General features: G+C 69.7%; 44 protein-coding genes (1 of these 44 cut by a window edge). 28 read left to right on the forward strand and 16 right to left on the reverse strand.

Going from position 1 to position 57,671, the window contains the following annotated elements; genetic code table 11:
- Positions 1 to 316: 316 nt before the first annotated feature.
- From ACFY3D_RS34665 to ACFY3D_RS34715, 11 genes are all read left to right on the forward strand, one after another.
- Positions 317 to 1,891: a class I adenylate-forming enzyme family protein gene (locus ACFY3D_RS34665; protein WP_389987672.1), complete on the forward strand. Its 1,575-nt coding sequence runs from the start codon at positions 317 to 319 to the stop codon at positions 1,889 to 1,891.
- Positions 1,892 to 1,962: 71 nt separating this feature from the next.
- A complete protein-coding gene (locus tag ACFY3D_RS34670) occupies positions 1,963 to 3,531 on the forward strand; it encodes an NAD(P)-binding domain-containing protein (protein WP_389987675.1) in 1,569 nt (522 codons plus the stop codon).
- Positions 3,532 to 3,596: 65 nt separating this feature from the next.
- Entirely contained in the window at positions 3,597 to 4,781 is a 1,185-nt protein-coding gene (locus tag ACFY3D_RS34675) for an alpha-hydroxy acid oxidase (RefSeq protein WP_389987678.1), read from the forward strand.
- Complete coding sequence (locus ACFY3D_RS34680; protein WP_389987681.1) at positions 4,772 to 6,358, forward strand: cytochrome P450; 1,587 nt, start codon at positions 4,772 to 4,774, stop codon at positions 6,356 to 6,358. Before ACFY3D_RS34675 ends, ACFY3D_RS34680 begins: the two co-directional genes overlap by 10 nt.
- 28 nt (positions 6,359 to 6,386) lie before the next feature.
- Positions 6,387 to 7,727, forward strand: a complete 1,341-nt coding sequence (locus tag ACFY3D_RS34685) for a cation:proton antiporter (protein ID WP_389987684.1) — start codon at positions 6,387 to 6,389, stop codon at positions 7,725 to 7,727.
- 151 nt (positions 7,728 to 7,878) lie between these two features.
- Positions 7,879 to 8,568, forward strand: coding sequence for a response regulator transcription factor (locus tag ACFY3D_RS34690; protein ID WP_389987687.1), 690 nt, complete (start codon positions 7,879 to 7,881; stop codon positions 8,566 to 8,568).
- The gene (locus tag ACFY3D_RS34695; protein WP_389987691.1) at positions 8,565 to 9,836 is read left to right on the forward strand and encodes a sensor histidine kinase; all 1,272 of its coding nucleotides are present in this window, start codon (positions 8,565 to 8,567) and stop codon (positions 9,834 to 9,836) included. The genes ACFY3D_RS34690 and ACFY3D_RS34695 overlap by 4 nt, the downstream gene beginning before the upstream one ends.
- Before the next feature lie 20 nt (positions 9,837 to 9,856).
- Positions 9,857 to 10,594 carry a sulfite exporter TauE/SafE family protein gene (locus ACFY3D_RS34700; protein WP_389987694.1) on the forward strand — a complete coding sequence of 246 codons (738 nt, stop codon included), beginning with the start codon at positions 9,857 to 9,859 and terminating at the stop codon, positions 10,592 to 10,594.
- Between the two features lie 152 nt (positions 10,595 to 10,746).
- Positions 10,747 to 11,094, forward strand: a complete 348-nt coding sequence (locus ACFY3D_RS34705) for a bifunctional 3-phenylpropionate/cinnamic acid dioxygenase ferredoxin subunit (RefSeq protein WP_362768763.1) — start codon at positions 10,747 to 10,749, stop codon at positions 11,092 to 11,094.
- A 136-nt stretch (positions 11,095 to 11,230) separates the two neighbouring features.
- Positions 11,231 to 12,382 carry an aromatic ring-hydroxylating dioxygenase subunit alpha gene (locus ACFY3D_RS34710; RefSeq protein WP_389987698.1) on the forward strand — a complete coding sequence of 384 codons (1,152 nt, stop codon included), beginning with the start codon at positions 11,231 to 11,233 and terminating at the stop codon, positions 12,380 to 12,382.
- A 31-nt stretch (positions 12,383 to 12,413) separates the two neighbouring features.
- Positions 12,414 to 14,726: an FdhF/YdeP family oxidoreductase gene (locus ACFY3D_RS34715; RefSeq protein WP_389987701.1), complete on the forward strand. Its 2,313-nt coding sequence runs from the start codon at positions 12,414 to 12,416 to the stop codon at positions 14,724 to 14,726.
- 9 nt (positions 14,727 to 14,735) lie between these two features.
- Here ACFY3D_RS34715 and ACFY3D_RS34720 read toward each other — a convergent pair whose 3' ends face one another.
- On the reverse strand, positions 14,736 to 14,954 hold the full coding sequence (locus ACFY3D_RS34720) for a DUF397 domain-containing protein (RefSeq protein WP_389987704.1): 219 nt from the start codon (positions 14,952 to 14,954) through the stop codon (positions 14,736 to 14,738).
- Positions 14,945 to 15,748, reverse strand: a complete 804-nt coding sequence (locus ACFY3D_RS34725) for a helix-turn-helix domain-containing protein (RefSeq protein ID WP_389987707.1) — start codon at positions 15,746 to 15,748, stop codon at positions 14,945 to 14,947. The genes ACFY3D_RS34720 and ACFY3D_RS34725 overlap by 10 nt, the downstream gene beginning before the upstream one ends.
- 109 nt (positions 15,749 to 15,857) lie before the next feature.
- On the opposite strand from ACFY3D_RS34725, the gene ACFY3D_RS34730 reads away from it, so the two are divergent.
- Entirely contained in the window at positions 15,858 to 16,319 is a 462-nt protein-coding gene (locus tag ACFY3D_RS34730; RefSeq protein ID WP_389987710.1) for an ATP-binding protein, read from the forward strand.
- A gap of 71 nt (positions 16,320 to 16,390) precedes the next feature.
- Here ACFY3D_RS34730 and ACFY3D_RS34735 read toward each other — a convergent pair whose 3' ends face one another.
- Positions 16,391 to 17,005: a TetR/AcrR family transcriptional regulator gene (locus ACFY3D_RS34735; RefSeq protein WP_389987713.1), complete on the reverse strand. Its 615-nt coding sequence runs from the start codon at positions 17,003 to 17,005 to the stop codon at positions 16,391 to 16,393.
- A gap of 86 nt (positions 17,006 to 17,091) precedes the next feature.
- Between ACFY3D_RS34735 and ACFY3D_RS34740 the strand changes: the two genes are divergently transcribed.
- Entirely contained in the window at positions 17,092 to 18,108 is a 1,017-nt protein-coding gene (locus ACFY3D_RS34740; protein ID WP_389987716.1) for a hypothetical protein, read from the forward strand.
- A gap of 102 nt (positions 18,109 to 18,210) precedes the next feature.
- On the opposite strand, the gene ACFY3D_RS34745 is transcribed toward ACFY3D_RS34740, so the two are convergent.
- Positions 18,211 to 19,110, reverse strand: coding sequence for a hypothetical protein (locus ACFY3D_RS34745; RefSeq protein WP_389987719.1), 900 nt, complete (start codon positions 19,108 to 19,110; stop codon positions 18,211 to 18,213).
- A gap of 879 nt (positions 19,111 to 19,989) precedes the next feature.
- On the opposite strand from ACFY3D_RS34745, the gene ACFY3D_RS34750 reads away from it, so the two are divergent.
- Positions 19,990 to 21,531, forward strand: a complete 1,542-nt coding sequence (locus ACFY3D_RS34750; protein WP_389987722.1) for a polysaccharide lyase family 1 protein — start codon at positions 19,990 to 19,992, stop codon at positions 21,529 to 21,531.
- A gap of 93 nt (positions 21,532 to 21,624) precedes the next feature.
- Here ACFY3D_RS34750 and ACFY3D_RS34755 read toward each other — a convergent pair whose 3' ends face one another.
- The 4 genes from ACFY3D_RS34755 to ACFY3D_RS34770 all read right to left on the reverse strand — a co-directional run bounded on the left by ACFY3D_RS34755 (position 21,625) and on the right by ACFY3D_RS34770 (position 24,927).
- A complete protein-coding gene (locus tag ACFY3D_RS34755) occupies positions 21,625 to 22,548 on the reverse strand; it encodes an RNA polymerase sigma-70 factor (RefSeq protein WP_389987725.1) in 924 nt (307 codons plus the stop codon).
- Between the two features lie 16 nt (positions 22,549 to 22,564).
- On the reverse strand, positions 22,565 to 23,038 hold the full coding sequence (locus tag ACFY3D_RS34760; protein WP_389987728.1) for a carboxymuconolactone decarboxylase family protein: 474 nt from the start codon (positions 23,036 to 23,038) through the stop codon (positions 22,565 to 22,567).
- Between the two features lie 124 nt (positions 23,039 to 23,162).
- Positions 23,163 to 23,891: a VOC family protein gene (locus ACFY3D_RS34765; protein WP_389987731.1), complete on the reverse strand. Its 729-nt coding sequence runs from the start codon at positions 23,889 to 23,891 to the stop codon at positions 23,163 to 23,165.
- A gap of 235 nt (positions 23,892 to 24,126) precedes the next feature.
- Positions 24,127 to 24,927, reverse strand: coding sequence for an IclR family transcriptional regulator (locus tag ACFY3D_RS34770; RefSeq protein ID WP_362768827.1), 801 nt, complete (start codon positions 24,925 to 24,927; stop codon positions 24,127 to 24,129).
- A gap of 132 nt (positions 24,928 to 25,059) precedes the next feature.
- Between ACFY3D_RS34770 and betA the strand changes: the two genes are divergently transcribed.
- The 6 genes from betA to ACFY3D_RS34800 all read left to right on the forward strand — a co-directional run bounded on the left by betA (position 25,060) and on the right by ACFY3D_RS34800 (position 32,429).
- Positions 25,060 to 26,700, forward strand: coding sequence for a choline dehydrogenase (gene betA, locus ACFY3D_RS34775; protein ID WP_389987735.1), 1,641 nt, complete (start codon positions 25,060 to 25,062; stop codon positions 26,698 to 26,700).
- A gap of 225 nt (positions 26,701 to 26,925) precedes the next feature.
- Positions 26,926 to 27,729 carry an IclR family transcriptional regulator gene (locus ACFY3D_RS34780; protein WP_389987738.1) on the forward strand — a complete coding sequence of 268 codons (804 nt, stop codon included), beginning with the start codon at positions 26,926 to 26,928 and terminating at the stop codon, positions 27,727 to 27,729.
- Positions 27,730 to 27,829: 100 nt separating this feature from the next.
- On the forward strand, positions 27,830 to 28,048 hold the full coding sequence (locus ACFY3D_RS34785) for an aldehyde dehydrogenase family protein (RefSeq protein ID WP_389987746.1): 219 nt from the start codon (positions 27,830 to 27,832) through the stop codon (positions 28,046 to 28,048).
- A gap of 45 nt (positions 28,049 to 28,093) precedes the next feature.
- Positions 28,094 to 29,329 (forward strand): glycine betaine/L-proline ABC transporter ATP-binding protein, encoded by a 1,236-nt coding sequence (locus ACFY3D_RS34790; RefSeq protein WP_389987749.1) that lies wholly within the window; start codon positions 28,094 to 28,096, stop codon positions 29,327 to 29,329.
- On the forward strand, positions 29,329 to 31,323 hold the full coding sequence (locus ACFY3D_RS34795; RefSeq protein ID WP_389987752.1) for an ABC transporter permease: 1,995 nt from the start codon (positions 29,329 to 29,331) through the stop codon (positions 31,321 to 31,323). Before ACFY3D_RS34790 ends, ACFY3D_RS34795 begins: the two co-directional genes overlap by 1 nt.
- Positions 31,324 to 31,433: 110 nt before the next feature.
- Complete coding sequence (locus tag ACFY3D_RS34800) at positions 31,434 to 32,429, forward strand: ABC transporter substrate-binding protein (RefSeq protein ID WP_389779408.1); 996 nt, start codon at positions 31,434 to 31,436, stop codon at positions 32,427 to 32,429.
- Positions 32,430 to 32,677: 248 nt separating this feature from the next.
- On the opposite strand, the gene ACFY3D_RS34805 is transcribed toward ACFY3D_RS34800, so the two are convergent.
- A complete protein-coding gene (locus tag ACFY3D_RS34805; RefSeq protein ID WP_389987755.1) occupies positions 32,678 to 35,869 on the reverse strand; it encodes an amidase family protein in 3,192 nt (1,063 codons plus the stop codon).
- Positions 35,870 to 36,492: 623 nt separating this feature from the next.
- On the opposite strand from ACFY3D_RS34805, the gene ACFY3D_RS34810 reads away from it, so the two are divergent.
- The 7 genes from ACFY3D_RS34810 (at position 36,493) to ACFY3D_RS34840 (ending at position 45,507) form a co-directional block, all read left to right on the forward strand.
- On the forward strand, positions 36,493 to 36,858 hold the full coding sequence (locus ACFY3D_RS34810) for a type II toxin-antitoxin system RelE/ParE family toxin (RefSeq protein WP_389987758.1): 366 nt from the start codon (positions 36,493 to 36,495) through the stop codon (positions 36,856 to 36,858).
- On the forward strand, positions 36,858 to 37,166 hold the full coding sequence (locus ACFY3D_RS34815) for a helix-turn-helix domain-containing protein (RefSeq protein ID WP_389987761.1): 309 nt from the start codon (positions 36,858 to 36,860) through the stop codon (positions 37,164 to 37,166). The genes ACFY3D_RS34810 and ACFY3D_RS34815 overlap by 1 nt, the downstream gene beginning before the upstream one ends.
- Before the next feature lie 528 nt (positions 37,167 to 37,694).
- Positions 37,695 to 40,121 (forward strand): FAD-dependent oxidoreductase, encoded by a 2,427-nt coding sequence (locus tag ACFY3D_RS34820; protein ID WP_389987764.1) that lies wholly within the window; start codon positions 37,695 to 37,697, stop codon positions 40,119 to 40,121.
- Positions 40,122 to 40,268: 147 nt separating this feature from the next.
- Positions 40,269 to 41,489: a sarcosine oxidase subunit beta family protein gene (locus ACFY3D_RS34825; protein ID WP_362906323.1), complete on the forward strand. Its 1,221-nt coding sequence runs from the start codon at positions 40,269 to 40,271 to the stop codon at positions 41,487 to 41,489.
- 13 nt (positions 41,490 to 41,502) lie between these two features.
- Positions 41,503 to 41,781 (forward strand): sarcosine oxidase subunit delta, encoded by a 279-nt coding sequence (locus ACFY3D_RS34830; protein ID WP_350946323.1) that lies wholly within the window; start codon positions 41,503 to 41,505, stop codon positions 41,779 to 41,781.
- Entirely contained in the window at positions 41,778 to 44,900 is a 3,123-nt protein-coding gene (locus ACFY3D_RS34835; RefSeq protein WP_389987768.1) for a 2Fe-2S iron-sulfur cluster-binding protein, read from the forward strand. Before ACFY3D_RS34830 ends, ACFY3D_RS34835 begins: the two co-directional genes overlap by 4 nt.
- Positions 44,893 to 45,507: a sarcosine oxidase subunit gamma gene (locus tag ACFY3D_RS34840; RefSeq protein ID WP_389987771.1), complete on the forward strand. Its 615-nt coding sequence runs from the start codon at positions 44,893 to 44,895 to the stop codon at positions 45,505 to 45,507. The genes ACFY3D_RS34835 and ACFY3D_RS34840 overlap by 8 nt, the downstream gene beginning before the upstream one ends.
- A 239-nt stretch (positions 45,508 to 45,746) precedes the next feature.
- Here ACFY3D_RS34840 and ACFY3D_RS34845 read toward each other — a convergent pair whose 3' ends face one another.
- The 7 genes from ACFY3D_RS34845 to ACFY3D_RS34875 all read right to left on the reverse strand — a co-directional run bounded on the left by ACFY3D_RS34845 (position 45,747) and on the right by ACFY3D_RS34875 (position 56,731).
- Entirely contained in the window at positions 45,747 to 47,186 is a 1,440-nt protein-coding gene (locus ACFY3D_RS34845; protein ID WP_389987774.1) for an MFS transporter, read from the reverse strand.
- Between the two features lie 553 nt (positions 47,187 to 47,739).
- Positions 47,740 to 48,495, reverse strand: coding sequence for a trypsin-like serine protease (locus tag ACFY3D_RS34850; protein ID WP_389987777.1), 756 nt, complete (start codon positions 48,493 to 48,495; stop codon positions 47,740 to 47,742).
- Between the two features lie 270 nt (positions 48,496 to 48,765).
- A complete protein-coding gene (locus ACFY3D_RS34855; protein ID WP_389987780.1) occupies positions 48,766 to 51,552 on the reverse strand; it encodes a glycoside hydrolase N-terminal domain-containing protein in 2,787 nt (928 codons plus the stop codon).
- Between the two features lie 154 nt (positions 51,553 to 51,706).
- On the reverse strand, positions 51,707 to 52,738 hold the full coding sequence (locus tag ACFY3D_RS34860; protein ID WP_350946317.1) for an ABC transporter permease: 1,032 nt from the start codon (positions 52,736 to 52,738) through the stop codon (positions 51,707 to 51,709).
- On the reverse strand, positions 52,722 to 54,248 hold the full coding sequence (locus ACFY3D_RS34865; RefSeq protein ID WP_389987783.1) for a sugar ABC transporter ATP-binding protein: 1,527 nt from the start codon (positions 54,246 to 54,248) through the stop codon (positions 52,722 to 52,724). Before ACFY3D_RS34865 ends, ACFY3D_RS34860 begins: the two co-directional genes overlap by 17 nt.
- Entirely contained in the window at positions 54,238 to 55,311 is a 1,074-nt protein-coding gene (locus ACFY3D_RS34870; RefSeq protein ID WP_389987786.1) for a sugar ABC transporter substrate-binding protein, read from the reverse strand. The genes ACFY3D_RS34865 and ACFY3D_RS34870 overlap by 11 nt, the downstream gene beginning before the upstream one ends.
- A 106-nt stretch (positions 55,312 to 55,417) precedes the next feature.
- Positions 55,418 to 56,731: an enolase C-terminal domain-like protein gene (locus tag ACFY3D_RS34875; RefSeq protein WP_389987789.1), complete on the reverse strand. Its 1,314-nt coding sequence runs from the start codon at positions 56,729 to 56,731 to the stop codon at positions 55,418 to 55,420.
- A 307-nt stretch (positions 56,732 to 57,038) separates the two neighbouring features.
- Here ACFY3D_RS34875 and ACFY3D_RS34880 point away from each other — a divergent pair, with 307 nt between their 5' ends.
- A protein-coding gene (locus ACFY3D_RS34880; protein ID WP_389987792.1) for a FadR/GntR family transcriptional regulator crosses the window boundary here: on the forward strand, positions 57,039 to 57,671 show its 5' portion. The gene runs 168 nt beyond the window's last position; 633 of the gene's 801 nt are visible here — the first part of the coding sequence; the start codon lies at positions 57,039 to 57,041; its stop codon lies off the right edge, out of view.

Genomic DNA, 57,671 nt, shown 5'->3' on the forward strand with positions numbered 1-57,671 from the left:
ACCGGAGACCGGAGACCGGAGACCGGAGACCGGAGACCGGAGACCGGAGACCGGAGACCGGAGACCGGAGACCGGAGACCGGAGACCGGAGACCGGCGGGCGAAGGCTCTGATGATTCTCTGATCTGCGCTGTCTAGCTTCGTGATGGGCGGCATGCCGACCGTACGACGGCATGCCGCCTCAGGGGGCGGAAAGCCACCGCAGGGACCCGCGAGGGTCCGGGAAACGCCCCCGGAAGAACCCCGGCGAAGATCCCGGAGAGATCCGGAATCGCGAAGACGCCGCGGTGACCCGCGTGAGACCAGAGGAGCCGAGCATGAGTGTTCCCGCCGAGCCGCCGTTCCCGTACCCCCTTCTCGAAGCGCTGCGGAACTCGCCCGGCGCCCCGGCCTTCGAGCAGGGGGACAGGATCGTCTCGCGAGGTGAGCTACTGGAGATCATCCGGCGGCTGGCGGGGGCGATGCTCGATGCCGGGCTGGGCCCGGGCAAGGCCGTCGCCGTCAGCACGGGCGTCACCCCCGAGGCGTTCGCCTCCCACATCGCCGCCTACACCCTGGGCTGCCGGGTGGTGGGAGTCCGGCCCGGCTACCCGGCGGCCCAGCTCGCCCATGTGCTCGGGATGGGAGTCGACGCCCTCCTCGTCGACCGGTCCACCGTGACGCCGGATCTGCTCGGGGCCGCAGGACCCCTCAGGCTGCTCTCGCTCGGGCCGTGCCCCGAGCCGGGCGGCCGTTCCGTCCTCGCGGCGATCGACCTGCTCGCCGACACCGGTGCCGACGAGAAGCGACCCCTCGTCGCCGCGGCGCATCCGGACGACGTGGCCGCCCTGAGCTTCACCAGCGGCAGCACCGGCCGCCCCAAAGGCTGCGCGATCACCTACCGCGCGCTCGGCGAGCACTGGTCGTGGCAGCCCCGCGTGTGGTCCCCGCTCACGAACGAGCTCGCGGGAGCCTTCGAGCGCTACCTGCTGTTCGGCACCATTTCCAGCATGGTGGTCCTGGACTTCCTGGGGCTGTGCCTGCTGGGCGGGGGCACCGCGGTGATCCCCGAGGACGACGGCAAGCCCCTGTTCCCGTACGCGATCGAACGCCACCGGATCACCGGCTCCATCGTGACCGTGCCCCGGCTGTACCAGATGCTCGACCTGCTCAGGGACGAACCGGTCGACGTCGGCTCCCTGCGCGCGCTGATGGTGGCCGGATCACCGATCGGCCCCGGGCGGCTGGCGGAGGCGGTGGACCGGCTCGGGCCCGTGGTCTACCAGGGGTACGGGCAGACCGAGGTGGGCTTGATCTCGGTGCTCACTCCCGCGGACATCGCCGCGTTCCCGGCCTACGCCCTGCCCTCGGTCGGCCGACCGTACTCGGGTGTCGAGATCAGCGTGCGCGACGAGGAAGACCGCGAGATGGCCGCGGGGCGCACCGGTGAGATCTACGTGCGCACTCCGTACCTGATGTCGGGGTACTGGGAGGATCCGAAGGAGACCGGTGACACCCTGCGGGACGGCTGGGTGCGCACCCGGGACCTCGGCAACCTGGACGAGAAGGGTTTCCTGCACCTCGTCGGCCGTACCCGCGACGTGATCCTGGTCAACGCGATGGTGGTGTACGCGGGGCCCATCGAGCGGGTGCTGGCCGGCCACCCCGACGTCGCCGAGGCGTACGTGGCCGGGGCCCCGGACGAGGTGACGGGAGAGGCGGTCCACGCGTTCATCGTGCCGGCCGAGGGCCGGGTCCCCGACTGCGACGCGCTGGCCGCGCTGGTGGGTGACGAACTCGGCGAGAACAGCGTCCCCTGGACGATCACGACGCTGTCCTCCGTCCCGGTCGCCGCGAGCGGCAAGCCCGACAAGCGCGCGCTGCTGGACCTGCTCGACCGGCGGGCTCTCTGATCCTTCTCTGAGAATTGCCCGCCAACACTGATGGCGTCCGTTCGACCAGATCGCTGTGACGGAGGTTGTACGTGCCGGACAATGCCCTGGACTACGTGGTGATCGGTGCAGGACCCGCGGGGCTGCAGCTGGGATACCTTCTCGCCAAGGCGGGACGGAACTATCTGATCCTGGAGGCGGGCCCCACGCCGGGCACGTTCTTCCAGACCTTCCCGCGCCACCGCCAGCTCATCTCGATCAACAAGAAGTACACCGGTTCCGACGATCCCGAGCTTAACCTCCGGATGGACTGGAACTCGCTGCTGTCGGACGACCCCGGCCTGCTGTTCACCCGCTACAGCGACCGCTACTTCCCGCACGCCGACGACATGGTCCGCTATCTCGCCGACTTCGCCGCCGCCTGCGACCTGCGCGTCACCTACGACGCCCGCGTCACCCAGGTCACCCGCGCCTCCGGCAACGGCCACTTCCTGGTGACCGACGAGCGCGGCCGGACCTACGAGGCCAGACGGCTGGTCGTCGCGACCGGGGTCAGCCGGTCCAACATCCCGCCGATACCGGGCATCGAGACGGCCGAACCCTACGGCACCGTCTCCACCGACCCGTCCGAATACATAAACCAGCGGGTGCTCGTCATCGGCAAGGGCAACTCGGCGTTCGAGACGGCCGACAGCCTGGTCGAGACGGCCGCAGTGATCCACGTCTCCGGGCCGAACTCCGTCCGGATGGCGTGGCGCACCCACTTCGTCGGGAACCTGCGCGCGGTCAACAACAACTTCCTCGACACCTACCAGCTCAAGTCCCAGAACGCGCTGCTGGACGGTGACGTCAAGCGGATCGAGCGCCAGGCCGACGGCTCGTACCTGGTGACGGTGAGCTTCGTCCGCGCCGACGAGGTCACCAAGGACATCCCGTACGACAGGGTCATCGTCTGCACCGGCTTCCGGATCGACGCCTCGATCTTCTCCGACGAGTGCCGCCCGGACCTGATGATCAACGACAGGTTTCCCGCGCTCACCCCCTCCTACGAGTCGGTCAACGTGCCCGGCCTCTACTTCGCGGGGACCCTGACGCAGTCCCGCGACTTCAAGCGCGGCACCAGCGGGTTCATCCACGGCTTCCGGTACGGCACCCGGGCACTGCACCGCGTCCTGGAGAACAGGTACCACGATGCCCCGTGGCCCGGCCGTGAGCTCCCGGCCGAACCGGAGGCGCTCGCGGAGGCGGTGCTCGAACGGGTCAACCGCAGTTCGGCGCTGTGGCAGCAGTTCGGGCTGCTGGGCGACGTCATCGTCCTCGACGGCCAGGGCGGGGCGCGCTACATGGAGGAGCTGCCGGTCGACCTGGAGGGTCCGCCGATCGGCGACGGCGGCCACTTCACGATCACCTTGGAGTACGGGCCCGAGCACGACAAGGTCGATCCGTTCGACATCGGGGTGGGCCGGATCCGGCAGAACGACGCCGAGCGCGCCGCCGAGGGGCACTATCTGCACCCGGTCGTGCGCCACCACAGGGCCGGCGCGCCGCCCGCCGTCCACCATGTCACCGAGAACCTGGAGAACGAGTGGACCTCCCGGGAGGTCCATGTCGAACCGCTCCGCGCGTTCTTCGCCCGCCAGACCGCCTCGGTACCGGCGTGACGGACGTGAGGACGCCGGACATGGTCCCGCACCTGATGCACCTGATGGGCGTGGGGAGGACGGACATGGCGGGTGATCCATTCCCGCACGTGCCGGACGTGGTCCCGCACGCGGCGGACGCGAGGGCGCCGGACGTGGCGGATGAGCGCCTCCCGCCCCTGGCGGACGGGAGCACACGGTCGACTGTGACCCCGACGACCCCGGCGGACCCGTGGACCCCGCGCGAGTTCGAGGCCGCGGCCCGTGCGCGCCTCGCCCCCGAGCACTACGACTACTTCGCGGGCGGCGCGGGGGACGAGGTCACCGTACGGGCGAACGAGGCCGCGTTCGACAGGCTCTCCCTGGTGCCTCGGGTGCTGCGCGGCGCGGGGAGGCCCGGGACCGACATCACCCTGCCCGGCGGCCGGGCGGCGATGCCCGTGCTGGTGGCGCCGACCGCGTTCCACCGGCTCGCCGACCCCGAGGGTGAGCGGGCCACCGCGCGGGCGGCGGCCCGCGCCGGGACGATCATGATCGTGAGCATGGCCTCCACCGTCGCCGTCGGAGAGGTGGCCGCGGCGGCGCCGGAGGCCACCCTGTGGTTCCAGCTCTACGTCCAGCCGGACATGGCCTTCACCGAGACGCTCGTGCGGCGCGCCGAGGCGGCCGGGTGCCGGGCGCTGGTCGTCACGGTGGACTCACCGGCCCGTGGCCTGCGGGACCGGGAGCGGCAGCACGGCTTCCACGACCTGCCGGAGGGGATGGCCTGCGAGAACCTGCGCGACGGCGGGCGGGTACGGCCGATCGTCATGTCGCCGGAGATCTCCTGGGAGCACATCGACCGGCTCAGGGAGATGACGGCGCTCCCGATCGTCCTCAAAGGGGTCGCGCACCCCGCCGACGCGCGCCTCGCGCTCGACCACGGGGTCTCGGGGCTGATGGTGTCCAACCACGGCGGCCGCCAGCTCGACACGGTCCCGGCCGCCGTCGACCTGCTGCCGGAGATCGTGGCCGCCGTCGGCGGGACCGTCCCGGTGCTGATGGACGGAGGCGTACGGCGCGGCACCGACGTGCTGAAGGCGATGGCGCTGGGCGCCGGCGCGGTCGCGGTCGGCCGTCCGGTGATCTGGGGTCTGGCCGCGGACGGCGAGCGCGGCGTGACCCGCGTGCTCGACCTGCTCCGCTCGGAGGTCGAGCACGCGCTCACCCTGTGCGGCTGCGCGTCGGTCCACGACCTCGATCCGGGCATGGTGCGACGGTCATGCCGGTGACCGCGCCGGTCAGGGCGGCGGTGATCGCGGCCGGTGCCGTCGCCGTGCTGAGCCTGCCCCGATGGCTCCCGGCCAAGGTGGTGGCGTTGCGGACGCGGGTCTTCGCCCGGATCAACGGGGAGGAGGGGATCACCGTCCCCGGGGACCTGGTCGGCGTCGAGAGGTTCAGGGAGATCTACTCCCACCCGGCCGCGAACGGCCGCAGCAGGGGGGCCGCGCTGTCGGACCTGTTCTGGTACTGGCTCTCGCCCGGCGCCGAGCTGCACCAGGAACACCTTGAGGAGGGAGAGCGCTACGACGCGGTCGCCCGTGCCACGCGCGGCTTCCTCTCCGTGCCGCGCGTGGCGGCCGAGGAGCTCACCCGACGCTGCGTCGCCCGGACGCTGCGAGACGCGGGCGGACTGGTCCGGCTGCGCGACCTGATGATGCCGGTCTGGGCGGAGTTCTACTACGAACTCGTCTTCGGTGAGCCGTGCCCGCCGACGGCGCGCGACCTGATCGTGGCCAACGCGGACGACGTCGTCACCGCGCTCAAGTGCTGCGGGCTGCGGCACATGGACCGGCGCGACCGGCTGACCCGGTATCTCACCGGCCTGCTTCCCCGGGTGCGAGACCGGCTCCCCGCGGGGCTGTCGGCCAGGGAGCAGGCCCTCTATCTGCAGGGGACCTTCTTCAACACCGCGGTCGTCCAGATGTCGGAGGCGACGGCCCACCTGCTGATGGTCCTCGCCCAGCACCCGGAGATCCAGGCCGAGGTGCTCGCGGGCGACGATCGCCACCTCGACCGCGTCATCTCCGAGACGCTGCGGCGCTACCCGCTCTTCGGCGTCGCCCACCGTGTCACCACCGGCGACATCTCCCTCGACGAGCGCACGACGATCCCGACCGGCTCGGTACTGTGCTTCGACTATCCCGCCTTCCACCGCGAGGGCTTCTCCGATCCCGATCGTTTCGACCCCGGCCGTTTCGCCACGGACCGCTCGCACGCGAACTACTCGCACCTGGACCGCTCAGGTCAGGCCCCTCCGGAACCGGACCGTCCGGGCCGAGGCGGCCGGCCGGACCGCTCAGAGCGAGGCGTTCAGCCGGACCGCTCGGGGCGGGGCGACCGGCCGGGCCACTCAGACGGGAGCGGCCCCGCCCCGGACCGCCCGGTCCCCGGCTGTCCCGTCTCGGGCCGTGCCCGCCCGGACCGGCCCGCGGTCCGGGAGCTCAACCACATCCCGTTCGGCATCGCCGCGAACCGTCCCTGCCCCGCCTGGCGGCTGGCGCCGATCACCATGCGGGTCGCGGTGCGGGAGGTCCTGCGCGCGTACGCCCTCGACACCTCCGCCTCCCACACCCGCTCGATGCCCAACCGGGGACCGTGCCTGCTCGTTCCGAGGGGCGCCCGAAGGGGGGCGGCCCATCGGGCGACGCTGGTGTTCGTGCGGTTCCGCGACCGCTGGGAGGACGTCTGGCGCAGCCTGGTGCAACTCGTCCTCGGCACCTACATGGTCTGGGACGCGCGCGAGCAACGGCTGTGTGAGCGCCACTTCGCGGAGGCCGACCGCCTGGCCGCCGCAGAAAGCAGATGATCACCCGGACCACGAGCGGAGAAACGGTATGCCCACCCTGGCACAGGTCACCGCCGGTGACCCGAACCTCGAACTGATCCTCAAGGTCCTGCCCGCGCTGGTCGTCATCCTGCTGGCCGCGGCGATATGCGGCCGGCTGGCGCTCATGATGATGCAGCCGCGCGTCCTCGGCGAGATGGTCGCCGGCGTCCTCCTCGGCCCGACGCTGTTCGGCCAGTTGTTCCCCGAGGCGCAGGCGGCCGTGTTCCCCGCCGAGGTCAGACCGGTCCTGTACGTGTTGAGCACCATCGGGCTGACGCTGTACATGTTCCTGGTGGGGGCCGGGCTCGGGCACGGCGCGGAGGAGCCCGGTCAGGGCCGCCGGGCGGCGACGCTGGCGCTCGCCGGCATCGTCCCCGCCCTCGTCCTCGGCTCCTGCGTCGGCCTGCTCCTGTGGGAGATGCTCTCGCGCCCCGACGTCAGCCGGTGGGAGTTCGCCCTGTTCGTCGGGGGAGCGCTCTCGCTGACCGCGTTCCCCATGCTGGCCAGGATCCTGTACGAGCGAGGGCTGGAGAACTCCCCCCTCGGAAGGCTCACCCTGGTGGCGGCCTCCATCGACGACGCCCTCGCCTGGTGCATCCTCGCCGTGCTGTCGGCGATGCACCTCAACGCGGGGACCGGCGACGCGCTGCGCACCATCGCCCTGGCGGCGCTGTTCGCGGTGGTGATGCTGAAGGTGGTCGCGCCGCTGCTGCGGCCCCTGGGCGAGAGCGTCGCGCGGACCGGAAGAATCGGCCCCGGCGCGATGTACGTCGTCGTCATCGTCCCTCTCACCGCGGGCTGGCTCACCGACTGGATCGGGGTCTACGCGGTCTTCGGCGGTTTCATCGCCGGGCTGGCGATGCCCCGCGACCCGGCGTTCCGCCAGGCGCTGCACGGCCGCATGATGGACGTCGTCTCGACGCTGCTACTGCCGGTCTTCTTCGCCTTCTCCGGGCTGAACACCCATCTCGACGGCATCGCCGGCGGTCCCATGCTCCTGGCGTTCGCCGCGATCCTCGCCGCGGGTTTCTGCGGGAAGTACTTCGGCTGCTCGTTGTCGATGAGGGCACTGGGATTCGGCTGGCGCGAGTCCTACGCGGTGGGGGCGCTCATGAACGCGCGAGGGCTGATGATCCTCATTTTCATCAACATCGGCCTGGCACAGGGCATGATCACCGAGGAGCTCTTCGCCATTCTCGTGCTGGTGGCCATCGTCACCACCGCGGGAGCCATGCCGCTGTACAAACTGGCACTGCCGGAGCGCCACGAACGCGCCCACGGATCCGTGCCCGCCGACCGTGATCCGCGCTCCTCGGAGGAACAGGTCGAGAAATCTCTTTCCTCGTGACCGTCCGAATAGCTCAGATGCGTTGAATGCCCCGAATGCATGATAAATATCGCTTTGTGATCATCTGAACACGCTGCGGGCATTGTCATGTAAGTTTCAACAATTTCAGGAAAACTGGCAATTCGGTGGGAGGAATGTCTACGGTTGCTTCGTGGCTGCGACATCGGCGATATCCAGCCCGTCCGCTGGCCGGTTGCTCCTCGTCGAGGACGACCGCGAGCTCGGGTCCATGCTGTTCGGATTGTTCACCGAGCAGGGATACAGGGTCGACCTGGCCCTGGAGGGACAGCGCGGCCTGCACCTGGGCCTGAGCCGCCCCTACGACGTGATGATCGTCGACCGGGGCCTGCCGGCGGTCGACGGCATCGAGTTGCTGACCCGGCTGCGACGGCGGGCCGTCACCGTGCCGGTGCTCGTGCTGAGCGCCTTCGGCACGGTCGCCGACCGGGTCACCGGGCTCGACGCGGGCGCCGAGGACTACTTGGTCAAACCATTCGAGATCGAGGAGCTGCTGGCGAGGGTGCGGGCGCTGCACCGCAGGAACCTCGACCACGCCAGGCTGCTGCCGCTCGGCGCGGGCTGGCTGGACCCCGAGTCCCACGTCGTGGAGCTGCCGACCGGTGGGCAGGTGACGCTGTCGGGGCAGGAGTGCCGGCTGCTGTGCGCACTGGCGACCCGGCCGCGGCAGGTGCACACGCGCGCCTCGCTGCGCCATCGCGTCTTCGACGGCGCCCGGACGGAGTCGATCGTGGACACCTACGTCTACTATCTGCGCGCCAAGCTGGGGGCGGACGTCGTACGCACCGTGCGAGGCGTGGGATACCGCCTGGGCGGGCTGTGAGAAGGCGTCCGCCCCACGAGCCGGAGCGCCACCTGCTGGCCCGGGCCCGCCGCCGGATCACCGCGCAGGTGGCGGGCGCGATCTCCGTGATGCTGGTGCTCGTCGGATGGCTGGCGTACTGCGTCATCGTGAGCGACCAGGAGGACTCCGCGCGGCGTGACCTCACCGTCGCGGCTCAGCGCGCCCCCCTGTCGCAGCCCCCGCCCTGCGTCTGGCTGTTCGAACTGCGGGACGGCGCCGTGCTGAGCTCTCCCGGCGCACCGACGGTGCTGCCGGTGCGCACCGCGCTGCACCGGGTCGCGGCCGGAGGCGAGCCCCAGGTCGCCCAGGTCGAGCTCGCCGGGCAGTCCTATCTCATCCGCACCCAGCGGCGTGGTGACGTGACGGTCCAGGCGGCGATGGACCTTCGCTACCAGGCCGCCGAGCGGCGCCGGTTGCTGCGCACACTCGCCGTCGCCGAGCTCACCGGCCTGCTGGCCGCGTTGATGATCGGTCAGGTCGTCGCCCGAAGGGCGATCGCGCCGCTGGGCGAGGCCCTGGCCCGCCAGCGCCAATTTGCCGCGGACGTCAGCCACGAGCTGCGTACCCCGCTCACCCGCCTGCACGTCCGCGCCCAGATCGTCGCCCGCGGGTTGCGGCGGGAGACCGACCCGCTCCTCGCCGCGGCCGAGGTCGACCAGCTGGTGAACGGCACCCGGCAGCTGGGCGACGTGGTCGAGGACCTGCTGCTGACGGCCCAGTTCGGGCAGCTGCGCAAGCCTTTCGGTCCGGTCGACCTCGCCGCGCTGGCCGAGGAGCTCGTCCTGGCCGAGACGGCCCGTGCCCAGGCGCGCGGCGTGACGATCGAGGTACGGTGCCAGGGGCCGGGCGGCCACGTCGTGCGCGGGGCGCAGTCCGCGCTGCGCAGGGTGATCTCCGCGCTCCTGGACAACGCGCTCACCCACACCCGGGCGGGCGGTCACATCTGGGTGGTCCTCTCCGGCGACCCGGAGACGGTCAGGCTCGACGTCCGCGACGACGGCGCGGGCTTCGACCCCCGCGACGCCGAACGTCTCTTCACCCGGTTCGTCGGCGGGTCCCGCAGCGGGGGCCTGGGTCTCGGTCTCGCCCTCGTCCGAGAGGTGGTGGACGGCCACGGCGGGACCGTCACCGCGGACGGGCACCCGGGAGCCGGGGCGGTGTTCACCGTCCTGCTCCCCGCGGACCCCGTACCGACCGACAAGGAGGTGGGGCTGGGGGGCCCGGGCACGTCGCGCGTGGGCGTGTGATTGGCTGTGACCCCGTGGACATGGCCGAGATGCTGGGACTGTTGGGCGCCGGGACGCTGGCCGGGGTGGTCGGCACGGTGGTGAGCCTGGCGTCGATCGTCTCCTACCCGGCGCTGCTCGCGTTCGGCCTGCCGCCGCTGACCGCGAACGTCACGAACACGGTGGCGCTCACCTTCCACGGCGTGGGTGCGGCGCTCGGTTCGAGACCCGAGCTCGCCGGGCAGGGCGGCAGGGTCCTGCGGCTCGGCGTGATGACCCTGATCGGCGGGGCGGTGGGGTCGGCGCTGCTGCTGATGACCCCTTCCGACACGTTCGAGGCGATCGCGCCGTGGCTGATCGCGGTCGCCTCGCTGCTGCTGGTCCGCCCGCCCAGAGCGGAGGGAGGCTTCGGGGACGAGAACGGATGGACGGCGCGCGCCGCGCTCTTCGTCGTCGCGGTCTACATCGGCTACTTCGGTGCCGCGGGCGGGATCCTCATGTTCGCGGTGCTCTCGGCCGTGCTCGACCAGGCGCCGGTCAGGGTCAACGCGATCAAGTCCGTCGTGTCCTCGCTGGCGAACGCGGTGGCCACGATCGGCTTCGCCCTCTTCGGCCCGGTGCAGTGGTCGGCGGTGGCGCCGCTCGCGCTGGGATTCTTCCTGGGCGGCCTGCTCGGGCCGCCGCTCGCCCGCCGCCTGCCCGGCCGCGCGCTCCGGCTCGGCACCGCCACCTGCGGCCTGATCGTCGCGATCAAACTCGGCCTCGACGCCTACGCGTGAGCCCTTCGTGTGACGGTGACGTGACGTGCCGGTCACCAGGGTGAACCCGGCCGCCGAAGCTCTGGGACGACCCTTGACATCGGGATTCCCTGAGGTCACGCTGTTGCGTATAGCGCTGCCTGTTCCGCCTTACGAAACCGGGGTTTGTTGCGATGATCCCTGCCTGTCCCCTCGCGGCTCTTCCACCGGGTGAGGCCCACCGGCTCGACGTCGACCCGCCGATCGCCGTCTTCCACACCGAGGACGGCGAGATCTACGCCGTGGACGACACCTGCACCCACCAGGACGCCTCCCTGTCCGACGGGTGGCTGGAGGGCTGCGAGATCGAGTGCCCCCTGCACTCGTCGAGTTTCGACCTGAGGACGGGACGGCCGAACTCTCCTCCCGCCAAGCTGCCCCTGCGCACCCACCGGGTGGTGGTCGAGGACGACACCGTCTACGTCATCCCCTCCTCCGAGCCGCCGAACCTGCCGCCCGGCGTCCGCACGAGCACCGCGTAAAAGATCGCGCGAGAACGCGTAGGCCGGGGCGCCGCGTGAGAACGCGAGCACCGCGTAGGCGAGGGTGCCGCCCCGAGGGCCATGCAGAAAAAGCGAGCACCGTGAAGACGCGAGCACCGCGTGAAGAGGAGCGATCGTGACCGCGAGAAGCCTGCCCCCCAGCGTGATCGCCACCCTGCCGGGCGGCTACTACACCGACGAGAACATCTTCGCCTCAGAGCAGGCCCGCGTCTTCGAGACGATGTGGTTCTGCGTCGCCCGCGCGTCCGACCTCGGCAAACCCGGAGCCTTCAGGACCGTCCAGGTGGGCCGCGAGAGCGTCCTCGTCACCCGGGCCAGAGACGGCTCGATCCGGGCCTTCCTCAACGTGTGCCGCCACCGGGGCGCCCGGATACGCACCGAGGAGTCCGGCGAGGTCAAACGGTCCTTCCAGTGCCCGTACCACGCGTGGACCTACGACCTCGACGGCAAGCTGATCGCCGCGCCGAACCTCACCAGGATGCCCGACATCGACCGGGTGGAGTACGGGCTGATCAACGTGCACGTGCGCGAGTGGATCGGGTACGTGTGGGTGTGCCTGGCCGACGAGCCGCCGTCGTTCGAGGCGGACGTGATCGCCGAGGCGACGCACCGGCTGGGCGACGAGAGGTCCATCGAGAACTACGACATCGCCAACCTCCGGGTGGGCCGCAGGATCGTCTACGACGTGAAGGCGAACTGGAAGCTCATCGTCGAGAACTTCATGGAGTGCTACCACTGCGCCACCATCCACCCCGAGCTCACCGAGGTGCTGCCGGAGTTCGCCGACGGGTACGCGGCGCAGTCCTTCGTCGGGCACGGGGCCGAGTTCGGCGAGGAGATCCGGGGGTTCACCGTCGACGGCTCCGAGGGCGTCGACCGCATCCCGGGGATCGGCGAGGACCAGGACCGCCGCTACTACGCGATCACCATCAAACCGCAGGTCTTCGTCAACCTCGTGCCCGACCACGTGATCCTGCACCGGATGTTCCCGCTGGCGGCCGACCGGACGATCGTGGAGTGCGACTGGCTCTTCGTGGGCGACGTCGTGGACTCGGGCAGGGACCTGGGCCCGTCCGTCGAGCTCTTCCACCGCGTCAACGTGCAGGACTTCGAGGCCTGCGAGAGGTGCCAGCCCGCGATGAACTCCCGGGCGTACGCTCAAGGTGGGGTCCTGGTGCCCAGCGAGCACCACATCGGGGCCTTCCACGACTGGGTGCTCGACAGACTGGGGACCGGGTCCGGCCAGGGACCGGGCGAGCGCCTATAGTGTGCTGACCCGGCCGGAAGGAGGCGCGAGGATGGCCAAAAAGGCTCCGCGCGACGACGTCAACGAGGACGCCATCGAGGTCGGCCCGCCCAAGGAGTGGGCCGCCGGCATCCCCGGGGTGACCCGGTCACTGCGGGCCGCGAACGCCCAGATGGGCGTCGGCCGCACCCTGCGCACCCTCGCCGTGATCAACCAGAAGGACGGCTTCGACTGCCCCGGCTGCGCCTGGCCCGAGGGCGGGCACCGCAGCCCCGCCGAGTTCTGCGAGAACGGCGCCAAGGCGGTGGCCGAGGAGGCCACCGTCCGCAGGGTCACCCGCGACTTCTTCGCCAGGCACACCGTGGACGACCTGGCCAGGCACACCGACTACTGGCTCGGCCAGCAGGGACGGCTCACCGAGCCGATGCACCGCCCCGAGAACTCCGACCACTACGTGCCGGTGACCTGGGACGACGCGTTCGCCATCGTCGCCCGCGAGCTGCGCGCCCTCGACAGCCCCGACGAGGCGCTCTTCTACACCTCGGGCCGCACCTCGAACGAGGCCGCGTTCGCCTACCAGCTCCTGGTGCGCAGGTTCGGCACCAACAACCTGCCCGACTGCTCCAACATGTGCCACGAGTCCAGCGGCTCGGCGCTCAACGAGACCCTCGGCATCGGCAAGGGCACGGTCTCGCTGGAGGACCTGCACCGGGCCGACCTCGTCTTCGTGGTCGGTCAGAACCCCGGCACCAACCACCCGCGCATGCTGTCGGCGCTGGAGCGGGCCAAGCGCGGCGGCGCCAGGATCATCGCGGTCAACCCGCTGCCCGAGGCCGGGCTGCTCCGCTTCAAGAACCCGCAGCGGGCCTCCGGGCTGGTGGGCAAGGGCACCACGCTGGCCGACCGGTTCCTGCAGATCCGCCTCAACGGCGACCTCGCGCTCTTCCAGGCGATGTCGCTGCTCCTGCTCGAAGCCGAGGACGCCGCCCCCGGCACCGTGGTCGACCGCGACTTCGTCGACACCCACACCCACGGCTTCGACAAGTGGGCCGAGGACCTGCGCTCCCTGGACTGGGCCGAGGTCGAGGAGGCGACCGGGCTGGACCGCCCGGCCGTCGAGGACGCCGTACGGGAGGTGCTCGGCGCGAAGTCGGTCATCGTCTGCTGGGCGATGGGGCTCACCCAGCACAAGAACTCCGTCGCCACCATCAGGGAGGTCGTCAACTTCCTGCTGCTGCGCGGCAACGTGGGCCGTCCGGGAGCGGGCGTGTGCCCGGTCCGGGGCCACTCCAACGTCCAGGGCGACCGCACCATGGGCATCAACGAGAGACCTCCGGCGTGGTTCCTCGACGCCCTGCGCGACGAGTTCGGCTTCGAGCCGCCCCGAGAGCACGGCTTCGACACCGTGGAGGCGATCCGCGCCCTGCGTTCCGAGCAGGCGAAGGTCTTCGTCGCGATGGGCGGCAACTTCGTGGCCGCGACCCCCGACACGGCGGTGACCGAGGAGGCGATGCGCCGGGCCCGGCTCACCGTTCAGGTGTCGACCAAGCTCAACCGCTCCCACGCGGTGTGCGGGCGGGAGGCGCTCATCCTGCCCACCCTGGGACGCACCGAACGCGACGCCGCGCCCGACGGCGGCGCGGGCCGCTTCGTCACGGTCGAAGACTCCATGGGCCTCGTCCACGCCTCGCGGGGCAACCTGCCGCCCGCCTCCGGCGACCTGCTCTCCGAGGTCGACATCGTCTGCCGCCTGGCGAAGGAACTGTTCGGCGCCGACCCGCACGTGCCCTGGGACCGGTTCGCGGCCGACTACAACGTGATCCGCGACCACATCTCCCGGGTGATCCCCGGCTTCGAGGACTTCAACGCCCGCGCCCGCCTCCCGGACGGCTTCGCCCTGCCCAACGCGCCCCGCGACGAGCGCCGCTTCCCGACCGCGACCGGAAAGGCGAACTTCACCGTCAACCCCCTGGAGGTGCTGCGGGTCCCACCGGGGCGGCTGCTGCTGCAGACGGTCCGCAGCCACGACCAGTACAACACCACGATCTACGGCATGGACGACCGCTACCGGGGCATCCGCAACGGCCGCCGGGTCGTCTTCGTCCACGCCGACGACCTCGCCGAGCGGGGCCTGGCCGACGGCGACATGGTGGACCTGGTCAGCGAGTGGCCCGACGGCGAACGCAGGGCCGAGGGCTTCCGCGCCGTCGCCTACCCCACCGCCCGCGGCTGCTGCGCCGCCTACTTCCCCGAGACCAACGTCCTGGTGCCCCTCGACTCGGTCGCGGAGACCTCCAACACCCCCACCTCCAAAAGCGTCGTCATCAGACTCCTCCGCCGCTCCCCGTCCCCGGACGGCTCCTGACACACGACCTCAGCCGATGGTGAGCCTGTCGGCTTTCAGGTGGTTGAGGAAGGTGGTCCATGTGGTGGGGGTGAGGAGGAGTTTGGGGCCGTCGGGGTCTTTGGAGTCGCGTACGGCGATCAGGTTGGAGTGGTTGGCGCTGTCTTCGAGCCTCGCGACCTCGACGCAGTCGCCGCCGTTGTCTCCGGAGAGGCTTGATTTGACCCATGTGGCGTTGCTCAGGTCCATTTTTCCTCTACCGTCCTTTGTATGAGTTCGATGGACATGTTTAGTGGCAGCGCTTCGGTGCGGATGGCCTCGAAACGTTCCACGGCCGCTGCGATATCTTCCTGATCGCTTGTGGTGAGACCTCGAACGGCCGTCTCTGCATACAGTACGTCGTCTCCTCCTTCCAGAGTCGCGATTACGAACCCGCCCATCAAGCCCGAATGCATGCCATGAGGGATCACCTGAACACTCAGTCGTGGATTGATCACTGAAATCAGGTGCTCTAGCTGGCCTTTCATTGTCTTGGGATCACCGATTGGTCGATGAAGAACTCCTTCATCGATTACACATCGGTAGGTCGGAGGTTGTGGGTCCTCGCGGACAAGGATGGCCTGGCGGTGCATGCGAGCCTCTACCGCTGCCCCGTCTCCACGCAGCACTACGCGGGCGTATGCCTCGGTCTGGAGCAGGCCGGGGATCACCAGAGGTTGATAGGTCCGGAGGGTGACCGCGACCTGTTCTTTTTCGTGCCACTTCCCAAACCAGGAAGGGAAGACCTGGCCCTTGCGCCAGTCGAGGAGGCGGGACAGGAGGCCTCCGGTTTCGAGGAGTTCGTCGCAGCGTTCGGCGAAATCCGGGCAGGACGGGATCTGGCCCGTCTCGATCCCGCTGATCAAGGACTCGCTGTAGTGGATCCGCTCGGCGAGCTGGCTCTGGGTGAGGCCCGCGGCCTTGCGGTGGTGGCGCAGCTCTCTGCCCCAGATCGCCTGAGGCGTATAGAGATTGGAGATGATGCCCTCCTTGTCGGAGTTCAACAAAAGGCCGATGAACTCCAGCCAGCAGACTTGGTAACCGTTCGGCTACCAAGAGTAGCCACGTCTCGGCAGGCTGAACATACGAAATCCGAGACGGAGAGAGAAAATCATGGAAGAGGCCCTCAAGGCGAGCGCGGCGCTGACCGAATATCGCTACGCGATGAATCCCGGACTTTCTCCGCTGGGGGAGAAGTGGATACCGCGTGAACCGGCGAGTGTCGCCTCCGCCCGCCGGTTCGTGCGCGATGTCGCCATCGACTGGAAGGCGACCGGAGAAATCCCGGAAATCGCCGAACTCCTCGCCTCGGAACTCGTCACCAACGCGCTGGAGTACGGCTCGTCGGACGTTTCTCCCATGAGTCCCGTCCGCGTCACGGTCGGTAAGGAGAAGGAGTTGCTGACCGTGGACGTCTACGACGCGTGCGTCGCGGTCCCGCGCCTGAGGCGGGCCGACGACCTGGAGGCCTCGGGCCGTGGTCTCGCCATCGTCGAGGACCTCTCCCACAACTGGGGCTGGACCCTCAACCCGTACGGCAAGTCGGTCTGGTTCCAGTTGGCCGCCTGGCCGTAGGGCGGAGGGGAATCATCCGCTTCCGTACGCGTTGCTCGACGGGCTGGCGGAGTTCCCATCGGTCCGCGGGACTACCGTGATGAACCGTCGGTCGCCGATCGGCCGGTCCCGACTGCGATGCCGCCGACGATCAGGTCGGTGAGCGCGGCGACCGCGTCGGTGGCGATGGTTCGTCCCCGGTTCAGCTCCGCGGCGATCGCCTCGGCCGCGCCCAGCGCGCCGACGCAGCGCAGCCGGAGGGCCTCCGGTGTGAGGTCGGAGTACGGCAGCAACGCCGAGGCCATCAGGTTCGTGAAGCTGTCGAACATCTCGCGCTCGATCGCCTCCATCTGTGGGTTTCCCCTCAGCGCGGCGGAGACGGCGTTCCATTCCGGCATGTCGGTGGAGCACACGAAGTACGCGTCGCTCAGGACGCGCGCCGTCTCGCGAAGGGTGGGCTCGGCCTCCCGCAACGCCTGCTCCGACGCGGTCCTGTGGCGTTCGTCGAGCCGCTGGTAGAGCGCGAGCAGCAGGCCGGGGCGGGTGCCGAAGTGGTCGTAGACGATCGGCCTGCTCACTCCGGCGGCTTCGGCGAGGGTGAGCAGGGTGAGGCCGTCGGCGCCCTGGTCGCGCACGATCGTCAGGGCGGTGTCGAGCAGCTGCTCCCGCCTGGCCTGCTTGGACAGGCGGGTCGATACCGGGGCCATCGTCCTCCCTTGCGTTGCTGCCCAGCCTAGGCTACAAAGTGTAGGTTACAAAATGTAGGTTAGCGGAGACGCGAGAGGAGAATGCGATGGAGCACGCGAAATCGGTACTGATCATGGGAGGGTCCGGCCAGACGGGCGCGGGGATCGCGGCCATCCTGCGCCGGTGGTATCCGACGCTGCCGCTCACGATCGCGGGCCGCGATCTGGAGCGCGCACGGCGCGTCGCCGACGACCTCGGCGACGCGACAGCGGTGACCGTCGATCTGCGCCGCGACGACCTCGGCCTTCCCGCAGGCCATGAACACTCGGCGGTCGTCGCGGCACTGTGGGACAGCCACCTGAACGGACTGCGCTACGCCCAGGACCGAGGGCTGCCGTACGTCAGCCTCTCCAGTGGTCTGACGGACATCGCCCCCGAGGTCGTCGCGGGCGGCCGGCGGGCCGGCGCCGCGCCGATCCTGCTGGCCAGCCACTGGTACGCCGGTCTCGTCGTCCTCGCGACACTGGACCTCGCCAGGGAGTTCGGCCGGATCGACACCATCCGGGTCGGCGCCGTGCTGGACGAGCCGGACATCGGCGGGCCCGCGGCGGCGGCGGACATGGAACGCCTGACGGCCGCCACCTCGGCGGGTCTCGTCCGCCGCGACGGTGTCTTCAGCTGGGTCGACGGTCCCGACGCGCGGGTGGAGGTCTCCGGAGCCGACGGCGCCGTCCTGCCCGGCCAGATCATGGCCACCCTCGACGTTCCGAGTCTCGCCCTCGCGACGGGCGCGCCGAACGTCCGCTTCGCGTTCGCGGTCGGCGAGTCCGCAGAGAACAGGCGCCGAGGTGAGCCCGCCTCCAGCGTGGTCGGGATCGATCTCGAAGGAGAGGATCACCGGGGTGCGCCGCTCAGGAGGAGACGCCGTCTCCGCCACCCGGAGGGGCAGCGCGACCTGACCGCGCTCGCCGTCGCCCTCGGTGTCGAACGACTGCTCGGCCTGCGCGGCGAAGCCGTGGCGCCGGGCCTGCACACCCCCGAGGCGTTGATCGACCCCGCCTACGCGGTCGAGCGGATGACGGAGATCGGCGCCACGTTCGCCGAAGTGCCGGGTGATCGATGAACGGCTTCGGCGCGCCCCGCCTTATCGGGGGCCGGGTAACGGGGGAGCCCCTCCACCGGTGCAGGCGGAAGGGCTCCGTGTCAGGGATTGCGGGTCAGGGGGTCAGCCCGGTGGGAAGTTGCCGTTCTTGGCGACGGGCAGGGCGATCTGGCTGGCGCCGCTGAGCACGGCCTTCTCGGCGGGGAGACCGGCGAGGACGGGGTTGATGTGCCGCAGGGTCAGCGAGACCGTGGGCAGGGCGGGGGTGGCGAGGTCGAACTTCTCCAGGTCGATCCACCGGACGATGTTGAGCACTTCGCCCGGGATGTTGTCGCCGGCCTTCTGCACCGGGACGCACAGCTGGCGGGCGTTGAGGATCTGAGCTCCGTGCGTGGGGATGATCGGCGTCAGGACGGGGTTGAGCTGGCGCAGGGACAGCTGCTGGTTCAGCGAGACGTTGGGGGTGATGGCGTAGCACTTGAGGTCGATGTGGCGGACGAACGCCAGGATCTCCGCGGGCGGGACCGCGTTGTTCTTGATGACCGGCACGCACAGCTGCTGCGGGGTGGTCATGGAGATCTGCGTGCGCGGCAGGCCCTGGAACAGCGGGTTGAGGTGGCTGAGCACGAGACCCGTGTTCACGGTGACACCGGAGATCTTGTAGCAGGCCAGGTCGATGAACCTGATGAAGTCGAGCGCGGGCGACGGCGGCGCCTGGTTGTTCTTGGCGACCGGGACGCACAACTGCTCACGCTGGCCGAGGGTGACGGTCTCGGTCGGCAGGTTGCCGAGCACCGGGTTGAGGTGCCGCAGCGTGAGCGTGGTGGGGGGCGGCTGGTACGGGTCGGTCTTGAAGCATTCGAGGTCGAGGAAGGCGGTCAGATCCTTCGGTGTCGGCAGCGCGAGGGCGTTGGCGGACGGCACACAGAGGAATGCCACGGCGAGGGTCGCGACGACGGCGGATACGAGGCGCCGGAGCGTCGTTTTTCTGCGCCCGTGAATTCCGGTTACGGCTCGGTCCATTGAGGCTCCAAAAGCTGGGGGGTGGGCCTTCTCAACGCCGAGTGTGTGCCGCCGTGACCAGACTTTCAATATTAATGACACTTTTTATTGCACGTAAAATTCGGGCCGACGGGCCGAGGGTTTGTCATCGACCATAAAAGCGTTGTGAGCTCGCCGATAATCGAGACGCGGCGGCTTTTTCGAATCTCTGTCAATCCAATGGCCGGGGTTCGCGAGGAACGCGCATGAGGTGGGTTGACCTGGGGGTGGTATCGCGGTATAGCGGCACCCCTGCCAAGGGTCGACGCCTCGTCGGGAAGTCCCGTCTCTTGTCGTGACCCAGCCATCGAATCGCCGAAGTCGAAAGGGGGAGGGGGCGGCCCTTTCCGGGATGCAATCCTTCCTGGCGGAGACGTTCGGGCCGATGCCTGTCCGAACGAACCGAACGTCTCCGTTTCTTTCTTGAACGAAACCGGGATTTACGTCAGGTTCGAACTTCTGGAGTGTGCGTCGGGGCCTTTCCCGCTGCGCAGCCGGATGCGGCAGGGGATTCGCGTCTCGATTCCGGTCGTACAACCACCGCTCTGGATACGTCGGGGAGGGCGGATCATTCGATCTCGGAAAGATAGAGGTCTTCGGTGTTCGAGGGATGGGGCCGCGATCCCCGGTCGGCCTCTGGAGCCTCATGGTCGTCCTCGGCCGGTGGGTGGAGGTGGCGCGTTACGCGGAGCTCACAGGTGCGTGTGCAGCTTTGTTGCAGCTTTCACCGTCGCCATTGACGCCTTTTGACGGCCGACGTTATCGTGCAAGCGATGGGAAAGCGCTTTCCGTATCGACCTGCACGGATTCGACCTGCATGGATTCGCGGGCCCCCTCCCCGGCGACGAAAGTGAGACGAAGATGAGACGAGCAGTCGCGTTGCGACTCCAGGCGGCGCTGGCCGCGGCGGCCACCGTGGCCGCGGTCGGTGTGGTTCTGCCGACGTTCCAGGCGTCGGCGGCGGTCGGCAGCGCCACCGGTTACGCGACCGCCAACGGCGGGACCACCGGCGGCGCGGGCGGGCAGACGGTGCGGGCCACCACGGGGACCGCGATCCACGCGGCACTGTGCGGCCGGGCCAGCAGCAGCACCCCGATCACCATCCAGGTCGAGGGGACCATCAACCACGGCAACACCACCAAGGTGTCGGGCGGGAGCTGCAACACCGCCGCCGGTGTGATCGAGCTCAAGCAGATCAGCAACGTCACGATCATCGGGGTCGGCAACGGTGCCGTCTTCGACCAGTTGGGCATCCACATCCGCGAGTCCCGCAACATCATCATCCAGAACGTCACCATCCGGAACGTGAAGAAGTCGGGCTCGCCCACGTCCAACGGCGGCGACGCCATCGGCATGGAGAGCGGTGTCCGCAACGTCTGGGTCGATCACGTCACCCTGGAGGCCTCAGGCGGGGAGTCGGAGGGCTTCGACGGCCTCTTCGACATGAAGGACGACACCCAGTACGTCACCCTGTCCTACAGCACCCTGCGCAACTCGGGCCGCGGCGGGCTCATCGGCTCCAGCGAGAGCGACCGTTCAAACGGCTTCATCACCTTCCACCACAACCTGTACGAGAACATCGACTCCCGCACCCCTCTGCTGCGTGGCGGCGTGGCCCACATCTACAACAACTCCTACGTGAACCTCCGTGAGTCCGGCATCAACTCCCGGGCCGGGGCCCGCGCGAAGGTGGAGAACAACTACTTCAGGAACTCCAAGGACGTCCTGGGCACCTTCTACACCAGTGAGGCCGGCTACTGGCAGGTCGCGGGCAACATCTTCGACAACGTGACCTGGTCCAGCCGCAGCGGCGACAACAACCCGGCGGGTCCCAACCCGCAGTCCAACACCACCGTCAGCGTCCCGTACTCCTACACCCTCGACGGGGCGAGCTGCGTGCCGAGCATCGTCAGTCAGACGGCGGGCGCCAACAAGGGAATCAAGGTGTCGAATGGCAGCTGCTCACCGCAGACGCCGCCGCCGACCAACAACCCCACTCCCACCCCCACCGTCACGCCGTCGACCCCTCCGTCCGGCGGGACCAACCTGAGCATCGGGGCCGATTCCGACGGCTCCAGCAAGGGCGGTGGGACCAGCTACGGCAACGTGCGCGACGGCAACCTGAGCACCTACTGGTCGCCGTCCGGGTCGACCGGTGACATCTCGATCAAGTGGAGTTCCGCCAAGACGGTCTCCAGAATCGTCATCCGTGAGGCGTCGGGCGCCACGGGCGCCATCGGGTCCTGGCAGGTCGTCAACCCCGCCAACGGCGCCGTGCTGAAGTCCGGCAGCGGGGCGGGCACCATCACCTTCACCGCCACCTCGCTGAGCAAGATCACCTTCAGGATCACCGGCGCGAACGCCACGCCGCAGGTCGCGGAGTTCGAGACCTACGCCGCGTAAAGAACCGCTCGTACCGCCCGCCACCGATGATCCGAGCCGAGGAGCGAGGGCGCACGAAACGATCGTGCCGAGGGCCCCCGCTCCTCGGCACGATCATTTCGTGGGCCGGTGTGTCTGCCTCAGCTCGCGGACGAGCGCCCAGGCATCCGCCACCGGGCCCACGTGCCCGAGCTTGTCGGGGTTGATCACCGAGCGGATCGTCTGGACCTGCCCGTCGAGCATGTCGAGGACCAGGGTGTAGAGCACCTTGCCGTCCCGGTCGCGGAAGATCGCGCCAGGCTCGCCGTTGACCTCGTGCGGCTCGAACGTCACGTCGATCCGGGCCAGCTTGAGGGAGAGGGAGGCGAGCAGCCGGGCCACGGACTCGGCGCCGATGACCGCCCTGGCCAGCTGCGGGGCCTTGCCGCCGCCGTCGCCGACCATCGAGACGTCGGCGGCGAGCAGCTCACGCAGACCGGCGAGGTCACCTTCGCGGAAGGCGCAGAAGAACCGTGACGCCAGTTCCTCCCGCTCCGCGCGGACCGCCTCGAAGCGCGGACGCCCGGCCTCCATGTGGCGGCGTGCCCGCACCAGCAGTTGCCGGCACGCCGCCTCCGAACGGCCCACCGCCGTGGCGACCTCGTCGAACCCGAAGCCGAACACCTCCCGCAGCACGAAGACCGCCCGCTCCAACGGGCTGAGCCGCTCCAGCAGCAGCAACGCCGCCATCGACACCGAGTCGGCCAGCTCCGCCGCCCGCGCCGGATCCTGATACGGATCGCTCAGCAGCGGCTCGGGGAACCACGGACCCACGTACTCCTCCCGTCGCATCCGCGCCGAGCGCAGCACGTCGATGGAGATCCGCGTCACCGTGGCCGACAGAAAGGCCTTGGCCGACGTGGGCCGGGTCGCCGAGGCGTCGAAACGCAGCCATGTCTCCTGCACCGCGTCCTCGGCCTCGCCGACACTGCCCAGAATCCGATAGGCGATCGAGAACAGCAGCGGCCGCAGCTCCTCGAACTCCTCGACCTCGCTCACGCCTGACCCCTACCCCTCAGTGGAACCGGCCGGGCTCGTAGTCGCCGGCCGGCTGCCGGCTGATGACGTTCAGCCGGTTCGCCGTGTTCATGAAGGAGATCAGGAGCACCAGAGCGGTGAGCTGCTCACTGTCGTGGTGCTTGGCGGCGTACGCCCACACCTCGTCGCCGACCCCGCCAGCCGCGTCCGCGATCCGGGTCCCCTCCTCGGCCAGCTCCAGCGCGGCACGTTCGGCCTCGGTGAAGACCGTGGCCTCCCGCCACGCGGCGACCAGGTTCAGCCGGACCGAGCTCTCGCCGGCGGCGACGGCGTCCTTGGTATGCATGTCGACGCAGACGGCGCAGCCGTTGATCTGGCTCACGCGAAGCGCCACCAGCTCCTGCGTGGCGGCCGGCAGCGGCGACTCCTTGAGCGCCTTGCCCGCCGCCATGAAGTGCTTGAGGATCTTGCCGGCGGTCGGGTCGGCGAAATAGTTCAGTCGCGCGTCCATGGTGTGCCCCTTCGTGGTCGTCGATGGCTACACCTCCTGAGACGAGGCAGCCCGACTCCCTGTGACATCGGACGAACGTGACCTGGGTCTCCCGGCCGGCTCGGCGTCGATCCGCCGGGGCCGGTCACGCGGTCGGCGGGGGCGACACGCTGAACTCGTTGCCGTCGGGGTCGGCCATCAGCACCCGGCCGGTCCCGCGCGGACCGCTCTCGATCAGGGTCGCGCCAAGAGAGACGAGACGCTCGACCTCCGCCTGATGATCACCGTGGGCGGGTGGGGCGAGGTCGAAGTGCAGCCTGTTCTTCCCGGCCTTCGGCGCCACCGGGGGGCCGCCCCACGTGATCTTCGGTCCGCCGTGCGGCGAGCGGATCGCGGTCTCCTGGTCCTGGTCCCAGACCAGCGGCCAGCCCAGAGCCTCGCTCCAGAAGTATCCGACCTCCTGCGAACCGTCGCACGCGAGCGCTCCGACGAATCCGCAGTCGGCGAGAAAGTTGTTGCCCGGCCCGATGACGCAGAACTCGTTGCCCTCGGGGTCGGCGAGCACCACATGCCCCTCCTCGGGGCGTTGCCCGATGTCGATGTGCCGCGCGCCGAGTTCGAGCGATCTGGCCACCGTGCGCCGCTGGTCCTCAAGGGAGGTGCTCGTCAGATCGAAGTGCATCTGATTCTGGCGGGTCTTCTTCTCCGGGGTCGGCAGACATCGGATCCGGAATCCGGTGTCATCGCTCGGCAGGAGGGTGATGTCGTCGCGGGCGTCGTCGGCCGTCTCCCAGCCCAGGACTCCGGCCCAGAAGCGCGCGAGACGGAGCGGGTCGTTCGCGTCGAAGCAGAGTGCTACGAGCTGAGCGGTCATGTGGCTTCTCCAATTCGCCGGCTCGTGGGCGCGGGGCAGGGCACGTCCTCCCGCGCCTGAGGGAGGTCAACGCTAGTCCGCCCGAGGAACGCGGGGCGAACGCTTTTGGGCCGGAGGACGGCGTTTACGGCGCACGATCCGCAGGGCGGCGCTCACGGCGCACGATTCGCGATCGGCGCGGGGCTGCCGGTCGCCGCGCACCAGGCCGGGGTCGTTGCGGCGAGGACCGTGGCGCTCAGGTTCGGTCGGTGTGGCCGAGGCGGTGGCTGATGTCCAGGGCTCCGGCGATCACGACCGGCGCCAGCTCGTGCAGCCGCTCCTCGCCGAAGCGGTAGGCCGGGCCGGACGCGCTGACGGCTGCGACGATCTCGCCGTCGTGGGAGCGGATGGGCGCGGCGACGGCGTTCAGGCCGATCTCGTACTCCTCGACGGTGACGGCGTAGCCCCGCTCGCGGGCCTGGAGAAGCTGTTTCTCCAGCGCGTCGGCCGAGGTGATCGTGTTCGGGGTGTACGTCTTCAGCCCGCTCGCGGTGACCAGTTGGACCCGGTGCAGGTCGTCGAGGTGTGCGAGCAGGATCTTGCCGCTGGAGGTGGCGTGCAGCGGGGTGAGCTCGCCGACCCAGTTGTGGGTGGTGACCGCCGCCGGGCCGCGTACCTGGTCGAGGTTGATCGCGTAGTGGGAGCGCAGTACGGCGATGTTGACCGTCTCGCCGATCTCCTCGGCGAGGCGGCGGCAGACGGGACGGCTCTGCTGGGTGAGGTCGAGCCGGGAGGCGACCCCGCCCGCGAGGCGGATGATCCCGAAACTGAGGCGGTACTTTCCCCGCTCCTCGGCCTGCTCGACCAGGCCGCGTGACTCCAGCGCCCCCAGCAGCCGGAACGCCGTCGACTTGTGGACCGATATCTCCTGGGCTATCTCGCTCACCCCGGCCTCGCGGCGCTCGGAGAGGATCTCCAGGATGGTGATGGCCCGGTCGACGGACTGGACTCCGCCACTGCTGTCGGCGGTACGGCCGCCGAGGGGATCGTTGCCCATAGCCAGGGACTGTAGGCGCTGGGGACAACGAATGCCATCGCGGGAACAATCGCCGTTGCGAATAGTGCAGCCCATTGCGCCATTCGCTACAATTTTGGACATTACCTCCAGCTTGAGCGAGGCGAGGCAGACATGTACGACTTCGTCATCGTCGGGGGCGGTTCTGCGGGAAGCGCCCTCGCGAACCGGCTGTCGGCCGACCCCGCCAACCGGGTGCTGGTGCTGGAGGCGGGCCGCCCGGACTATCCGTGGGACGTCTTCATCCACATGCCCGCCGCGCTGCCCTTCCCCATCGGGAACCGTTTCTACGACTGGAAGTACGAGTCGGAGCCCGAGCCGCACATGAACGGCCGCCGGATCTACCATGCCAGGGGCAAGGTGCTCGGCGGCTCCAGCAGCATCAACGGGATGATCTTCCAGCGCGGCAACCCCATGGACTACGAGCGCTGGGGCGCCGACGAGGGCATGAAGACCTGGGACTTCGCCCACTGCCTGCCCTACTTCAAGCGCATGGAGAACTGCCTGGCCGCCGACCCCGCCGACTCCTGGCGGGGGAGGGGCGGCCCCCTGGTGCTGGAGCGCGGGCCGGTGCGCAACCCGCTGTTCGGCGCCTTCTTCGAGGCGGTGCAGCAGGCCGGATACCCGCTGACCGACGACGTCAACGGCTACCGCCAGGAGGGCTTCGCCCGCTTCGACCGCAACATCAGCAGGGGGCGCCGCCTGTCGGCCGCCCGCGCCTACCTGCACCCCGTGATGAACCGTCCCAACCTGGAGGTCAGGACGCGGGCGCACGTCACCCGGATCCTCTTCGAGGGCGGGCGCGCGGTCGGCGTCGAGTACGACGGCCGGACGGTCCACGCGGGCGAGGTGATCCTGTGCGGCGGCGCGATCAACTCCCCGCAGCTGCTGCAGCTCTCCGGGGTGGGCAACGCCGCCGAGCTGGACGCCCTCGGCGTCGACGTCGTGCACGACCTGCCGGGCGTCGGCGAGAACCTCCAGGACCACCTGGAGGTCTACATCCAGTACGGCTGCAAGCAGCCGGTGTCGATGCAGCCCGCGATGAAGTGGCGCAACCGGCCGCTCATCGGCGCGCGGTGGCTCTTCCTGCGCAGCGGCCCCGGCGCGACCAACCACTTCGAGGCGGGCGGCTTCGCCCGGAGCAACGAAGACGTCGACTACCCCAACCTGATGTTCCACTTCCTGCCCATCGCGGTCCGCTACGACGGCTCGGCGCCCGCCGGCGGGCACGGCTACCAGGTGCACATCGGGCCGATGTACTCCGACTCGCGCGGTTCGGTGAAGATCAAGAGCGCCGATCCCCGGGTTCACCCGGCGCTGCGCTTCAACTACCTGTCCACCGAGCAGGACCGGCGCGAGTGGCTGGAGGCCGTCCGGGTCGCCCGCGACATCCTGAACCAGCCCGCGATGGACGCGTTCAACGCCGGTGAGCTGTCGCCGGGCCCCGGGGTCGAGACCGACGAGGAGATCCTCGACTGGGTGGCGAGGGACGGCGAGACCGCGCTGCACCCCTCCTGCACCGCCAGGATGGGTGTCGACGCCATGTCGGTGGTGGATCCGCTGTCGATGCGGGTCCACGGTCTGGAGGGGTTGCGCGTGGTGGACGCCTCGGTGATGCCGTACGTGACCAACGGCAACATCTACGCGCCGGTCATGATGGTGGCGGAGAAGGCGGCCGACCTGATCCTGGGCAACACCCCGCTCGCCGCCGAGCACGCCGACTTCTATCGGCACCGCGACGGCTCCCCTCGCTGACCGCGCCCGCCGGTCGTTCACCCGCTGACCGTTCACCCGTCGGCCGTGCGCCGGCCGCCCCCGCCGACCGTGCCCGTCCGCCGACCGTGCCCGTCCGTCCGCCGCGTCTCGCGCGGTCTCCGGCATGGGCGGAGGCCACCTCCGTCGTCGAGGCCTTCTCCCGTGGACGGTGGTGAGGGGTTTTCCGTAGGCCGTGTCTGTGCGCGATCCGCTTACAGTTGTGTCATGAGCAACGAGCTGGAGAGAGATGGCGCTGCGGTGCAGTCCGTCGACCGCGCGCTGTCCGTCCTGCGGCTGCTCGCCCGCCACGGTGACCTCGGCGTCAGCGATATCGCCGCGGAACTGGGGGTCCACCGCTCCACGGCGTTCCGTCTCGTCATGACGCTGGAACTGCACGAGCTCGTCGAGCAGACCGCCGACCGGGGGAAGTACCGGCTGGGAGTGGGGATCGTCCGGCTCGCGGGCGCCGCGACCGTGCGGCTCGACGTGGTGCGGGAGAGCCGTGCGAGCGGCGAGCGGCTCGCGGCGGCGGTCGGCGAGACCGTGAACGTGGCGATCCTCGATCGGGACGAGGCCCTGTACGTCGACCAGATGGCGGGGCCCTCGGCCCTGCAGGCATACAACTGGGCGGGGCGGCGGGTGGCGCTGCACGCGACGTCCAACGGCAAGGTGCTGCTCGCCCACGCCCCTGAAGAGCGGTTCGAGCGGCTCGCCGCCGGGCCGCTGCGCCCGTTCACCGACCTGACCGTCACCGACGCCGCCCTGCTGCGCGAGGAACTCGACACCGTCCGCAGGCGTGGCTACGCCACCGCCGTCGACGAGCTGGAGATCGGCCTGACCGCGGTGGCGGCGCCGATCTTCAACGTCGAGGGTGCGGTCGTCGCCTCGATGAGCGTGTCCGGGCCGACCTTCCGGCTGCCGCCCGAGCGCCTCCCGGAGGTGGCCGAGCAGGTGATGGCGGCCGCCGCCGAGGTCTCCTCACGATTGGGCTGGCACGGGAATGAAGACCGCAAACCCTTGACTGCGTGAACAAAAAAGGACGATTCTGTTCCTCGTTAAGCATTCCGATGCGTCATACGCAACTGCGTTACGCGCAGCGGATCATGCGGTAGCGGAAGGACGGCCGTTCGTGCTGCTGCGGGCCTGGTGGAAGGTGAACGGGCGGCTCCGGCGCGGGACCGTCCGGATCAACGACCACCGTCCTTACGCTCCCCGGGCGGAGCGGGGCGGTTTCAGGCGGCCGGGGATAGGCCGCGAGCCGGGCCAGGCGGGTCCGGCCGAGTATCGGGAGACCAAGCACGTGCGGCGGAACGTCCGCCCCCGCCCGCAGCGGTGGTTCCGCGGCTGACGGACCGACCCTCGTCCCCAGACGACCCGTGAGGTGGTCACGACCATGACGTCACCGACCCAGCAGGTGCGGCCGGAGGCCGCCGCGCGACGCGAGGACCGGGCCGTCCTCGACGTGCGAGGTCTCTGGAAGGTCTTCGGCCCGCGTCCGGACCGGGTCGTCGGGACCCCGCTCGCGGAGCTGTCGCGAAGCGAGCTGAGGGCGAGGACGGGCTGCGTGACCGCCGTCCGCGACGTCTCCTTCACCGTGCGGTCCCAGGAGGTCTTCGTCGTGATGGGCCTGTCCGGCTCCGGCAAGTCCACCCTCGTCCGCTGCCTGACCCGGCTCGTCGAGCCGACGGCGGGACAGGTGCTGTTCGACGGCGAGGACATCCGCGAGGCGGGCGACCGGCGGCTGCGCGAGCTGCGCCGCCACCGCTTCGCGATGGTCTTCCAGAACTTCGGGTTGCTGCCGCACCGGCGGGTGCTGGACAACGTGGCCTACGGGCTGGAGATCCGCGGCATGAGGAAGGAGGCCCGCTACGAGCGGGCCAGGGAGATGGTCGAGCTCGTCGGCCTGTCGGGTTCGGAGGACTCCTACCCCGACCAGCTGTCGGGCGGCATGCAGCAGCGCGTCGGGCTGGCCAGGGCGCTCGCGGTGGACCCGGACGTGCTCTTCTTCGACGAGCCGTTCTCCGCGCTCGACCCGCTGATCAGGCGGGACATGCAGAACGAGGTCATCCGCCTGCACCGCGAGGTCGGAAAGACGATGATCTTCATCACGCACGACCTGAGCGAGGCGCTCAAGCTCGGCGACCGCATCCTCATCATGCGCGACGGCGAACTCGTCCAGATGGGCACCCCGGACGAGGTCGTCGGGGCGCCGGTGGACGACTACGTGCGCGAGTTCGTCAGCGACGTGCCCCGCTCGAACGTGCTCACCACCCGCTGGATCATGCGCCCGCCCCGGCCGGACGAACCGCTGGACGGCCCGGAGGTCGGCCCCGACGTCGTCGTACGCGACGTCGTGCACACGGTCCTGCGCGCGACGCGCCCGGTCAAGGTCGTCGAGGGCGGTGAGCTGCTGGGGGTCGTCACCGCCGAGGAGGTCCTCGGCGTGCTCGCCGAGCCGTCTCCCGAGGGGGCCACCACCAAACCGGCCACACTCGCAGAACCCACCGGAGCCGCTGGGCCGTCTCCGGACAGAGCCTCCGCCGAACCCGCTGGGCCGTCTCCGGACAGAACTTCCACCGAGTCCGCGGAGCCCGTCGCCGGGCCGGGCAGGTCAGGGGAGCAGGGCTGATGGCCACCGGGGCCACCCCGGCCGGTGGCCTGCGGCTCCTGCCCGCCTGGCCCCGCCGCTATCTGATCGCCGCCGTCGTCGCGGCCTGGGTGCTGCTCTGGGTCTTCCTCCAGGGCCGCGACACCTTCCAGCTCGGCGGCGCGGAGTTGACCCCGCTGCACGTACGGGTCAACGAGGCGAGCGAGGTCATCGACAACAGCAGGAACGAGAACCCGTTCTTCCTGTACTTCATCAACTACATCCGGCTCTTCCTCGATGAGTTCGTCACCTTCGTCCAGGCGCTGATCAGCCGGCCGTCCTTCGGGCGCCCGCTGCCGGTCGTCGGCTGGCTGGGCGTGGTCGCCGTCGCCACGGCGGTCGCGCTGCTGTGGGGCAACCTCAGGGTGGCCCTGCTGACCGCGATCGGCTTCGCCTCCTTCGGCCTGCTGGGGCTGTGGGAGGAGAGCATGGACACCCTCGCCCTCACTCTGGCCGCCGTCGCGATCTCGCTGCTCATCGGCATCCCGCTCGGTGTCTGGGCCGGGGTGAACGACCGGTTCAACCGCCTGGTCACCCCGCTGCTCGACTTCATGCAGACGATGCCGACGTTCGTCTACCTCGCGCCGCTCACCCTGTTCTTTCTCATCGGCCCGGCGAGCGCGACCGTGGCGACCGTCATCTACGCGGTCCCGCCCACGATCCGCATCACCGCGCACGGCATCCGCGAGGTGCGGCCCGCGACGCTGGAGGCGAGCACCTCCCTGGGCGCGACCGCCTGGCAGTCCCTGAGGAAGGTACGGCTCCCGCTGGCCAAGCGGACCATCGTCGTCGGCGTCAACCAGACCATCATGGCCGCGCTGTGCATGGTCACCATCGCCGCGCTGATCGACGCCCCCGGCCTGGGCAAGACCGTCGTCAAGGCGCTGGAGACCCTCGACGTCGGCGGTGCCTTCAACGCGGGTTTGGCGATCGTCGTGATGGCCATCGTGCTCGACCGGGTCACCTCCGCCGCGGGACGCCGCGTCGAGGCCAGGAACCGGGCCGGACTCTCCCGTGGGGCGGGCCGCCGCCGCGCGGAGATCGGCGCGGTCCTCGCGGTCACCGGTGTGCTGGTCTACCTCTCCCATGTCTACGTGTGGGCCGCGGAGTTCCCCAGCGAGGCGAACGTCGGACGGTACGTCCGCCAGGGCGTCGACGCGGCCACCCTGTGGGCGCAGGACAACCTCGCCGTCTACACCGGCGCGTTCAGGAACGCGGTCTCCTACGGCCTGCTCAACCCGTTCGAGGCGCTGCTCACCGACTCGCCGTGGTGGCTGGTCGGCGCGGTGCTGATCGCGTTCGCCGCGATCCTGACGAATGTCAGGGTCGTACTCGTCACCGCGGTCTGTGTCGCCCTGCTCGTCGTGCTCGGCCTGTGGCAGGACAGCATGGTGACACTCGCCTCCACGCTGGTGGCCACCGTCCTGGTGATGGGCCTGGGGGTGGTTTTCGGCGTCTGGATGGGACGCAGCGACCGCGTCGACCAGCTGGTGCGGCCCGTCCTCGACGCGGGGCAGACCATGCCGCCGTTCGTCTACCTGGTGCCGATCCTCGGCCTGTTCGGCGCCACCCGGATCACCGCGATCATCGCTGCGGTCGTCTACGCGGCGCCGGTGGCGGTCAAGCTCACCGCGGACGGCATCCGCGGCGTGGCGCCGAGCGCGGTGGAGGCCGCCACGGCCGCGGGTTCCAGTACCTGGCAGCTCATCACCAAGGTGCAGCTGCCGATGGCGCGCGCCGCGCTCACCCTCGCCGCCGGCCAGGGGCTCATCTACGTGCTCTCCATGGTCGTCGTCGGCGGCCTCGTCGGCGCCGGCGCGCTCGGCTACGACGTGGTGGCGGGCTTCTCCCAGCTGCAGCTGCGGGGCAAGGGGCTCGCCGCGGGCGTGGCGATCGTCGTACTCGGGATCATGCTGGAGCGCATCACCAGGGCGGCGGCACGGCGGGCCGACGCCGAGGCGCACGGCGTCCGGTGAGGAGCGGGAAGAGACGAGACAGCCGAGAGACAGCCGAGAGACAGGGCGCGGCCGAACACCCGCCGGGCGGAACGAACACGGCACACGACACCCAATATCAGGAGGACCTGGTGACAGTTTCGAGGATCGGGCGACCGCGGGCGATGGCGCTCCTGGTCGCGACCGGCCTCCTCGTCTCCGCGTGCGGCGGGGCGAAGGTCGGCGAGAGCGACACGGGAGCCGCTCCGGCCGCCTCGGGCGCGGACGGCAGGAAGGCGTGCGGCGCGGTCAACATCGCGATCAACCCGTGGGTCGGGTACGAGGCGACGGCGGCGGTCATCGCCCACGTGGCGGAGAAGGATCTCGGCTGCTCGGTCACGAAGAAGGATCTCAAGGAGGAGGTCGCCTGGCAGGGCTTCGCCACCGGCCAGGTCGACGCGATCGTGGAGAACTGGGCCCACGACGACCTGAAGAAGAAGTACATCGACGACCAGAAGGTCGCCGTCTCGGCGGGGTCGACGGGTAACAAGGGGGTGATCGGCTGGTACGTGCCGCCGTGGATGGCCGAGAAGTACCCCGACATCACCGACTGGAAGAACCTCAACAAGTACGCCGACCTGTTCAAGACCTCCGAGTCGGGGGGCAAGGGGCAGTTGCTCGACGGCGACCCGTCCTTCGTGACCAACGACGCGGCCCTGGTGAAGAATCTGAAGCTGGACTACAAGGTCGTCTACGCGGGCAGCGAGGCGGCGCTCATCACCGGGTTCAGGCAGGCGGAGAAGCAGAAGACCCCGATGCTCGGCTACTTCTACGAGCCGCAGTGGTTCCTGTCGGAGGTCAAGCTCGTCAAGATCAAGCTGCCCGAGTACACCGAGGGCTGCGACGCCGACGCCGAGAAGGTGGCCTGCGACTACCCGCTCTACGACCTCGACAAGATCGTGAGCAAGAAGTTCGCCGACTCCGGCAGTCCGGCGTACGACCTGATCAAGAACTTCACCTGGACGAACGAGGACCAGAACCTCGTGGCCAAGTACATCTCCGAGGACAAGATGACGGCCGAGGAGGCCGCGGAGAAGTGGGTCGGCGACAACCCCGACAAGGTGAAGGCCTGGCTCCCCACCTCCTGAGCGCGCTCGCCTTGCAAGCGCGATGTCACTGGTTCGCACCCAGTGGTGCCCACCGGCCAAAACGCCCCGTTCCTGATCTTCGGAACGGGGCGTGAGTGACTCCCAAAGATGTCATCCATGGCCTCGGTGCCTTGCGTGAAGGGCCGCCCGGGCCCAAGTCAGGCAGTGGACGGGCAGCTCAGGTCGTACCCCCGCAACGAGAGAAGGGCCCGCGGGGGAGACCGCGGGCCCTTCTCCTCAACCAGTGGTCAGCCCTTGTAACGAGGGGCCAGGCGGTCGCCCGGCAGGCAGAACTCGCCCGTGAAGAAGGTGCTCTCCGGGACGCAACGCCACATGCTGGGGTTGGTGTAGCTGGGGGCGAGGCGGTCGTCGATCGCCTGCTCCAGCGCGTAGCCGCCGGCCAGCAGCTTCGCCTCCGAGAAGGCGTCGCCGATCAGCGTCACACCGATGGGGTTGCGGCCCGACGAGCTCTGCTGCGCGCCATACCCGGCGGGGATGGTGAGCGCGGGGTAGCCGGCGCGGTCGGCGTAGCCGATCACGTTGCTGCCGCTCGGGACCAGGATCAGGTCATACTCGCTCAGGACGGTGTCCAGGACGGCTTTGTTGGCGGCCTTGCCGGCCTCCAGGTCGGCCGTGTACTTGGCGTTCGTCGCAGGGTCGGACAGGTCGATCGCCTGGGCGGCCAGCAGTTGACCCTGCTGGTACTTCAGGCCCTCGACCGGGTTGGCGTTGTTGTAGTCGATGATGCTCCGCAGCGTCGTGCCGGGCTTGGCCGCGCCGAGGTAGGCGTTCAGGTCACGCTTGAACTCGGTGGCGACGACGCTGTCGGTCGCGGCCGGTGTGGCGATCGAGACCTGGGTGACGGTCGCGCCGAGGCCCTGGAGCTTGGCGATCGCCTCCTGGTAGGGGGCGCTCGCGCTGGACACCACGGCGATCTTCTTGCCCGCGAGGGCGTCGGCTTTGAGGTCCTTCGTGTAGTCGACCGGGCTCGCCGGGTCGGCGATCACGTTGAGGATCGTCGCGGCGTCGCCGACGCTGCGGGTGATCGGGCCGGGGGCGTCCTGCGACGTGGCCACAGGGAGCACACCGGTCGTGCTGACCAGGCCGACGGTCGGCTTGAGTCCCACCACACCGGCCGCGTCGGCCGGGGCGAGGAGCTGCGCCGAGTCGAGTGAGGTCTCCATGCCGATCGTGATCGCGGCCAGACCCGAGGCGGTGGCCGCCGCGGCGCCGGCCGACGAACCCGCCGGGGTCTTGTCGGTGTCGTTCGGGAGCAGGACCTGGCCGCCGAGCGAGGAGTAGCCCTTCGGCAGGTTGGCGTCGAAGACGCCGTTCAGCTCGGTGACGTTGGTTTTGCCGAGCACGATCGCACCGGCGGCCTTCAGCTTCGCCACGAGGGCGGAGTCGTTGGCCGGCTTGAGACCCTGGAGGGCGATCGAGCCGCCCGTGGTCGACAGCGACTTGGCGTCGATGGTGTCGTTGACCAGCACCGGCAGGCCCCAGAGGGCGGGACGCGGCGGGCGCGCGTCGTTCGGGCCGGCGAGCTTGCCGGTGCGGTACTTCCACCGCTCCTGGTCGAGCTTGCGGGCCTCCTTGATCGCGTCGGCGTTGATCTCGCGGACGGCCTGGGTGGCCGGGCCCTCGGCGTTGGTCAGCGCGATGCGGTCGAGGTAGGCACGGGTGAGCTCCTCGGCCGAGACCTCGTCCTTGTTCAGCCTCTGGATCAGGCTCTGCGCCGTCTCGGTCTCCAGCGAGAAACCGAGCGGCCGGGAGTCGTAGTGGGTCACCTTGAGGACGGCGTCGTAGTCGGGGTTGCAGGCGCCGCGCTCGGCGAACGGCGGAGCCGGGGTCGTCTTCGCGCAGCGGTACATGCTCGGGTTCACGAGGCTGGCCGGCTGACGCAGCTTGGTGGCCTGCTCGATGACGTAGGCGACGCCGAGCAGGTTGAACTCGCTGTAGGCGTTGCCGTGGACCTGCACGTTCTGGGCGCGCCGATGGGTCGCGGTGTAGCCCATCGGGATCGTGATCGACGGGTAACCGGCCTGCGGGGCGCTCGGCGCGCTGCCCAGGATGGCGATCACCGGGTCGGCCGGTTGCGCCGGGTCCGAGTTGGTGTACGTCACCATGTCGTCGATGGCCTTGTGCCAGGCGGCCTTACGGATCGCGAGGTTCGTCCGGTACGCCTGCTCGTTGGCACCACCCGGGGTCACGTCCGCCTGCGACGAGTTCAGGTGGTTGACGTTGCCGAACTTGAGCGCCTGGTGAGCTTCGGCCTGGTTGACCTGCACCTCTTCGACCAGCGATTTGATCGGCGCCTGCGGGCCGAGCCGCTCGTAGTAGGAGTCGATGCTCTTGTGCTGCTCATAGCCGCTGGGCAGCGCGGGCAGTGCGGGGATCGTCGCCTGCGGGCGGGGCACCAGGATGGCGCCGGCGGCGGTCAGGGCGTCGTACGCGATCTTGAGCGGACTGCCCTCGGTGAGGGTGCCGTTGTACCCGATCTTCTTGCCGCGCACGAAGCCGAGATCGATGGCCTTGGTGTAGTCGGGCAGCGTCGCGGGGAGCGGCGGGATGATGCCCTTGGCGATGTAGTCGTCGCCGAACATGGCCTTGTACCCGGCGTCGGCCACCGGGTCGGGCCCGGCGATCGAGGCCAGTGTGAGCGCGGCGTCGGAGACCGTGCGGACCATCGGGCCGGCGATGTCCTGCGAGGCCGAGATGGGCGCGATGCCGTAACCGGGCACGAGACCCACGGTCGGCCGCAGACCCACGAGCGACTGCGCGTTCGACGGCGAGATGATGGAACCGGAGGTCTCGGTCCCGATGCCCAGCGTCGACAGCGCCGCGGCCATGGCCGCGCCGGTGCCCGACGACGACCCGGATGGGTTCTGGTCGGCGTCGATGCCGTTGATGACCTGACCGCCGTAGTTGCCGAACCCGGAGGGCTGCGAGCCGAAGCTGTTGGCGTACTCCGACAGCCCCACCTTGCCGAGGATCACGACGCCGCGTTCCTTCAGCTTCTTGGTGATGCCGGCGTCGGAGGCCGGGAAGGACCGGCGCAGCGACCAGTTGTTCGCCGTCGTGGGCATGCCCTCGACGTCGATCAAATCCTTGAGCAGGATCGGCAGCCCCATGGCAGGGCCGAGCGACTTGCCCTTCTTACGCAGGCGGTCGTACGCCTCGGCCTCCTTCAACGCGTTGGGGTTGAGGTCTGTGACGGCGTTCAGGCCGGGCCCGCGCTTGTTCAGCGCGGTGATCCGGTCGATGTACGCCTTGGTCAGGTCGACCGAGGTCAGCTTGCCGGCGGCCATGAGGGAGATGGCCTCGGCGCCGGTCAACCTCTCAAGATCGAGTTTGACCTTGGCGTTGGCCTGCTGGGGTTGCACGGCTACGAGGGTGAAGGAGAGGGAGAGGGAGATGAGGGAGATGAGGACTTTGCGCACCACGTGCTCCTTGAGGAACCCGGTATTGCGCGTGACGCTATAGATCAGCCATTACGGTGATATGTCACGTATGTTCCCTGGGGGAAACGTGCCGTACTGACCGGTTTATTACGGTCGTCCGCTTACCTGGAACCTTCCATCGGCCACGGTGAGGATCGTGGCCGAGCAGATCTCCAGCCGGGACGTCTGGGCGGAGGAGCCGTGCGAGCCTGTGGAGAGCGCCACTTCTGGGTGACCAGCCGGGCGACAACGACCCCGGACGGGGGCGGACAACGGTGGACGGCTGTGGACCGTGCGCCCAGGTCGGCGCCGGTATCGGCCCTGGTCGCGCCCTCGCTCGGATCGCCTTACAAGCGAGATGTCACCGGTTCGAACCCGGTAATGCCCACCGCAAAACTCTGACCTGTGCAAACAAGTCGGGGTCTTTTGTGTTTCGTGTCATGTCCTTTGGTTGTACCGCTCAGACAGAACTCGCCCCAACTGCGTCCGTCCATGTCGGCGGATTTTCCGAGGGCGGCCTGGCGCTGATGAGGGCTCATGTGGGGCGAGATGGGTTCGATGCCCGTCACTGTCGGCAACGGTTCGCTACTCTGAGTGGGATGTGTGCACGGGAAGGGCCTCATGTGCGTAAGCCATACGGCTTTGAGATCGAACCCGAAGTCCGTGAGTGGCTCGACAGCCTGAGTGACAGCGACTTCAAGCGGGTCGATGAGGTCGCCGGTCTGCTGGCGGAAAAAGGGACTGAACTTGGTGGTCCATGGTCGGACCACCTGGAAGGGCCGGTCTGGGAACTACGGGTTCGGCTTCGTGACGTTGCAGCTCGGGTGACGTACTGGTCTACTCCGGGTAGGACGATCGTGTTGCTCACGGTTTTCCGTAAGACCAAGCAGCACGATCAGCGGCAGATCGACAGGGCGGTCCGGGCGCAGAAAATCTGTGAACGCGACCATCATGGGCCGGTGGCCGAGATCTATGAGAGGAAGGTGTGATGACTGGCTATCACACCCGCTGGGTGCGACCTGAGCCTCAGGCCGAGGACCCTGAACGGATCATGATTCGAGAGGCGTTGGCCTTCGGTAAGGCTCTGTATGACCGACGTGATGCGCTTGGGCTGACCGTTGCCGAACTGGCCGAGCGTGCGGGTATGACCGAGGATGAGATCGAATGTATGGAGGAGGGTGGGACCGCGCCGACGATCGCCTTGCTACGGCATCTGGCTGCGGCGCTGAATGCTGACGTTCGCCTTACCTCCGGTCACGATCTGGGCTCGGTATGGTTCGAGCCGCACGCGGCCTGATCAGCAGAGAGACGCAGTAGAAGCCTGTTGAGGCCGATTGATCCAGTTCAGAGCTGGATCAGTACGGTCCAGCCGCTCACGTCCAGCGCGGCCACGTAGCTGGTGCGCATGCTGTCCGAATCGATGTACTCCATCATTCGTTCCTGGTGCTTTTCAAAGGTCACCTCTTCGAGGCCGCTGCTGTCCGCGCCGAGACGCATCAACGCCTCGCGAGGGCTGAGGGACCGGGCGAAGGCGACACAGAAGACGTGACGGAACGGGCCGTGCTTTGCAAGCCAGTCGAATTCTTCGGGTGAGTCCGTCGGTACCCACCAGCCAAAGCGCCCCGTATCCGAACTCGGGACACACCAGAGCCTCCATCAGACCCGGATCGATTCGGAACACCAGGGGACGGAGCAGGTTCGGCTGTCCCCGTTCGCCGTTTCCCGTGGACAACCGCTGGCCCGTTCTTGACAGTGTTGTCGACGGGAGGACAATCTGTTGCGGGAAGCGCACTTCGTTTCGGACTGCGCAACGACGGAGGTGGGTATGGCGGGCCGACGCGTCGTCATCATCGGAGCCGGGGTCGTCGGGGCGGCCCTCGCCGACGAGCTCTCGGCCAAGGGCTGGAACGACATCACCGTCGTCGACCAGGGCAGCGTGCCCGCCACCGGGGGATCGTCCTCCCACGCGCCGGGCCTGGTCTTCCAGACCAACCCCTCCAAGACCATGGCGGAGCTCGCCCGCTACACCGTCGAGAAGCTCGTCGACCTCGACTGCTTCCTTCAGGTGGGCGGCCTGGAGGTGGCCACCACGCCAGAGCGGCTCGCCGAGCTGCACCGGCGCCACGGCTGGGCGACCTCCTGGGGGATCGAGGCGAGCGTGCTCACCCCCGAGGAGTGCGTGGAGCGCCACTCCCTGCTGGACCGGGACAGGATCCTCGGAGGACTCTTCGTCCCCACCGACGGCCTGGCGAAAGCCGTGCGCGCCGTCGAGGTCCAGCTCGCCCGCGCACGCGAACGCGGTGTCCGCGTCCTCGACCGGCACGAGGTGCTGGACATCCGTGTCGAGGACGACCGGGTCGCGGCCGTCGTCACCGACCGGGGTGAGATTCCCGCGGACCTCGTGGTCTGCTGTGCCGGGATCTGGGGGCCCAAGGTCGCGGGCATGGTCGGCATGACGCTGCCGCTCACCCCCCTCGCCCACCAGTTCGCCTGGACAGGTCCCGTCCCCGCGCTCGCCGGACAGGACAGCGAGGCCGTCCGGCCGATCCTGCGTCACCAGGACGCCGACCTGTACTACCGGGAGCGCTTCGACCGGCTCGGCGTCGGCTACTACGGCCACCGCCCGATGCCGATCACCGCCGAGGAGATCCTCCCGCTCGCCGACGCCGAGGTCATGCCCTCGGTGCTGGCGTTCACCGGCGACGACTTCGCCCCCGCCTGGGCCGAGACGAAGGCGCTGCTGCCCGCCACGGGGAAGGCCGAGCTCGAAGCGGGCATCAACGGCCTGTTCTCCTTCACCACCGACAACATGCCGCTGCTCGGACGGTCACGCGAGGTGGAGGGTTTCTGGGTGGCCGAGGCCGTGTGGGTCACCCACTCGGCGGGAGTGGGCCGTGCCATGGCCGAGTGGCTGGCCGACGGTCACTGTTCCTCCTTCGACCTGCACGAGTGCGATGTCAACCGGTTCGAGGCCCACCAGCTGGCCCCCGAGTACGTCCGCACCCGCGACTGCCAGAACTTCGTCGAGGTCTACGACATCATCCACCCGCTCCAACCGGCGGAGAACCTGCGCCCGCTGCGCACCAGCCCCTTCCACACCCGCCAGCGCGAGCTGGACGCCTACTTCCTCGAGGCCGTCGGCTGGGAGCGGCCCCAGTGGTACGGAGCCAACGCGCCACTGCTCGACGGCCGTGACATCCCCCGCCCCAACGAGTGGGCCGCCCGCCACTGGTCGCCGATCGTCGGCGCGGAGGCCCAGGTCTCGCGCGAGGCCGTCGCCCTCTACGACATGAGTGCGCTCAAGCGGATCGAGGTCGCGGGCCGCGGTGCCGCCGCCTTTCTACAGCGGATCTCCACGGGCGACGTCGACAAGTCCGTCGGCTCGGTCACGTACTGCCTGCTGCTCGACCACGACGGCGGCATCCGCAGCGACATCACCGTCGCCCGGCTGGGCCGCGACCTGTTCCAGGTCGGCGCCAACGGCAATCTCGACCTCGACTGGCTGCGCCGTCACCTGCCCGCCGACGGGTCGGTCACCGTCGCCGACATCACGCCGGGAACCTGCTGCGTCGGCGTCTGGGGTCCCCTGGCCCGCGAGGTCGTCGCCCCGCTCGCCGGGCCCGCCTTCGGCCCGGGCGGTTTCCGCTACTTCCGTGCCGCGCGGGCGTACGTCGGCGCCGTGCCCGTCACCGCGCTGCGGCTCTCCTACATCGGGGAGCTGGGCTGGGAGCTCTACACGACGGCCGACATGGGCGCGAAGCTGTGGGACACCCTCTGGGAGGCGGGCCAGGAGCACGGGATCATCGCCGCGGGCCGCGGCGCCTTCAACAGCCTGCGGCTGGAGAAGGGCTATCGCTCCTTCGGCACCGACATGACCTACGAGCACGACCCGTACGAGGCGGGCCTCGGCTTCGCCGTGCGCAAGGCCGACCGGGGCGACTTCATCGGCCGCGCGGCCCTCGCCGAGCGCGGCACGACCCCCCGGCGCAGGCTGACCTGCCTCACCGTCGACGACCCCGCCGCCGTCGTGATGGGCAAGGAGCCGGTGTACGACGGCGCGTCCCGCGCCGGATACGTCACCAGCGCCGCCTACGGCCACACGATCGGCAAGAACATCGCCTACGCCTGGCTGCCCGCCGAGCTGTCCGTGCCGGGGAGAGAGCTGCACATCGGCTACTTCGACAAGCGGGTGCCCGCCGTCGTCGCCGAGGAGCCGCTCTACGACCCGGCGATGGAGCGTCTGCGTGGCTGACCGGGCACCGGGAACGAAGGGGATGCCCGTGAACTCCGCGAGGCCCGAACCCGCCCGCGTGCGGGCTCGCCCGAGGGACCGAGAAGGGACGACGTCGACTTCCTTGCCGTGCATGAAGGCGGAGGACTCCACGCCGAAAGGAAAACGATGAGCACCGAGGAGCTCCCCGAGCACCCCGACCGGCTGTGGAGTGCTCCCGAGCCGAAGCCCTCCTACGACGTGGTGATCGTCGGCGGCGGAGGCCACGGCCTGGCCACCGCCTACTACCTGGCCAGGAACCACGGGATCACGAACGTGGCCGTGCTGGAGAAGGGCTGGCTGGCCGGCGGCAACATGGCCCGCAACACCACCATCATCCGGTCCAACTACCTGTGGGACGAGAGCGCGGGCATCTACGAGCACTCGCTGAAGCTGTGGGAGGGGCTGGAGGAGGACCTCGGCTATCCCCTCCTGTTCAGCCAGCGCGGCGTGCTCAATCTCGCGCACAGCCTGCAGGACGTCAGGGAGGGCGTCCGCCGGGTCAACGCCAACCGCCTCAACGGCGTCGACGCCGAATGGCTCGGCCCCGAGGAGGTGAAGGAGGTCTGCCCGATCGTCGACGTCTCGCCCGGCACCCGCTACCCGGTCCTCGGCGCCACCTACCAGCCGCGCGCGGGAATCGCCAAGCACGACTACGTGGCCTGGGGGTTCGCCCGCGCCGCCGCCGCGATGGGCGTCGACCTGATCGAGCACTGCGAGGTCACCGGCATCGACGTCGTGGACGGGCGCGCGGAGGCCGTACGCACCACCAGGGGCCGCATCGCCGCGGGCAGGGTCGCGATGTGCGCGGCGGGACACTCCTCGGTCGTCGGCCGGATGGCGGGGGTGGAGTTGCCGGTGCAGAGCCACCCGCTGCAGGCCCTGGTCTCGGAGCTGCTGGAGCCCGTACACCCCACGGTGGTCATGTCCAACGCGGTGCACGTCTACGTCAGCCAGGCGCACAAGGGCGAGCTGGTCATGGGGGCGGGCATCGACGCCTACAACTCCTACCGGCAGCGCGGCGCGTTCCACATCATCGAGCGGCAGATGGCGGCGGCGCTCGAGCTGTTCCCCGTCTTCGCGCGGGCCCACGTGCTGCGCACCTGGGGAGGGATCGTCGACGTCACCCCCGACGCCTCGCCCGTCGTCGGGCTCACCCCCGTCGACCGCCTCTACGTCAACTGCGGATGGGGGACCGGCGGCTTCAAGGCCACCCCGGGCGTCGGATGGTGCTACGCGCACACGATCGCCCACGACGAGCCGCACCCCCTCAACGCCGCCTTCACGCTCGAACGATTCACCACCGGCGCGCTCGTGGACGAGCACGGCGCCGCCGCGGTGGCCCACTGAAGGAGCCCGACCGATGCTGCTGATCCCCTGTCCGTGGTGCGGGCCACGGGACGAGGCCGAGTTCCACTACGGCGGGCAGGCCCACGTCGTCTACCCCGACGACCCCGCCGCGCTCTCCGACGAGGAGTGGGCGAGATACCTGTTCTTCCGCGACAACCCCAAGGGGCCCTTCGCGGAGCGCTGGTACCACGTGGCCGGATGCCGCCGCTGGTTCAACGCGGTCCGCGACACGGCCACCAACGAGTTCCACGCCGTCTACCGGGTGGGCGAGCCGGGGCCGGTGAGCCGGTGAGCGAGCAGCCGTTCCGCCGGGCGGGCCATCGCGGGGAGACACTGCCGTTCCGGTTCGACGGCCGCGACTACGAGGGGTACCGGGGCGACACGCTCGCCGCCGCGCTGCTCGCCAACGGCGTCCGTACGGTCGCGACGAGCGTCGCACTCGGCCGCCCTCGCGGGATCTTCGCCGCCTGGACCGAGGAGCCCAACGCCGTCGTCCAGATCGAGCACCCCTTCCCCGAGCCGATGCTCCAGGCCACCGTCGTCGAGCTGTACGCGGGACTGGTGGCCACCGGCCTGCCGGGCAGGGGCAGGCTCGCCGCCGAACCCGACCCGGCGCGCCACGACGGCGTGTACGCGCACTGCGACGTCCTGGTGGTCGGCGCGGGACCGGCGGGCCTCGCGGCGGCGACCGCGGCGGCCACCTCGGGCGCCCGGGTGATCCTCGCCGACGACCGTCCCTCGCCGGGTGGAAGCCTGCCCGACACCGGCGAGAACGTCGACGGCCTCCCGGGCGTGACCTGGGCCGCCACCGCGCTGGCCGAGCTGGAGGCCCGTCCCGAGGTGCGGGTGCTCACCCGTACCAGCGTGTTCGGCTACTACGACGACAACTACCTGGTCGCCGTGGAACGCAGGGGGGAGAACGCCTCCTCCCGGACGCGCGTCTGGCGCGTCCGGGCCCGCCGCGTCGTGCTCGCCACGGGCGCGCACGAGCGTTCGATCGCCTTCGCGGGCAACGACCTGCCGGGTGTGATGCTCGCCGGTTCGGCGCGCGCCTACGTCAACCGGTACGGGGTCCTGCCCGGCCGCCGTGCGGTGGTCTTCACCACCGGGGACAGCGCCTACGCCGCGGCCCGCGACCTGGCCGCCGCGGGCGTCGAGATCGCCGCCGTCGTGGACACGCGCCTCGCCGCCGACCCGAGCCGGAACGGCCCCGGCGGGGTGGCGGGGCGGGGCGGCCCGGATGATTCGAGCGGTCCGGACGACGTGGACGGCACGGCCGACGCGGGGGACCTCGCTGGGGGCCTCGGAGGTGCCGAGGTGCTCACCGGTCACGTCGTCACCCGCGTGAACGGCGAACACGGCGTCACCTCCGTGACCGTCTCGAAAAGACCCGCCGAGGCCGGCACGCCTTCCGGAGCCGCTGCCGGGACGAACACGTCAGAGGCCGTCGCCTCTGGGATCACCGCGTCCGGGTCCGCCGCGCCCGGAGGTGTCGCCTCAGAGGCGCCCGCTTCCGGGACGAACGCGTCCGAGGCGGACACCTCCGGCGGACGCGAGATCGAAGCCGACCTGTTGCTCGTCTCGGGCGGATGGAACCCCGCCGTCCACCTGTTCAGCCAGGCGTCGGGGACACTTCGCTACGACGAGGCGCTCGGCTCCTTCGTCCCCGGAACCTGCCGTCAGGCCGTCGAGGTGGCCGGGGCCGCCCGAGGGCTCCGCACCCTCGCCTCCTGCCTGGAGGACGGCGCCGCCGCCGGAGCGCGGGCCGCCGAGGCGGCCGGTTTCGGTGCCCTCCCGACCGCCCCCCACGCGTCCGTCCGGGAGGCGACGGAGGCCGCGGGGGCCGGGGGAGCGCGGGACACGGAGGCGGTCTCGAACCTCCGGGAGACGGCCGACGAGACAGCCGACGAGACACTGGGCGGAGTCCCTCCCGAGCACGTGTGGCTCGTCCCCGCCGACGACTACCGGACCCACTTCGTCGACCTGCAGCGCGACGTCACCGTCGCCGACATCATGCGCGCCACCGGGGCCGGGCTCCGTTCGGTCGAGCACGTCAAGCGTTACACCACCGCGGGAACCGCGCACGACCAGGGAAAGACCTCAGGGGTGCTCACCAGCGGTGTCGTCGCCCACCTCCTCGGCGTGGACGTCTCGGAGCTGGGCACCACCACCTTCCGCGCGCCCTACGTGCCCGTCTCCTTCGCGACCCTCGCCGGGCGCGACAGGGGAGCGCTGCACGATCCCGTCCGGGTCACCGCGCTGCACGAGTGGCACGTGGCCCACGGAGCGCCGTTCGAGAACGTCGGCCAGTGGAAGCGGCCCTGGTACTACCCCCGCGAGGGCGAGGACATGGAGGCCGCCGTCCTGCGCGAGTGCCGGGCCGTGCGGGAGGCGGCCGGAGCGATGGACGCCTCCACCCTCGGCAAGATCGACATTCAGGGGCCGGACGCCGCGCAGCTGCTCGACCGGCTCTACACCAACCTGATGAGCACCCTCAAGGTCGGCTCGATCCGCTACGGCGTGATGTGCCGCCCCGACGGGATGGTCTTCGACGACGGTACGGTGATCCGCCTGGCCGAGAACCGTTTCCTGGTGACGACCACCACCGGCAACGCCGCGGCCGTCCTCGACTGGATGGAGGAGTGGCTGCAGACGGAATGGCCGTCGCTGCGGGTCTACTGCACCTCGGTCACCGAGCAGTGGGCGACGGTCGCGCTCGCCGGGCCGCGCTCCCGCGAGGTGCTCGCAGCACTCGCCCCCGACCTCGCCGTGGACAACGCGAGCTTCCCGTTCATGACGTGGCGTGACGGCCGGGTGGCGGGCCTGGACGCGCGGGTGTGCCGGATCAGCTTCTCCGGTGAGCTGGCGTACGAGATCAATGTCAGCGCCTGGGACGGGCTCGCCCTGTGGGAGGCGCTCCAGGCCACCGGGGCGGTCACCCCGTACGGGACCGAGACGATGCACGTGCTGCGGGCCGAGAAGGGCTACCCCATCGTGGGGCAGGACACCGACGGCACGGTCACCCCCGCCGACCTCGGCATGGAGTGGGTGGTGTCCAAGAAGAAGGCCGACTTCCTCGGGAAGCGTTCCTTCTCCCGCGCCGACACCGCCAGGCCCGACCGCAAGCACCTGGTCGGCCTGCTGCCGCTCGACCCGGACCTCCTGCTGCCCGAGGGCTCCCACCTGGTGGCCTTCGACCGGCTGCCCGAGCCGCCGGTCCCCACGCTCGGCCACGTCACCTCCAGCTACCGCAGCGCCGCGCTCGGCAGGACCTTCGCCCTCGCCCTCGTCAGCGGCGGGCGCGAACGCGTCGGCGAGCGGCTGTACGTGCCCGTCGCAGGGGAGCTGCTGCCCGTCACCGTCACCCACCACGTCCTCTACGACCCCGAGGGAGCGCGCCGCGATGGCTGAGCCACCGACCGGGCGGTTGAGCCCGCTCGCCCGGCTGGAACCGGTGTCGAGCCAGGACCTTCGTATCGCGGAGCTGCCGTTCCTCACCCAGATCGACCTGCGGGTGGAGCCGGGGAGCGGCACCGCGACCGGCGTCGTCAGCGCCCTCGCCGCCCTCGGCGTCCCGCTCCCCGTCGAGCCGGGCACCTTCGCGAGCACCGGCCACGATGTGCCGCCGTCCGGTACGGCCGGGAGCGACACCCTGGTGCTGTGGCTCGGTCCCGACGAGTGGCTCGTCGTCGGGCCCGCGGGCGACACGGGTCTGGAGGCCCGGCTGCGAGCCGCGGCCGGAACCGGTCACGCCGCCGTCACCGACGTCTCCGCCCAGCGGACCGTACTGCTCGTGGCCGGTCCCAGGGCCCGTGACCTGCTCTCCCACGGCTGCGCCCTCGACCTGCACCCTCGCGTGTTCGGCCCCGGCCGCTGCGCCCAGACCATGCTCGCCCGAGCCCAGGTCGTCCTCGCCGCGCGCGGAGGCGACGAGTTCCACGTCTTCGTACGCTCGTCCTTCGCGGCCTACCTCGCGGCCTGGCTCCTCGACGCGGCGGGGGAGTACCTGGGCGGCTGAGGCGGCCGTCTGAAACCGGAAAAGACCGACCGGCGCGTTCGCGGTCGGAGCTGCCGGGCGCGGACTCCCGGCTTCGGCCAGGGGGGCCTGGAGTGGGAGTGCCGTCGGGTCCGAGCGTGCTCCGCCCCCGACGCGAGGCGCGCGCGGGGAGCCCGAGCGGACATGGGGAGAGGGCCGGTCCCGGCGTGCGCCGGGACCGGCCCTTTCCCTGTGAAGACCCGCTGAAGACCCGCCGAAGACTAGGCGCCGGCCACGGAGGCGGACCTGGCCTCCGGGACGGAAGCCGCGGGAGCGGCGGGAGCCGGCTTGCGCACCGCAGGAAGAACGGTCGCGGAGATGATCACGATCACCACGGAGAGCGCGGTGGAGAGCCAGAACGCCGTCTGGATCCCGTCGACGGAGATGCCCTGCCCCGTCCCGCCGACGAGCGAGGCCACCGCCACCGCGACGCCGAGGCACAGCCCGACCCCGAGCTGGCGGTTCGAGTTGTAGAGACCCGACGCGAGGCCCATCTGGGCACCGGCCACACCGGACGTGGCCGCCACCGCGGTGCTGATCATCATGACCGTCACACCGACGCCGAGCAGGACGCCTCCGGGCAGCACGTTCAGCAGGAACGAGCCGTTGGCGGGCGCGAGCGCCAGCACCAGCGAGCCGACGACCAGGAAGAGGGCGCCGACGACCAGCACCGGACGGGCTCCGATCCGCGCGGTCGTCTTCGCCACCGGCAGCGACGCCAGCACGACCACGAGGGCCTGCGGGAAGAACGCGAGCCCGGTGAGGATGGCCGAGAAGCCCAGGACCTGCTGCATGTAGAGCGTGATGAAGAACGTCGAGATGGACATGACGCCACCCGACAGGAACGCGACCAGGTTGCCGCCCGTCACCCCGCGGTTACGGAAGATCGAGAGCGGCACCAGCGGCGCGGACACGCGGGTCTGCACGAAGAGGAACACGACGAGCAGCGCGGCTCCCGCGATCAGCGGGGTCAGCACACCGGCGCTGCCCCAGCCCTCGTCGGAGGCGACGGTGAGGGCGTAGGCGATCGCGCACATACTCGCGGTCACCAGGATGGCGCCGGGGACGTCGATGCGCGAGGAGCGCGTCGACACGCTGTCGTCGTCGAGGCGGATCGCGGCGCGCACGACCATCGCGATGCCGACCGGGACGTTGATGAACATGACGGCACGCCAGCCGAAGATCTCGGTCAGCACACCGCCGGCGAGCACGCCACCGGCGAAGCCCACCGAGGACACGGCGCCGAACACGCCCATGGCCTTGGCCCGCGCCTCCCCCTCGGGGAAGCCCGCACCGATCATCGCCAGCACGGCCGGAGCCACCGCCGCGGCCGAGAAGCCCTGCAGGGCACGGGCGGCGATGAGCACGATGGAGGAGGTCGCGAAACCGCCCACCAGGGAGGCGATCGTGAAGATCGCGAGGCCCCACACGAACATGCGCTTGCGGCCGATGATGTCGCCCACGCGCCCGCCGAGCAGCAGGAAGCCGCCGTAGAACAGCGCGTACGCTCCGACGACCCAGGGCAGGGCGCCGGAGGTGAAGGACAGGTCGGTCTTGATCCATGGCAGCGCGACGTTCACGATCGCGAAGTCGAGCGTCAGCATGAACTGGGCGAGGCACAAAAGAAGCAGTGGTGGTGGCTTCTTAACCTGAGAGTCCATGATTTCTTTCTCCTGTCTCCTGGCACGGATTAAGCTATTCTTGGCGTCGATTTAAGCCCGCATGTTCTCGTGACGACCGATGACCCGAGTGGCTGTTTCGGGCACAACCGTCTCAATGGCACGCGGCCGGGCGAGCCGCTGTTGGCGCTCAGCGGCCGTCCGTGGATCGTGGGCGAATACGAACGCCTGCCGACAGGAGAAGCATGGTCTTGGCCGACAATTTTCACTCTCCTTGGCGTCGACATAATTGTTCCGGGTGTGAATCAATTATGTGGTCGCAGGCCAAGGGCGGCCAGAGCATCAATCATCAAAAGCGCGTGCATCTTTCATGCCGGCCAAGATGAATAATTCAGCAATCGGACGCCGCGGCATGAACTGCCTGCCGAGCGGGTCGCGGTGGACGGTGGCGATGTCTCACCGGGTCTCATCGGCCCACGAATGTCACGGGCCGGGGTGCTGTCGGCGGCGGGTTGGCCCGGTCCCGCGCGGTACGGGTCCGGTCCTGCGGTGAAGGTCCGCTCGGAGCGGCTTTCGCGCCGGGGCGATCACCCGTTCAGGGGAGCGTGACGAACCTCTTGAGGAAACTCCGGGCCGCCGGGGTGTCCAGGCGATAGTCGTAGTTGATCTTCTTGCACGCCTCGTCCTCCCCGCTGATGGTCGTGGCCACGAGCAGGTCCGAGGTGGGTCCCCCCAGGAAGTTCGGGCCGCCGGAGTCGCCGAAGCAGGTGCTGCCGTCGCCCTTGGAGGGGTCCAGTGACAGTTTGAGCCAGTCGCGGGTGAGGGCCTCGAAGGAGATGGACGCCTGGTGGCGGGTGTCGGTGTAGGTCAGCCGTGTCCTGTGCTTGACCTTGACCGAGGCCATGGCGCCGTACCCGACCGGGGTGAATCTCATCGTCTTCAGGGTCTTGTCGGCCTTGAGGCGGTCGAGCAGTCCCTCGGTGGGCAACCTGGCGGGCGTGATGCCGGGGATCGCCGCGTCGAAGACGACGACGGCCATGTCATGAAGATCGGACTCGTCCCGGTAGCGCGAGTCGAGGACGTAGCGACCGGTGTAGATCTTGTCTCCCGGCCGGTAGCGACTGGAGAAGGAGACCTGGGCGCTCTTCTGCCCCGGTTCCGCGCAGTGGGCGGCGGTGAGGAAGACGGTCGGCGAGATGAGCGTGCCGGTGCAGTAGGACCATGTGCCGTCATCGTTGGGCTTGTCGCCGATGATCGCTCCCACCTGCGGGTGAACGGTCAGGTCGGGCGAACCATTCGTGATCGCCCGTGCCGGGGAGGCGGTGATCGTCGCGAGAGCGGCAGAAATCATGACAAAAGGGATGAAGCGCACGCGGGAACTGTAACCGTCCGAGGGTTGCATTTGACACAGGACGCAGAAAGATCTACCCGTTGCCTGCCGGGCCCGCGGACGAGGAGTTCAGGGAAAGGCGCCGGTCACGGCGGCCGGGCCGGTCGGGGTCGCGTCGCGACCCTCCGGGCTCGACGGCGTTCCGGCCGCCCCTTCGGTGCGCACCGGGGCGGGCTTCGCCGCGACCGGTGGACGGTCGCGGCGAAGCGCACGGTGATCAGGTCGGCGACCTCACACGTTCGTGATGGTCCACTGGTTGTTGGTGCTGTTGTTGGGGGCCCACATGGCGACGGTGGAGCCGGCGGTGCTGTTGCCCATGCCGTCGAGGGCGGTGTTGGTGCCGCGGTTGATGATCTGCTGGCGGCCGTTGCCCACGCTGTTGAGGCGCCACTGCTGGTTGTTGTTGCCGGTCCAGGCGGCCTGTCTGGCGTTGGCGCCGTTGGCGGTGTTGCCCCAGCTGTCGATGACCATGCCGTTGGTGCGGTTGACGATGCGGTACCAGCCGCCGCCGAGGTCGACCAGCTGCCAGTGCAGGTTGGTGCTGCCGTCGGAGGCGTTCCACTGCTTGAGGTTCGATCCGGAGGCGACGTTGCCGCCGCTGTCCAGTGCCAGGCCGGTGGTGCCGTTGGTGATCCGCACATAGCCCGTCGGCTGCTGCGGCGTGCCGGACGCCGTCACGCGGTAGGTGCGACCGGCCTGGCCGGTCAGCCTGATGACGCCGGCCTCCGGGCTGGTGACGGTGACGGCACCGTTGGTCGCGGTGTCGACCACCTGGTAGGTCCCGGTGAGCGACTGGCTGCGCACGTTCACCGTGCCGTCGCGGTCGAACTTGACGAGGATCTCGCCCGCCAGGCCGGAGGCCCAGGTGATGTCCACGGTGTAGCCGCCGCGCCCCCGAAGCCCCTGCACCTTCCCGCTCGGCCAGGCCGAGGGCAGTGCCGGCAGCACGTGCAGCTCGCCGTTGTGGCTCTGCAGCAGCATCTCGGCGATGCCGGAGGTGGCGCCGAAGTTGCCGTCGATCTGGAACGGCGGGTGCAGGTCGAACATGTTCGGCGCGAGCCTGGCCGGCGTCACCAGCAGGCGGATCAGGTTCTGCGCCCGGTTGCCCTCCTCCATCCTCGCCCAGTAGTTGATCTTCCAGGCGAGCGACCAGCCGGTCCCGTCGTCACCGCGCAGTTCGAGGGTCCGCCGCGCGGCGGTGTACAGGGAGGGGGTGCCGCGCTTGGTGATCTGGTTGCTGGGGTGCAGGCCGTACAGGTGGGAGACGTGCCGGTGGTTGGGCTCGGTCTCGACCCAGTCGTACAGCCACTCCTGGATGTTGCCGCGCGAGCCGACCTTCATCGGAGGGAGCCGGTCCCTGGTCGCCAGGACCCGCGTACGGAAGTCGGCGTCGACGCCCAGCACCTGGCTCGCCTTGGCACAGCCGTCGAACAGGTCCCGCAGGATCTGGTTGTCCATCGTGGGACCCGCGCACACGCTGACACCCGAGTGGTGGGCCAGTTCCGGGGAGTTCGACGGGTTGGTGACCAGATACCTGAGGGCCGGCTCCTCCACGAGGGTGTCGAGGAAGAACTGCGCGGCCCCCTTCATCGCCGGGTAGTACTCCCGCAGGAAGTCGACGTCACCGGTGAAGTTGTAGTGGTCCCAGATCATGGTGGCCAGCCACGCGCCGCCGGTCTGCCACATGCCCCAGAACGCGCCGTCGACCACCGAGGTGGCCCGCCACCCGTCGGTGTTGTGGTGGGTCACCCAGCCGCCGGCGTTGTACTGCACCCGGGCCGTGCGGGCGCCGGTGACCGTGAGGTCGTTGATCATCTTGAACACCGGCTCGTAGCACTCCGACAGGTTCGTGCTGTCGGCCGGCCAGTAGTTCATCGGCAGGTTGGCGTTGATGGTGTACTTGGAATCCCACGACGGGCTCAGCGAGTCGTTCCAGATGCCCTGCAGGTTGGCCGGCTGGGTGCCCGGACGCGAGGATGAGATCAGCAGATATCGGCCGAACTGGAACAGCAGGGCCGACAGCTGCGGGTCGTTGGTGTTCGAGTGCTGCGAGATCCGCACGTCGGTCGGCTGGTCGGCCGCCGAGGTGCGGCCGAGGTCGAGCGTCGTGCGCGAGAACAGCCGCTGGTAGTCGGCGACGTGCCGGCTGCGCAGGTCGCTGTAGGACCTGGTGACGGCCGCGTCGAGGTGCCGCCGCGCGATGCCCTGGTAGTCGCCGCCGACGTTCTGGTAGTTGACGTAGCTGGTGCCGATGGAGATCAGCACCGTCACGCTGTTGGCCCCGGTCACCTGCAGCGTGCCGCCGCTGCTGGTGACGGTGCCGCCTTCGGCGACGGCGCGGGCCAGCCCGAGGAACCGGACCGCGCCGGTCTTGCCCTCCATGTTGCCCGAGATGCCGTCGAGCCCCACGGACGTGCCGTCCGGGCTGGTGCGCGTCGTGCGCTGAGGGCTGTCGAACGTCGCGGAGAACGTGATCGAGCCGGGCCTGTCGGCGGTGAGGCGCAGGGCGATGACCTGGTCGGGCGCGCTCGCGAACGTCTCGCGCTGGTAGCGGATGCCGCCTTTCAGGTACGACACCATGGTGGTGGCCGTGGTCAGGTCCAGGTAGCGGTTGTACTCGGAGACCCCGCTCGTGTTGCCGAATGTGAGCCGCAGGTTGCCGGCGAGCTGGTAGGCGAGCTGCCCCGCCGGGCTGCCGAGCATGTTCTGGTCGATCAGGGTCTGCGCCTGGCTCCACTGGTTCTGGAAGACCAGCTGCCTGATCTGCGCCAGCGCCGCCGCGCCTCTGGTGTTGCTCTGGTCGTAGGGGCCACCGGCCCAGATGGTGTCCTCGTTGAGCTGCAGACGCTCGACGTCGACGTTGCCGAACACCATCGCGCCCAGGCGGCCGTTGCCGATCGGGAGTGCGCGGAGCCAGTCGGTGCCGGCGCTCTGGTTGTACCAGAGCGCCATGTCGTTCGCGGCGACCACCGCCGGGGGCGGGGCCGAGGCGGCCTGGGCGGCCGCCGTCCACGGCATCGGTAACAGCATGGAGCCTGCTCCGACCGTTCCGATCTGCATCAGTCGTCTGCGTGTCAGGGGGTGCTCGGACATTTCGTTCCAATCGGTCAGGGGGTATGGCGCCCGGAAGGGCGCCATGGCGGAGGAACGGGAAAGAGGTACCTGAGACGAACTAGTCCTGGACTTTGCCTCCCGTGAGACGGGAGAGGATGAGGGCGATGAGGATGATGGCGCCGTTGAGAGCCTGGATCCACTGGGCCGGCACGCCGGCCAGGGTGAGGACGTTCTGGATCATGTAGAGCAGGAGGATGCCGGTGAAGGCGCCGAACATCGTGCCCTTGCCGCCGTTGAGGCTGACGCCGCCGATCACGGCCGCGGCGAACACGGTGAAGATGGCGCCGTCGCCCTGCGCGGCGGCCACCGAGGCGAGGCGCCCCGACAGCAGCAGACCTCCGAGCGCGGCGAGCAGGCTGGCACCCACCAGGGCGGTCCACAGCACCCGGTCGGTGCGGATGCCGGCCGCCTTGGCCGCGTCCACGTTCCCGCCGAGGGCGTACAGGGCGCGGCCGTAGCGGGTGAAGCCGAGCAGCACGATGCCGACGGCGAACAACAGCAGGCACAGCCAGATCGAGGCGGGCACCCCGAACCACAGGGCCGAGCCGAGGTAGAGCATCGACGGCGGCAGGTTGAAGAAGGTCTGGCCGCCGGAGATGCCGGTGAGCAGGCCGCGCAGCACGATCAGCATGCCGAGGGTGACGATGAAGCCGTTGAGCCCGAACCGCACGATGAGCAGGGCGTTGATCGCGCCGATCAGCACACCGACGGCGAGGGTGATCGGGATCGACCAGGCGCCCGACAGCACGCCGAGCCCGGCGCCCGAGCCGACCGCGACGGTCAGCCAGGCGGCCACGCCCGGCGCGAGACCGAACGTCGACTCCAGCGAGAGGTCCATCTTGCCGGCGACCAGGACGAGCGTCTGCGCCATGACCAGCAGCGAGATCTCCGACATGGTCTGCAGGATGTTGATCAGGTTGTCGCCCTGCAGGAAGATCGGGTGAACGATCTGGCCGACAACGGCGATCACGATGATCGCGGGGATCAGCGCGAGGTCGCGCAGCCTGGCGAGCCGCACCCGGGGGCGTTCCCGCTGGGGGGCGGCGCTCTCCGGCGCGGGCGTGCGGGTTTTCTCAGGCGTCGAGGGCATCGAGCCGGACTCCTTCCATGGCCGCCACCACGTCGTGGTCGTGCCATCCGGAGGCCATCTCCGCGACGAGACGGCCCTGGAACATCACCAGCAGCCGGTCGCACAGCCGCAGGTCGTCGAGTTCGTCGGAGGCGATCACCACACCGCTCCCTTTCTCGGCGGTCTCCTCGACCTTGCCGAGCAGGAACTCCTTGGACTTCACGTCCACCCCCGCGGTGGGGGTGATCAGCACGAGCACCCGGGGGTCGGAGGCGAGCGCCCTGGCCATCACGACCTTCTGCTGGTTGCCGCCCGACAGGCCCATCACGGGCAGGTCGGGGCCGGGAGTCTTGATCGCCAAGTTGTCGATCAAGACTTTGGCGAGCCGGTCGCGCCGCCTGCCGCTGATCAGACCGGCCTCGCCGAGCTGTTCGGGGACGGTCATGGTGGCGTTGTCGGCGATCGACATCATCGCGACGAACCCCTGGTGATGCCGGTCACGGGGGACGAAGCCGACACCCGCGGCGAGCGCGTCGGGCACGCTGCCGGGACGGGGACGGCGTCCGGCGATCTCGATCGTGCCCGAATCGGCCGCGCGCAGCCCGGCGACGGTCTCGGCCAGTTCGGTCCGGCCGCTGCCGGCCGCGCCGGCCAGGCCGACGATCTCGCCGGCCCGGACCCGGAAGCCGATCTCCCGGTAGGCGTCGCCGTAGGACAGATCGCGCACGTCGAGCGCGACACCGGCGTCGGCGGGCACCGCCGCCCTGGGCGATGCCGTGGTCAGGCCGGTCGCCTCTCCCGCCATCGCCGCCACCAGTTCGGTGTGCGTCAGGTCGGCCACCGTGGTGGTCAGGATGTGCTTGGCGTCGCGGAAGACCGTGACCGTGTCGCAGATCTCGTAGATCTCCTGCAGGTGGTGGCTGATGAACAGGAAGGTCACCCCCTGTTCCTGCAGGGCGCGGATGCGGGTGAACAACCGGGCGATGGCGGCGGCGTCGAGCTGGGCGGTCGGTTCGTCCAGGATGATGAACCGGGCGCCGAAGGACAGCGCACGGGCGATCTCCACGAACTGCCGCTGCTCGACGTCCAGCTCGCCGGCCGGCAGGCGCACGTCGACGTCCACCGACCAGGTGGCGAGCAGCGCGGCCGCCTTGCGCCGCAGCGCGTCCCAGCGGACCAGCCCGAACCTGTTCAGGTCATGACGGTTCAGGTAGAGGTTCTCCGCCACGGTCAGCTCGGGGATGATCGTGGACTTCTGGTAGACGCAGGCCACCCGCTGCCGCCAGGCGTCACGGTCGGCGAGGCGCGGGGCGGGTTCGCCGCCGAACCGTACCTCGCCCTCGTCGGGGGACTGGAGCCCGGTGAGGATCGAGACCAGGGTGGACTTCCCGGCCCCGTTACGGCCGACCAGCGCGTGGGTCCGGCCGGGCATGATCCGAATCCCGGCACGGTCGAGCGCGACGGTCTCGCCGTACCTCTTGGTGACGCCAACCGCCTCGACGAGGGGTGTGGTCGTCTGGTCAGCCGCCAAGGTTGTTGCCCCATAGCGAGGCGTCGTCCGACTTGACACTCGGGACGTCTCCGTAGGTGCCGCCGTCGGCGGTGACCAGGGGTGCCGACAGCTGGTCCTCCAGCAGGCCGGGTCGCACCTGGATGATGGTGCTGTCGTGGTCGGTCGGGCCGGGCTGGAAGGTCTTGCCCTCGATGGCGGCCTTGGTGTACTCCAGCGCGTACTTGGCGTACTGGTCGGCCGGCTGTGAGACGGTCGCGTCGATGTTGCCGGCGGCGATCTCCTTCAGCTCCTGGGGGATGCCGTCGTTGGAGACGACGAAGACGTGCTTGGGGTCGCTCGGGGGGACGAGCAGGTTGCGCTGCTTGAGCAGCTGGAGGGTGCCCGCCAGGGCGAAGCTCGACTGCATGTAGACGCCCTTGATGTCGGGGTTGGCGGTGAGCTGCGTCTGGAGCTTCTGCGAGGCGATGGCGCCGTCCCAGTTGGTGGCCTCACCGAACACCGTGATGCCGGGGTAGTCGGCCTTCATACAGTCGTTGAACGCCTCGGTGCGGTCGCGGCCGTTGATGGAGGCGAGGTCGCCCTGGAGCATCACGACCTTGCCCTTGCCCGACAGCTTCTCGCCGAGGAACTTGCACGCCTTCTCCCCGTAGGCCCGGTTGTCGGCACGCACCACCATGTAGGCGTCACCCTGCTCGGGGCGGGTGTCGACCATGACGACGGGGATCTTCTTGGCGGTGAGCTGCTGGAGGGTGGGGGCCACGGCCGCGGTGTCCTGCGGCGCGAGCACCAGGCCCTTGACGCCCTGGCTGACGAGGCTCTGCACGTTGGAGGTGAGCTTGGCGATGTCGTTCTGCGAGTTGGAGGTCTTCAGGTCGAGGCCGTTCTCGGCGCCGAACTGGGGGACGTACTTGATGAAGGAGTTCCAGAAGTCGGTGTCGGAGCGGGGGTAGTCCACCCCGACGACCGGCTTGCTATCTGCCGGGGCGGTGGCTGTCGTGCCTGAGTCCGCGTCGCCCCCGCACGCGCTGGTCAGACCGACCGCGAGGGCGATGGCCGTTCCCAGAGCGAATCCTCGTCTCATGGTTGTTCCTTTCCTGTGCTGGGTCGCGGACGGAGTTCGTCCATGTCGTCGTCCGCGACCAGGTTGGTGCCGGTGGCCGAAGCCGTGGAATCGTCGAAGGCACCCATCACGCCACCCCCGTGGCGTCGGCTGCCCACTGGGGGCCGTGCGGGTAGGCGTACTCGGCGCGGGAGGCCGGACGCATCTCGGCGCCCCCGCCCGGCTTGACGGGGACGACATATCGGCCCTCTTTGATCACCACCGGGTCGGTGAAGTGCTCGTGAAGATGGTCGATGTACTCGATGACGCGGTCCCCGATGGCGCCGCTGACGGCCACGTAGTCGAACATCGACAGGTGCTGGACCATCTCGCACAGACCGACGCCGCCCGCGTGCGGGCACACCGGCACCCCGAACTTGGCGGCGAGCAGCAGGATGGCGATGTTCTCGTTGACCCCGGCGACCCTGGCCGCGTCGAGCTGCAGGATGTCGATCGCGCCCGCCTGCAGGAACTGCTTGAACATCACCCGGTTGTGGCCGTGCTCGCCGGTGGCGACCCTGACGGGCGCGACCCGCTCACGGATGGCGGCGTGGCCGAGCACGTCGTCGGGGGAGGTGGGCTCCTCGATCCAGTACAGGTCGAACTCGGCGAGGGCGGCCATCCGCTCGATCGCCTGGCCGACGCTCCAGGCCTGGTTGGCGTCCACGGCGATGCGCACCTCGGGGCCGACCGCCTCGCGTGCCAGGCGTACGCGCCGGACGTCCTCGGCGGGGTCGGCGCCGACCTTCAGCTTGATCAGACCGAACCCGTCGGCGACCGCCTCCTTGGACAGCCGGACCAGCTTGTCGTCGGTGTAGCCGAGCCAGCCGGGGGTGGTGGTGTAGGCCGGGTAACCCTCGGCGAGCAGGCGTGCCTGGCGCTCGGCGCGGCCGGGCTCGGCGGCGCGCAGGATGGCCAGCGCCTCCTCGCGGGTGAGCGCGTCCTCCAGGTAGCGGAAGTCGACGACGTCGACGATCTCCTCGGGGGACAGTTCCGCCAGCAGCCGCCACAGCGGCTTGCCCTCCCTGCGCGCCCGAAGGTCCCACAGAGCGTTGAGCACGGCCCCGGCCGCCATGTGGATGACGCCCTTCTCCGGGCCGAGCCAGCGCAGCTGGCTGTCGCCGGTGAGCCGGCGCGACACCCCGCCGAGATCGCCGAGCACCTCGGAGACCGGCCGTCCGGTGACCAGCGGCGCCAGCGACTCCACGGCGGCGACGGCGATCTCGTTGCCGCGCCCGACGGTGAAGGCGAGCGCGTGCCCCTCCTGCCCGCCGTCGGTCCGCACGATCACGTAGGCGGCGGAGTAGTCGGGCTCGGGGTTCATGGCGTCGGAACCGTCGAGGTGCCGAGAGGTGGGGAAGCGGATGTCGTGGGCCTCGACCGCGGTGATCAGCTCCGTCACGGGGTCCCGCTCCGGTGATGCGTGCGCACGAAGGTCTACCTCCAGTGGATGTTTCCGGAAGATGAAGAGATCTTCACCACATGGACATGGGATGTCTTTGTAATCCTCCTGACGCGATGTGTCTAGACCTTCCGGCGAAATACCGTGAACGTTGCACAAAAGTCCGATATTTGGTGTCTTATCGCGCGTCATGTAGCCCATGTCTGCTCCCCGGGAATCCGGCTCTCGCGTGAACATGGGATGTCTGTTATGTTCCGGCGGTGACCTGCGTATCGATCGAGCGACTCCACGACCGGAGGTCGCGCCCGTGTCCCTGACCGACGAGGCGATCTCCCGCATCCGGGCGCTCGTCCAGTCGGGGGAGCTGCCCCCGGGGTCGCGGCTTCCCCCGGAACACCAGCTCGCCGCCCAGCTCGGCGTCTCCCGCAACCCGTTGCGCGAGGCGGTCAAGGCACTCGTCGTGGCCAGGGTGCTCGACGTGCGGCGCGGCGACGGCACCTACGTCACCAGCCTGGAGCCGAGGCTGCTGCTGGAAGGGCTGGGACTCGCCGTCGAGCTGCTGCGCGACGACACCCTGCTGGAGATCGTCCAGGTGCGGCGGATGCTGGAGCCCGCGGCGACCGCACTGGCCGCGTCCAGGATCTCCGCCGCCCAGCTCGCCGAGATCGGCGAGCACCTGGCCGCGATGCGCGAGGCGAGCGACGACGTGGAGAAGCTGATCCACCACGACGCCGCCTTCCACCGCGCCGTGGTGCGGGCGACAGGCAACGAGACGCTCTCCACCCTGCTCGACGGGATCTCCGGCCACACCCTGCGGATGCGGGTGTGGCGCGGCACGGTCGAGGCCGGCAGCTCGCACAAGACCGTCGCCGAGCACGAGGCGATCTACAACGCCCTCGCCGCCGGCGACGCGACGCTCGCCCAGGCGGCGGCGCTGATG

Source organism: Streptosporangium sp. NPDC000509 (assembly GCF_042898365.1).
Taxonomy (GTDB): Bacteria; Actinomycetota; Actinomycetes; order Streptosporangiales; family Streptosporangiaceae; genus Streptosporangium.

Coding starts and splice junctions, on each gene's coding strand:
- ACFY3D_RS34665 (WP_389987672.1), top strand. CDS start 317: ATGAGTGTTCCCGCCGAGCCGCCGTTCCCGTACCCCCTTCTCGAAGCG.
- ACFY3D_RS34675 (WP_389987678.1), top strand. CDS start 3,597: ATGGCGGGTGATCCATTCCCGCACGTGCCGGACGTGGTCCCGCACGCG.
- ACFY3D_RS34680 (WP_389987681.1), top strand. CDS start 4,772: ATGCCGGTGACCGCGCCGGTCAGGGCGGCGGTGATCGCGGCCGGTGCC.
- ACFY3D_RS34685 (WP_389987684.1), top strand. CDS start 6,387: ATGCCCACCCTGGCACAGGTCACCGCCGGTGACCCGAACCTCGAACTG.
- ACFY3D_RS34700 (WP_389987694.1), top strand. CDS start 9,857: ATGGCCGAGATGCTGGGACTGTTGGGCGCCGGGACGCTGGCCGGGGTG.
- ACFY3D_RS34705 (WP_362768763.1), top strand. CDS start 10,747: ATGATCCCTGCCTGTCCCCTCGCGGCTCTTCCACCGGGTGAGGCCCAC.
- ACFY3D_RS34715 (WP_389987701.1), top strand. CDS start 12,414: ATGGCCAAAAAGGCTCCGCGCGACGACGTCAACGAGGACGCCATCGAG.
- ACFY3D_RS34720 (WP_389987704.1), bottom strand. CDS start 14,954: ATGGACCTGAGCAACGCCACATGGGTCAAATCAAGCCTCTCCGGAGAC.
- ACFY3D_RS34730 (WP_389987710.1), top strand. CDS start 15,858: ATGGAAGAGGCCCTCAAGGCGAGCGCGGCGCTGACCGAATATCGCTAC.
- ACFY3D_RS34735 (WP_389987713.1), bottom strand. CDS start 17,005: ATGGCCCCGGTATCGACCCGCCTGTCCAAGCAGGCCAGGCGGGAGCAG.
- ACFY3D_RS34740 (WP_389987716.1), top strand. CDS start 17,092: ATGGAGCACGCGAAATCGGTACTGATCATGGGAGGGTCCGGCCAGACG.
- ACFY3D_RS34745 (WP_389987719.1), bottom strand. CDS start 19,110: ATGGACCGAGCCGTAACCGGAATTCACGGGCGCAGAAAAACGACGCTC.
- ACFY3D_RS34750 (WP_389987722.1), top strand. CDS start 19,990: ATGAGACGAGCAGTCGCGTTGCGACTCCAGGCGGCGCTGGCCGCGGCG.
- ACFY3D_RS34760 (WP_389987728.1), bottom strand. CDS start 23,038: ATGGACGCGCGACTGAACTATTTCGCCGACCCGACCGCCGGCAAGATC.
- ACFY3D_RS34765 (WP_389987731.1), bottom strand. CDS start 23,891: ATGACCGCTCAGCTCGTAGCACTCTGCTTCGACGCGAACGACCCGCTC.
- ACFY3D_RS34770 (WP_362768827.1), bottom strand. CDS start 24,927: ATGGGCAACGATCCCCTCGGCGGCCGTACCGCCGACAGCAGTGGCGGA.
- betA (WP_389987735.1), top strand. CDS start 25,060: ATGTACGACTTCGTCATCGTCGGGGGCGGTTCTGCGGGAAGCGCCCTC.
- ACFY3D_RS34780 (WP_389987738.1), top strand. CDS start 26,926: ATGAGCAACGAGCTGGAGAGAGATGGCGCTGCGGTGCAGTCCGTCGAC.
- ACFY3D_RS34790 (WP_389987749.1), top strand. CDS start 28,094: ATGACGTCACCGACCCAGCAGGTGCGGCCGGAGGCCGCCGCGCGACGC.
- ACFY3D_RS34795 (WP_389987752.1), top strand. CDS start 29,329: ATGGCCACCGGGGCCACCCCGGCCGGTGGCCTGCGGCTCCTGCCCGCC.
- ACFY3D_RS34815 (WP_389987761.1), top strand. CDS start 36,858: ATGACTGGCTATCACACCCGCTGGGTGCGACCTGAGCCTCAGGCCGAG.
- ACFY3D_RS34820 (WP_389987764.1), top strand. CDS start 37,695: ATGGCGGGCCGACGCGTCGTCATCATCGGAGCCGGGGTCGTCGGGGCG.
- ACFY3D_RS34825 (WP_362906323.1), top strand. CDS start 40,269: ATGAGCACCGAGGAGCTCCCCGAGCACCCCGACCGGCTGTGGAGTGCT.
- ACFY3D_RS34830 (WP_350946323.1), top strand. CDS start 41,503: ATGCTGCTGATCCCCTGTCCGTGGTGCGGGCCACGGGACGAGGCCGAG.
- ACFY3D_RS34840 (WP_389987771.1), top strand. CDS start 44,893: ATGGCTGAGCCACCGACCGGGCGGTTGAGCCCGCTCGCCCGGCTGGAA.
- ACFY3D_RS34845 (WP_389987774.1), bottom strand. CDS start 47,186: ATGGACTCTCAGGTTAAGAAGCCACCACCACTGCTTCTTTTGTGCCTC.
- ACFY3D_RS34850 (WP_389987777.1), bottom strand. CDS start 48,495: ATGATTTCTGCCGCTCTCGCGACGATCACCGCCTCCCCGGCACGGGCG.
- ACFY3D_RS34855 (WP_389987780.1), bottom strand. CDS start 51,552: ATGCCGTGGACGGCGGCCGCCCAGGCCGCCTCGGCCCCGCCCCCGGCG.
- ACFY3D_RS34860 (WP_350946317.1), bottom strand. CDS start 52,738: ATGCCCTCGACGCCTGAGAAAACCCGCACGCCCGCGCCGGAGAGCGCC.
- ACFY3D_RS34870 (WP_389987786.1), bottom strand. CDS start 55,311: ATGAGACGAGGATTCGCTCTGGGAACGGCCATCGCCCTCGCGGTCGGT.